This window comes from Nocardioides alcanivorans, assembly GCF_021555175.1.
In the GTDB taxonomy this organism is placed as follows: domain Bacteria; phylum Actinomycetota; class Actinomycetes; order Propionibacteriales; family Nocardioidaceae; genus Nocardioides; species Nocardioides alcanivorans.
Window position 1 is genome coordinate 224,617 of the sequence record NZ_JAKGRW010000006.1, and the last position, 56,727, is coordinate 281,343.

Genomic DNA, 56,727 nt, shown 5'->3' on the forward strand with positions numbered 1-56,727 from the left:
CCTCGCTGAAGCTCATTGCCAGCGAGAACTACGCGTCGCCGGCCGTACTGCTGACGATGGGCACCTGGTTCAGTGACAAGTACGCCGAGGGGACGGTCGGTCACCGCTTCTACGCCGCCTGCCAGAACGTCGACACCGTGGAGTCGCTCGCAGCCGAGCACGCTCGGGAACTGTTCGGAGCGCCGTACGCCTATGCGCAGCCGCACTCCGGCATCGACGCCAACCTCGTCGCCTTCTGGTCGATCCTGGCCAACCGGGTCGAGACCCCTGCCCTGGAGAAGCTCGGTGCCAAGAACGTCAACGAGCTCACCGAGGCCGACTGGGAGTCGTTGCGTGCCGAGCTCGGCAACCAGCGACTGTTGGGCATGTCCCTCGACACGGGCGGTCACCTCACCCACGGCTTCCGGCCCAACATCAGCGGCAAGATGTTCCACCAGCAGCAGTACGGCACGGACCCGGAGAGCGGCCTGCTCGACTACGACGCGCTGCGGGCCAAGGCGAAGGAGTTCAAGCCCCTGGTGCTGGTCGCCGGCTACTCCGCCTACCCGCGTCGGGTGAACTTCGCCAAGATGCGGGAGATCGCCGACGAGGTCGGTGCCGTGCTCATGGTCGACATGGCCCATTTCGCCGGTCTGGTCGCAGGCAAGGTGTTCACCGGCGAGGAGAACCCGGTGCCCTACGCCCATGTCACCACGACCACCACCCACAAGTCGCTGCGCGGTCCTCGCGGTGGCCTGGTGCTGGCGCAGGAGGAGTTCGCTGCCGACATCGACCGCGGCTGCCCGATGGTGCTCGGTGGCCCGCTCTCGCACGTGATGGCGGCCAAGGCGGTGGCGCTGGCTGAGGCACGCAAGCCCGAGTTCGGGACCTACGCCCAGAACATCGCCGACAACGCCAAGTCGCTGGCGGAGGGCTTCAACAAGCGGGGCGCCCGCCTGGTCACCGGGGGCACCGACAACCACCTGGTGCTGCTCGACGTCACCAGCTTCGGTCTCACCGGCCGTCAGGCCGAGTCGGCACTGCTCGACGCAGGCGTGGTCACCAACCGCAACTCGATCCCCGCCGACCCCAACGGCGCTTGGTACACCTCCGGCATCCGGTTCGGTACGCCGGCACTCACCACCCGCGGCTTCGGCCACGACGAGTTCGACAAGGTCGCCGAGCTGGTGGTCGACGTGCTCAGCAACACGCAGCCGGGCACCACCAGGGCCGGCGGTCCCTCGAAGGCCTCCTACGTGCTGGCGGAGGGCGTGGCCGATCGCACGCACGCGGCTTCGGCCGAGATGCTCGACAAGCACCCGCTCTACCCGGGCCTGGAACTCACCTGAGTCACGCACTGCCGACCTGACGTGGATCACGGGCGCTCCCGCGTGGCGGGGGCGCCCGTGACGTTGGGGCGAACGTAGGTTGATGTCATGCTCGGTCGGGTCCTGCTGCGGGTGCTCCGGGCGATGTGGCGGGTGACGCTCGAGACGGTCAAGTCGTGCGTGCGTTACCGGGTGACCGGGCTGGCTGCGGAAGCCGCGTTCTTCGCCGTGCTCTCCATCCCGCCCCTCGTCTTCGCGCTGGCCGGCTCGGTCGGCTTCATCACGGGGCGCTTCACCGACGACGAGGTCGGTGACGTGCGCGCCGGCGTACTCAACATCGCCGACCGCGCGATGACCGACTCGGCGGTCGACAAGGTCATCAGGCCCACCATCAACGCCGTGCTCGACGGCGGCCGCTTCGACGTCATGTCGATCGGGTTCCTGCTTGCCCTGTGGTCCGGGTCGCGGGCGTTGAACGTCTTCGTCGACACCATCTCGATCATGCACGGCCTGGGCGGTGAGCGCGGCATCGTGCGCACCAGGGTGCTGTCGTTCTCGCTCTATGTCCTCGGCCTGCTGATCGGTGCCGTGACCATCCCGCTGGTCCTGGTCGGGCCGCGGTTGGCGAGGGAGTGGCTTCCTGACCGCCTGCTCTTCGCCCACCAGTTCTACTGGCCGACCGTCGTGGTGCTGTGCATCTGCTTCCTCGCCACGCTCTACCACGTGTCGATCCCGGTGGCGACCCAGTGGCGCTACCAGCTGCCGGGGGCGACCTTCGCGCTCTTCGTGTGGATCTTCGGGTCGTTCCTGCTCCGGTGGTTCCTGATGGTCACGGCCACCGACTCCCGCTCGATCTTCGGCCCGCTGGCGGCGCCGATCGCGGTGCTGCTGTGGCTCTACCTCGTGTCGATCGCGGTGCTGATCGGTGCTGCGGTCAACGCGTCGGTGGATCTGCTCTTCCCGCAGCTGTCGACGACTCGAGCACGGGAGCTGCTGCGTCGCTGGTCTGCTCCTCTGGGAGGGCAGGCCCCGCGGACGTGACGGGCGCGCGCGGGAAGGAACGCGCCGACGCGGAGCCGCTCGCCGAAGATCGGTGAGTGGCCCGTGCCATGCTTCTGCCGTGGACGAGTCGACCCAGCCCCAGCAACCGGCGGGCAGCCTGCTCGGTGGGATCTCGCTGCCGGAGCGGAAGCGCTCGCCGTGGTGGGAGCTGGGCAGGCGGCTGCTCTTCGCGCTCGGCATCCTGGCTGGCACGGTGCTGCTGGTGTGGCTCGACCGCAACGGCTACCGCGACGCCAACGATCCGACCGGTGAGGTCGACCTCATCGATGCGTTCTACTACTCGACGGTGACGCTGAGCACGACCGGCTACGGCGACATCACGCCGGTCACCGACAACGCCCGTCTGGTCAACGCGCTCGTGATCACCCCAGCCAGGATCGGATTCCTGGTGCTCTTGATCGGTACCACGCTCGAGGTGCTTGCCACCCAGGGCCGAGAGATGTTCCGGGTTGCCCGGTGGAGGAAGCACATGGACGACCACGTGGTGGTGATCGGCTACGGCACCAAGGGGCGCAGCGCCGTCGACACCCTCGCTCGCAACGGGATCCCACGCACGGCGTTCGTCGTCGTCGACCCCAAGCCGATCGCGCGGGAGGAGGCCAACGCCGACGGCCTGGCGGTGATCGCGGGTGACGGAACCCGTCGCGAGGTGCTGCGGCGGGCCGGCGTCGGCAAGGCCAGTCAGGTGATCATCACGACCGACCACGATGCCAACACGATGATGGCGACGCTCACGGTGCGTCAGCTCAACGCCGACTCCTACATCGTGGCCGCGGTGCGCGAGCACGACAACGTGCCCCTGCTGCGACAGAGCGGTGCCGATTCTGTCGTGACGTCCAGTGAAGCGGTCGGCCGTCTGCTCGGGCTCTCCTCGCTGTCGCCGACGCTCGGAGCCGTCATGGAGGACCTCATGACCTACGGAGCGGGGCTGGAGGTCGCCGAGCGCGACCTGTTGGTCAACGAGGTGGGCAAGGCGCCGCAGTCGCTGCCCGACCAGGTGATCTCGGTCGTCAGGGACGAGAAGGTCTATCGCTATTTCGACCCCGTCGTGACCCAGTTGGCGCGCGGCGACCGACTCATCGTCGTACGCCCGTCGAAGGAGAAGCCCTGGGCGCCGCGTCCCGGTACCCATGAGGAGGAGCGGGCCTCCGCAGACGAATGACCGAGATCCGGGAATCCTGACCGATCGGGCAGTCCTGTCTGACCACTGGTCCTGAACCGCACGGTTCGCACCTCCGCCACGTCGCGCCGCACCTAGCGTGGTGGCGAATCCGGCAGAGGGAGCAGCGTGCGCGCACAGGCAGGGGCGATCGGCTCCGTCGCAGAGGGACACTTCGACGTCGACGTCTGTGACGTGGTGGCGGCGATTCGTCGGATCCGGCCGCGGCGGTTGGCGGTGCTCCCCGGCGGGGGTACGTCGCTCAGCGCGCGCGTGAGCAGCGCCTATGGCACCGGCGTTGCCCAGCGGCTCACGATCGTCGTGGAGCGGGTGCCCGGGGGCAGCCGGGTACGGGTGGGCGCCAAGGAACCGATCGACACCCGGATGCGCGGGCTGGCAACGTCGGCCTACCTGCGGGTGCTGGCGGCCGAGCTCACCCCGCTGCCTCCCGGCGAGGGTGAGTCTGCGGGAAGCATCACCTGAGCTGGTGTGCCGATCCGGCAGAACGACTAGGGTCGGCTGCAGGGCAGAGGAGGCCGGACGTGGAGAGTGTCGACCCGGTGACCGAGGTCTCTCGGGACTACTCGGCCGACCTGCGTGCGGTGATGGCGGCGATGCTGCGGAGCAGGCCGCGACACGTCCGCCTGGTCAGTGCCAACGCGCGGTCGGTGCGTTGCGTCTTCAGCACGGAGTCCGACGGCTTCCACCTCGGCCAGCAGGTGACGGCCGACCTGGCACCTCACGAGTTCGGCACCCGCGTGCGGATCGTCAGCGGGGAGAGCCACTGCGTGAGCGGGTCCAGGAGGCGCTGGGTCGGTTCCTCGATGAGGTGGGACGGGTGCTGGCTCAGCAGCGCGGATCGGATTCCGGAAGCGGCTGAGTGACCGATCGCCGTGGTGGCCCGGCCGGGGCCGACGGAGTCGGCTCCCACCAGGCGGCCCACGCAGCGCGGTGACCTTCGGTTTCGGCATAGTTCGGTTAGGCATTGTCGACGACGGAGGACACCACATGACCCGCGCACCCCGCACGCTCACCGAGGCTGTTGACGCCATTTGCAGTGGAGCCTGCTCCAGCAGTGAGCTGGTGGAGCAGGCGCTCGACGCCGCCGAGCGCTACGACGACAAGCTGGGTGTCTTCTTGAGCCGTTTCGACGAGCAAGCGCGTGCCGATGCCGCCTCGGCCGACCGAGCGATCGCCGGCGGTGCCTCCCTCGGGCCACTCCATGGCATACCCGTCGGGGTCAAGGACATCATCGCCACTCGCGAGGGACCGTCGACGTCCCAGAGCCCGGCCATGCCCGCGCCGTGGGGGCCGGAGGAGGCCACCGTGGTGCAGCGGCTCCGGGACGCCGGCGCGATCGTCATCGGCAAGACCAGCACCCTGGAGTTCGCCTACGGCCTTCCCGACCCCACCCTGCCTTTCCCGGTCCCCACCAACCCGTGGGACGTCAGCAGATGGCCGGGCGGTTCCAGTTCCGGTTCGGGAGCTGGCGTCGCGGCAGGGATGATGCTGGGCGCACTCGGGACCGACACTGGCGGAAGTGTCCGGGTGCCAGCCGCGATGTGTGGCATCTCCGGCCTGAAGCCCACCACCGGCACGATCGACGACCACGGCCTGGTGCCGTTGGCCGCGAGCGTCGACACGATCGGCCCGATGGCCCGCTCCGCCCGCGATTGCGCCGTCCTGCTCGCGGTGATGACCGGGAGCGACGCGCCAGCCGCCATCGAGCGCCTCGACGGCCTCCGCGTGGGTGTCGCCACCATGGCGGCGATGAGCGGCGCCGAGGCGGATCCGGCCATTGCCGAACTCCTCGACGACGCCGTGGCGCAGCTGGAGTCCCTGGGGGCGACCGCAGTTCCGGTGGATCTGCCGCTCTACGAGGAGGTCGTGGACTCCGACTACCTGACCATCGTGGCCGAGCGACTCAGCTGGCACCGTCCGCACTTCCCCGACAACTGGGACCGGTACGGCGCCGATGCCCGCTCGGCCATGCTGCGCGCCGCGCACTACACCGCAGCCGACTACGTCCAGGCGCAGCGGGTACGCCGGATGGGTCAGAACGCGGTCGCCGCGCTCTTCGCAGACATCGACCTCATCGTCTCGCCGATGTGCTCACGAACCGCACCGCCGATCACCGAGCTGGGCGACTGCATGTCGACCTGGAAGTCGCTCGTGCACGCGCCGTACTGGAACGCACTGGGCAATCCCGCCGCATCGGTCCCCATGGGATTCGCCGGCAACGGGCTGCCCATCGGGCTGCAACTCATCGGACGTCCCCGCCAGGATGCATTCGTCCTCCAGGTTGCGGAGGCCTATCAGCAGGTCACCGACTGGCACCTGCGGACCCCGGACCTCGCCAGGATCGATGGGACCGAGGCGGGAGTCCCCATCGCGGCACCGGTGGCGCCCGGGCTCGAGACGCTCGATCCGGGGGCACTCGAGCTGGCTCGCGAGTTGTTGCACCGCTCCGGCATCGCGCCGAGCGTGGGTGACCTGGCGAGCCTGACCTCCGGGATGGCGGCTGCTCGTCGTTCGACCGACCGGCTCTGGAACGTTGCTTGCGGCGACGAGCCGGGCGCGCTGGCGCTGAGCTATCCCGAGGTGTGAGAGGCGATCGCCGGGTCGGTCTCGCCAGCGGCGGGGCATCGTCAAGGGACGCGCACAACCGGCTCACGTGCACCCTGCGTCGGAGTCCTCATCGATCGCTCGGCCCTCGTCGGAGAGCAGGGTTCTCGAAGTCTAGGCCGGACCAGTTGCTGTCCGAGAACGGAAAGAGCCCCTCGAAAGGGGCTCTGACCTGCGTGTTTCTGGTGGGCGATACTGGGTTCGAACCAGTGACCTCTTCGGTGTGAACGAAGCGCGCTACCACTGCGCCAATCGCCCCTGTGGTGCGAACGGAACTTTAGCGCACATGCCCCTTCGGATCACAAACCGGGGGCACCCATCGAAGTGGTCCACGTCATGTCGATTCCCTCGTTGTCGCGGCGTCATGACCGCATGTCACCCCCGTCTCCTCTGTGTGAGCGGTGCCAGCGAAGGGGATGACATGAGCAGCCAGGAAACGCCCGACATCAGTCAATCGATCGTGATGCGATGCGTGCGGGACTCCGGTGCTGGTCCGATGCTGCCGGTCGTCCTCGGGTTCCGCACCAGCGACCCCTACGCGGTGTCGGCCTCCTTCGGCACGATGATGGGCGAGATCGTCTGGACCTTTGGCCGCGACCTGCTCAGTGAGGGTCTCGGCGGCTCGGTCGGCATCGGTGACGTGCGGGTGTGGCCCGGCGTCGACCTGACGGGTCGGGGCACCCTGATGCTCGAGTTCCGCTCGCCCGACGGGGAGCTCGTCGTCGAGACGCCCCGCGCCGAGGTGGCCAACTTCGTGGCGCGCACGCTCCAGCTGGTGCCGTCCGGAGCTGAGAGCGACCATCTCGACGTCGATGCCATCATCAACGAATTGCTTGCCGTCTGACCCAATCGCTCAGGGATCGAGGGTCTTCGCCGCGTTGTCGGCGAAGACCCTCGCCGCATTTCTGGTCACTGGCCCCGGGCTGGGCAGCGAGACGTCGTTGCACGCGTGCACGGCCTGGACGTCGCGGGTCGTCGAAGCGAGGAAGATCTCGCTGGCCTGCTGCAGCACCGCCACGGGTTCGTCGACCTCGCGCACGTCGAGCCACTCCACGAGGAGGGCTCGAGTGACGCCGGCCAGGCAGCCACTGGCCAGCGTGGGGGTGCGCAGCTCCCCGTCGAGCACGTAGAAGATGTTCGATCCGGTGCCCTCGCACAGGTTGCCGGAAGTGTTGGCGAAGATCGCCTCGCTCGCCCCCAGCTCGGCCGCTCGTGCGAGCGCGACGACGTTCTCGGCGTACGACGTGGTCTTGAGTCCGGCCAGCGCGCCGTGCTCGTTGCGTGGCCACGGCACCGTCGCGATCGACGTGGACGCCGGGTACGGCGCCATGGCCGTCGCGACGACCGCGAGCGTCGGACGGGTGTCGCCTCGGCCGGAGCCCAAGGGGGCAGGACCCGCGGTGTAGGTGATGCGGAGCCGCCCGAGGGGAGTGGCTCCACGGCAAGCACGGCAGCGACCCCCGACGTACGTCATCCCGGTCGACGGGCGGAAGGCCGAGGGATTCGGCGCACCACGCGAGCCGGTCGAGGTGGCGGGTGAGGGCGAAGGGTTGCGAGTCGACCACCTTGATGGCCTCGAAGACCCCATCGCCAACGGTGAACCCGTGGTCGGTGAGGCGGATCGATGGGGCATCGGGGTCGCTGAGGAGTTGTCCGTCGAGCCAGGCGTGCATACCTGCACGGTAGTCGTCGGAGCCCGCCGTGGCATTGGGGAAACGGGCCGCGAAGGGTGGGCGAACACGCCGGAAGACCCCGGATTTTGCATGTCCCGGGGGTTCGGCTAATGTTCTCGTCGTTGCCCGGGTCGGGAAGCCGGCAGGGAGCAGCAAGCGGACGTAGCTCAGTTGGTAGAGCGCAACCTTGCCAAGGTTGAGGTCGCGAGTTCGAGCCTCGTCGTCCGCTCTGAGAGGTAACACCAAAGCCTCCACGGTGGGTTGGCCGAGAGGCGAGGCAACGGACTGCAAATCCGTGTACACGGGTTCAAATCCCGTACCCACCTCGAAATGGTTAGGATCGGGGCACCAACCCGAACAATTCAAGATCTGGGGCGATTGGCGCAGCGGTAGCGCGCTTCCTTGACACGGAAGAGGTCACTGGTTCAAACCCAGTATCGCCCACCAGGAACATGCAGGTGAGAGACCCCCTTCAGGGGTCTCTTTCCGTTTCCGGGAACATCTGGGGAACAAGGAACAGCAAATTCGGCCGCTCCTGTCCCCAGCGCCACCTCGGCGACCGCACAGAGCGAGCGCGCCAGACATCTGCAGCAGACACAGCACGATGGTGAGGATGAGCCCATCGGCTGAGCGCCATCGAAAGCGGTTACGCGCCGACGCTGAGGGCAAGTACTTCGCCGTGGTCCTCGGCGTCGTCGGAATTGCCATCGCCCGGAGGCAGCACGAACTGGATCTGCGCACCGAGTGCGTCGGCGAGTTTGAGCAGGGTCGGGACGGTCGGCGCGATCTGGCCCCGCTCGATGCGGCTGATGTCCGCTTGGGCGACACCGCTCAGCTCCGCGAGGTCGGATTGCCGAAGGTTGCGAGCCTTGCGGGCCGAGTAGATGACATGGCCGAAGGCGTAGGCAGCGCGGAAGACGCGCTCGGCCTCGCGCCTTTCTGCGCTCTGGTCGGCACGACGCTCTCGCGCGTACTCAGAGAACTTCTTGGCCATGGTGACTCCTCTCGTCCATCAGTTTATGGGTGGTAACCCATACGGACAACATAGTTCGTCAAGTTCTCCGGCGAGACTTCTTCTGTGACTGCTTCTTCGACTGGCTCGCCTGCGCGAGCCGCCAAGCGCGGAGCCGCTTCCGCGCCTCCTCGATCTCCTTGTTCTGGCGACGCGGACTGTCGTCGCTGCGCTTGTCGTGGCCGTGGAGAAGTAGGATGACCTTCTGCCCGTGGAAGTGCACGAACAGCCGGAGCAGGATCCTCGCGGGCTTCGACGGCGTACTGGTGCCGGAGTCGGTGTAGAGAGCCTTGATGGTCGCTGCGTCATGCCTGACCCGGAACTCGTGAAGACCTTCACCGAGTGCCTTCAACCAAGGCGTGCTGGCGAGCGCGACGCCGTCCTTCTCGAGGATCTCCTCGATCGCGGTCGCCAGCGCCTCGAACTCAATCTCGCGGAGATCACGCATCCACACCTCAACAGGACGCCGGCCATCGGCGTCCTCGTAGAACTCTGCGGTCCACGTGTTCACTCGGCTACCGTGCCATTCGGCTCCGACACCAACGCCGACAAGCGGCGCGCAATCTCGGCGTCGCGATCGGCCGCGGCATGCTGGTAGCGCATCGCAGCGCCCGGCGTGGAATGACCAAGGCGACCCATCAACTCGGCAAAGGTCACCCCAGTCTGGACGGCAAGCACTGCGCCGGTGTGGCGGAGGTCGTGCCAGCGCAGGTCCTCGCGGTCGGCGGCCTTCCGAGCCGGGTAATAGACCTTGTAGAAGGTGGACGGCGCCATGTGGGAGTTGCTGTCGGCGGCAGCCGGGAACAGCAGCGCGTCCGTGCCTCTGCCCGTGTGGTTCTTCAGGGTGGGCGTTCACGACAGGGATCAGGTGAGGCGGGATGGCGACATCGCGGACACCGTCTTGGACGTCGTACTCACGGACCTGGTTTCGCATCGGGGCTGATGTCGGTCTAGGGTTTCCTCGTTGTCCGGAGGGCGAAAGCCCGAAGGAAGACAATGCGGACGTAGCTCAGTTGGTAGAGCGCAACCTTGCCAAGGTTGAGGTCGCGAGTTCGAGCCTCGTCGTCCGCTCCAAGCGTGTGAATTCAACAAATCAGCGCTCTCGGCACGCAATGAGTGCTCCTTCGTCGGAGGATCGGGAGGGTTCCGGTGGCTCGTGAGGAACATCCGGCGGCACCGCAACGCGCATCACGGCTGGACGACACCGTCCAGGACGTCCTTCGGGCCCGGATCAGGGCGCTGGAGGCCCAGCTGACCGAGGCTCACCGGCTGCTCGAGGCGGAGAAGCATCGTGCGGACCGCGCCGAGGCGGCACTGAAGGCCACCCGTGTCCAGCCCCGCCGAGCCGCCCCGGCGCGGCTGAATGCTCGTTGGGTCGAGCACGACACCGGGCACTTCACGTGCACGCTGGGCGCTGCGAAGACTGCCGGTGAGAAGGAACTACTCGAACTCGCTTGGCCGCAGGGGTGGCTCGTCGTCGGTGGACTCGAGGTCGCCGACTCCGCAAAGACCCGCGAGGTCGACGCCCTCGTCATCTCGCCGCACGGGTTGGCCGTCGTCGAGCAGAAGGACGTCCGCCGTTCCGGCCGGCTCACCTTCTCGCCCAACGGTCCGCCGCTCCTCGACGGTGACGAGGTCCCCTACCTGGCCGGGGCCCTCGCGCAGGCCAGGCTGCCCGCGCAGATCCTCGCGTCCGCCCTGCAGGACGCCCGGGTGGCGGCTGGGTTCGTGCTGTCGGTCTTGGCGATCCGTGGAAACGTGACGCTGGCGCAGGATCGCGTCGGCAGCACCCACCTGTCGACGATGCGCTCGCTGGTGGCGATGGTGCGCACCCTGTTCGGTCCGGATTCGGAGGATCGGGTCCGGGTGGGCACTGCCGAGGCGCTGATCGTGGCCCTCGGACTGCCGCAGGCCGGACTTCCACCGCTGAGCGCGTGCGGATTCCACGATTCCGCATGGTGAGTGGGCGGCGTACGACGCGGTCGTGCACTAGCGTTCAGACCGAAGCCAGGGCGTCGAGGAGCACACGTTGAGCACACCCACCATCATCGTCTTCGTGGCGGTCGTCGCCGGGCGCTTCCTGCTCCCGCTGCTGATCTTCCGCTACCCGCTGCCGGCGATCATCGGCTGCCTCGTGCTCGACGGCTACGACCAGTCGATCTTCCAGTGGTTCGGCTACGACCCGGAGGGATACCAGAGCTACGACAAGGCGATGGACGTCTTCTACCTCGCCATCGCCTACATCGCCACGCTCCGCAACTGGACGTCGATGTGGGCGTTCCGGGTGGGATGGTTCCTCTACTTCTACCGGCTCGCGGGTGTGGTGCTCTTCGAGGTCACACAGCTGCGTCCGTTGCTCCTGATCTTCCCGAATGCATTCGAGTACTTCTTCATCGCCTATGAGGCCATCCGCACTCGCTGGCGAGTGGTCGGCCGGTCCTACCGGTTCTGGGTGGCGCTGGCGGCGATCATCTGGATCTTCGTGAAGCTCCCGCAGGAGTACTGGATCCATGTCGCGAAGATGGACATGAGCGACACCCTGCGCGACCACCCGTGGACCATCGGTGCGCTGCTCGTGCTGATCCTGGTCGCTGCCGGCGTGATCACGCTCCTGGCCCGGCGCTTCCTCGGCGGTCCGGACCATCCCCTCAAGTTGCGGGCCGACCCCGTGCCGGAGGAGATGAACGAGGCGCGGGAACGGGCCGCCTGGACCGCTCGCCACGCGAAGGTTCGTTCGCTGGCCACGCTGGAGAAGATCGTGCTCGTCGGCCTCGTCGCCGTGATCTACGGTCATGTGCTGCCCGACTTCACGGGTTCGAGCTTCCAGCTCTTCGTCGGTATCGGGATCGTCGTCGCGGTCAACGCGTTCTACACGATCGTCGCCTCGCGAAGGATGTGGACCGTCGAGAGTGCCTGGGCGGGCTTCATCGGGCGGCTCGCCTTCAACGTCGTCTTCGCCTTCGGGGCTGATTGGCTGCTCAACCGGGGGAGCGGCAACCTCGACCTCATCGACACGTTCTTCTTCCTCAGCCTCATCAGCTTGATGACCTCGCTGCACGATCGCTACCGGCCGGTGCACGCCGTACGCAAGCGCCTGGTGCCCGAGGAAGCCAGCCGGCGAGAGCTCGCCAAGCACGCCCGGGTCTGAGGGAACAAACCGGCGCGCGCCGCCAGGGAGCGGCCGATACGATCGGTCCAGCATCACCGTCCAGCCACGAAGAAGGAGTCCCACGTGTCCGATATCCAGGTGACCGTCGTCCGCGCAGAAGGACCAGCGCAGAGCACGGTTTCTGAGGGCACGAAGGCTTGGGAGCTCTTCCGCGACGACGCCGACGTGATCGCGGCCAAGGTCGGTGCGGACCTCCGCGACCTCTCCTACGTGCTGGCAGACGGCGACGTCGTCGCAGGCGTGCAGATGGGCACTCCCGACGGCCTGGACATCCTGCGCCACTCCACCGCCCACGTGCTGGCGCAGGCAGTGCAGCAGCTCTTCCCCGAGGCCAAGCTCGGCATCGGACCACCGATCCAGGACGGCTTCTACTACGACTTCGACGTGGAGACCCCCTTCGTGCCGGAGGACCTCGTCAAGATCGAATCCGCGATGCGCAAGATCATCAAGGAGAACCAGCGCTTCGAGCGTCGGGTCACCAACGACGATGATGCCCTCGTCGAACTCGCCGACGAGCCCTACAAGATCGAGCTGATCGGCCTCAAGGGTGGGGTCTCGACGGGCTCGACCACCGAGACGATCGCCGAAGGCGCCTCGGCAGAGGTCGGAGCCGGTGAGCTCACCATCTACGACAACATCAACCGCAAGGGCGAGGTTGCGTGGAAGGACCTGTGCCGCGGGCCCCACCTGCCCACCACCAAGCGGATCCCGGCCTTCAAGCTCATGCGCTCCGCAGCGGCCTACTGGCGCGGCGATGAGAAGAACAAGCAACTGCAGCGCATCTACGGCACCGCTTGGGAGACCAAGGAGGCGCTCGAGGAGCACCTGCACCGGATCGAGGAGGCCGAGCGACGCGACCACCGCAAGCTCGGCCGCGAACTCGACCTCTTCAGCTTCCCCGACGAGATCGGCTCCGGCCTCCCCGTCTTCCACCCGAAGGGTGGTGTGATCAAGCGGGCGATGGAGGACTACGTCCGTGAGCGCCACATCGCCGAGGGGTTCGAGTACGTCGGCACGCCGCACATCGCCAAGGAGGGGTTGTTCTACACCTCCGGGCACCTGCCCTACTACGGCGAGGGCATGTATCCCTCGCTCGACGTCGACGGCATGGACTACCGCCTCAAGGCGATGAACTGCCCGATGCACAACCTCATCTACCGGTCACGCCAACGGTCCTACCGCGAGCTGCCGCTGCGACTCTTCGAGTTCGGTCACGTCTACCGGCACGAGAAGTCCGGTGTGATCCACGGCCTCACCCGGGTCCGCGGCTTCGCCCAGGACGACTCGCATTCCTACGTCACCCCTGAGCAGGCACCTGCAGAGGTCGAGCACCTCCTCAACTTCATGTTGTCGCTCCTGCGTGACTTCGGGATCGACGACTTCTATCTCGAGCTGTCGACCCGTGACGAGTCGAAGGACAAGTTCATCGGCTCCGACGAGGACTGGGCGATCGCGACCAAGGTGCTCGAGGACGTCGCCCTCGCGACCGGGCTCGACCTGGTGCCCGACCCGGGTGGCGCTGCCTATTACGGACCGAAGATCTCCGTGCAGGCGCGCGACGCGATTGGCCGCACCTGGCAGATGGGCACGGTCCAGTACGACTTCAACCAGCCCTCGGCCGACCGGTTCAACCTCGAGTACGTCGCCGCTGACGGCAGCCGCCAGCAGCCGGTGATGATCCACTCGGCCAAGTTCGGTTCCATCGAACGATTCATGGGCGTGCTGGTCGAGCACTACGCAGGTGCCTTTCCGCCCTGGCTCGCACCGGTCCAGGCCACCTGCATCCCCATCGCCGAGCGGCACAACGACTACCTCGTCGACGTGGCCGCAGAGCTGAAGAAGCACGGGATGCGCGCCGACGTCGACCTGAGCGACGACCGCATGCAGAAGAAGATCCGCAACGCGCAGCTCCAGAAGGTCCCGTTCATGTTGATCGCGGGTGACGACGACATGGAGGCGGGCGCGGTCTCCTTCCGCTACCGCGACGGCCGCCAGGACAACGGCGTACCGATCGCCGAGGCCGTCGAACGCATTCGCGCGGCTGTCGACGCCCGCGAGCAGGTCTGAGCCAGACATGGTCGAACGGCAGCACGGAGTGGGCGAGCCCGACGGTCTGGAGCGGATCTGGACTCCCCACCGGATGGCCTACATCCGGGAGAGCGACGGGGCGCACGAGTGTCCCTTCTGCTCGATCCCGGACGGGCCTTCTGCTGAGGGCCTGGTGGTGGCGCGCGGAGAGCACACCTACGGCGTGCTCAACCTGCACCCCTACAACCCGGGTCACCTGATGGTGCTGCCCTATCGGCACGTGGCCGGTCTCGACGAGCTCTCCAAGGACGAGTCCGACGAGTTGATGGCCCTCACGCAGGCGGCGGTCCGCACGATTCGCTCGGTCAGCAACCCGCATGCCTTCAACATCGGCATCAACCTGGGGCGCGCAGCGGGTGGTTCGCTCTCGGAACACCTGCACCAGCACGTGGTGCCGCGCTGGACGGGTGACGCCAACTTCATCACCGTGACCAGCGGTGTGAAGACGGTGCCGCAGCTGCTGGGCGACACGCGTGACTTGCTCGCGCGGGCCTGGGACGGGCCCGGAGCCGTCCACGAATGATCAGTCCGGCGTACGGCGTGCACTCCGAGGTGGGAACCCTGCGGAAGGTGCTCGTCTGCGCGCCGGGCCTGGCTCACGCGAGGCTCACTCCGTCGAACTGTGACGACCTGCTCTTCGACGACGTCATGTGGGTGCAGAACGCCCAACGCGACCATGCCGACTTCATGGCGCTCATGACCGGACGCGGCATCGAGGTGCTCGAGTTCCACGAGCTCCTCACCCGGACGCTCGGCATCCCCGGTGCCAAGGACTGGTTGCTCGATCGCAAGGTGAACGCCAACCAGGTGGGCCTGGGCCTCGTCGACGACACCCGAGCCTTCCTCGAAGCGTTGTCGGACGAGGACGTCGCCCGCTACCTCGTGGGTGGACTCGCCGTGGCCGACCTGCCCGAGGAGCACCGCACCGACTACCTCGCTCTCGCCCGTGGCTCGCGAGGGGTGCACGAATACCTGCTGCCGCCGCTGCCCAACATGCTCTACACGCGGGACACGACCTGCTGGATCGGCGACGGCGTCACCCTCAATCCGCTGCACTGGCCTGCTCGCCACGACGAGACGTTGCTCTACAAGGCGCTCTACACGTTCCATCCTGACTTCGCCGGTGCGGACATCCCGGTGTGGTGGGGCGACCCGGAGCGGTCGTGGGGGCCGGCGACCCTCGAGGGCGGCGACGTGATGCCGCTCGGCAACGGCGTGACCCTCATCGGGATGAGTGAGCGCACCACCCGGCAGGCGATCACCCAGGTCGCGGCCCGGTTGTTCGAGGCGGGAGCGGCCGATCGGGTCGTCGTCGCGGGCATGCCCAGGATGAGGGCCACGATGCACCTCGACACCGTGTTGACCTTCGCCGACCGTGACGTGGTGACCGCCTATCGCGATGTCGTCGACACCGTCGCACCCTTCACGCTGCGCCCCGGGAGCAACGGGGGCGTCCACGTCACGGCGGAACGGGAGCCCTTCATGACCGTGGTGGCCGCCGCCTTGGGACTCGACTCGATCCGGGTGATCGAGACCGGAGGCGACGTCTATGCCAGCGAGCGCCAGCAGTGGGACTCCGGCAACAACGTGGTCGCTCTCGAGCCGGGGGTCGTGGTGGCCTATGACCGCAACACCCACACCAACGATCTCCTCACCGAGGCAGGGGTCGAGGTGCTCACCATCGTCGGCGCCGAGCTCGGACGCGGGCGCGGCGGTGGTCACTGCATGACCTGTCCGCTGCTGCGGGACCCGGTCGACTGGTGATGCCTGCGACGCCGATTGGCCGCACCGGGTGGACCTGCCGGTAACCTGCTCCTGCCATGTTGGAGAGATTCCGCGCGTTCTGGACGCGCCTGCTGTCGCCCATCGCCCATTTGTTCATCCGTCTGGGGATCAGCGCCGACGCCGTGACGCTCGTCGGCACGATCGGCGTGTGTGCCGGTGCGCTGATCTTCTTCCCCCAGGGGAAGCTGCTGACCGGTGTCCTGGTGATCACCGCGTTCGTCTTCAGCGACCTGATCGACGGTCACATGGCGCGGACCACCGGCAAGACCAACAAGTTCGGCGCCTTCCTCGACTCCACGCTCGACCGGATCGGTGACGGGGCCATCTTCGGTGGGCTGCTGCTCTACTTCGCCGGCCCCGGTGACAGCGAGCTCTACATGTGGCTCTCCCTCGTCTGCCTGGTCATGGGCGCGGTCACCTCCTACGCCCGCTCCAAGGCCGAGGGCCTGGGGTACGACGCAAAGGTCGGCATCGCCGAACGTTCCGACCGTCTCGTCTCGATCCTGGTGATGACCGGTCTCGGCGCGATCTTCGACCTGCCGATCCTCATGGAGGTCACCCTGTGGGCGCTGGCGTTGGCCAGCACCATCACCGTGGTCCAACGCATCTGGGTCGTGCGCAAGCAGGCCTACGCCGAGGCCGAGGCCGGCAACTGACCCATCCGTCCGGGGTACCTCAGTAGGGTTCCCGGCCTACACCATGAGAGGCACCGAAAGCCCCTTGATCCGTCCCGTGGACGGTGTCGTGTGAGCCCACGCCGAGGCCTACGATGGCGTCATGGCTGAGACTCAGACGAACGGCACCGCTGCGACCGGGACCTCCGCGGTGAAGCGCGGCATGGCAGAGATGCTCAAGGGTGGTGTGATCATGGACGTGGTCACCCCTGACCAGGCGAAGATCGCCGAGGACGCCGGGGCTGTCGCCGTGATGGCCCTGGAGCGGGTGCCCGCCGACATCCGCGCCCAGGGTGGCGTCTCCCGGATGAGCGACCCGGACATGATCGACGGCATCATCGAGGCCGTCTCGATCCCGGTGATGGCCAAGGCCCGCATCGGTCACTTCGCCGAGGCGCAGGTGCTGCAGAGCCTCGGTGTCGACTACATCGACGAGTCCGAGGTGCTCACCCCGGCCGACTACGCCAACCACATCGACAAGTGGGCCTTCACGGTCCCGTTCGTGTGCGGAGCCACGAATCTGGGCGAGGCACTGCGCCGGATCACCGAGGGCGCAGCGATGATCCGCTCCAAGGGCGAGGCCGGCACCGGTGACGTGTCCAACGCCGTCACCCACATGCGCACCATTCGCGGAGAGATGCGCCGTCTCGCAGCCCTCGAGGGTGACGAGCTCTACGTCGCCGCCAAGGAGCTGCAGGCGCCCTACGAGCTGGTCAAGGAGGTCGCGACCACGGGCAAGCTTCCCGTCGTGCTCTTCACCGCCGGTGGCATCGCCACCCCGGCGGACGCCGCGATGATGATGCAGCTCGGCGCCGAGGGCGTCTTCGTGGGCTCCGGCATCTTCAAGTCCGGCAACCCGGCTCAGCGGGCCGAGGCGATCGTCAAGGCCACCACGTTCCACGACGACCCCGACGTGGTGGCCAAGGTCTCCCGCGGCCTCGGCGAGGCCATGGTCGGCATCAACGTCGATGAGCCAGCTCGTTCGATCCAGTTTGCCGAACGCGGCTGGTGAACCCACTGGGACCAACGCACGAGGAGCAGCAGACACCCCGATGGTTCCGACGAGCGGCCAAGGTCGTGGTCGGAGTGTTGGCGGCCATCCTCGGTATCGTGCTGCTGGACATCGGCCTGGGTTGGAACTCCAGGCACGACGGCAAGGCGAGCGCGCGTGCCTTGGTCGAGCGGATCGACGAGAACCGGGAGCCGGTGCTCGAGGTGGTTGACGGCCTCGTCGCCGAGTGGGGTGGTGGCCTCGATGAGCCGCTCAGGGCTTGGTCTGAGGTCCGGTGTTCTGTGCGGGATAAGTTGAGCGACGGGGACGGCCCGACGACTGTCGTCGGCCAACTCCAGAACTGCAGCATCGCGGTCCACCACGTCTACGCACTGCCCCGGGGGAGTCGGGGCCCGGAACGAGCAGGTTTGCTGACGAAGACCAGTCCGAACAGCCTCGACGACGGCTGCGAGGTGTCACTCGTCGACGAGATGAGCACGGCACACGAAGCTGCGGATGGCACGTGGAACGTGGTCGACCTCACGTGGGTCGACACGGCGGGAGAGCCGGTGGACGAATACGAATCCTGCCGTCTTCCCGAGGCGGTCGGATCGCGAGTGCAGGAGACGGCCTCACAACCGCTCAAAGGTCGCTACTTCGTGACGCTGCAGGTCTACAACCAGGGAGAATCCGTGTCGATCGGCTGCGGCGATCGACGCATCTTCTGGTTCGGTACCTGTGAGGCGCCCGACGGAGCGCCCTACCTGTGATGCGGAGCGACTCGACTACTGTGACGGCATGTCCACGCTGCGCCGCACTGTCGCTCTCGCGTCATGAGTCGGCGTACGGCGGCGGACGAGTTGCGCGACCTGGCGCGACTCCTCCTACGGGCGGGGCTGACGGCGCCCGAGGAGACGCGCCGCGAGTTGGGCGACGCGATCGCCCGCGACCTCAAGGTCTCCGATGCCTTCGCGGTGGCCGACGAATGGCTCGCTGCTGCCCGAGAAGACCTGCTCCTCGAGCAGCAGTCGTGGCCGGCTCGTACTGACGACGATGCGCTGCAGGAGGCGTTCGCCGAGCTCGAGTCGCGCGCGGTGCGGGTGCTCCAGGGAGTACCCGACCACTGGACCGCAAAGGCCGAGCTGGACCGGGTCGGCGAGCAGCTGCGTGGAGTCGTCTGGTTCACCCAGCCCGACGTCTGGCACGCGATCGACGAGGGCATGCTGGAGCTCAACCTCTGGCATGCCGACACGGCCAACGCGGCGCCGGGCGACGAGCTCCTCGCCGACACCCTGGAGATCCTCGAGCGCCACGGGATGACGGGTCACTTCGACGAGGGCCGCATTGAGGTCTCCGCGCACTGGCGACGCCGGCTCTGACGGGGCCAGGAGTCCGGCTGTGGATAACTTCTGCAGCTGTCGGATGATTCGGGCACCCTCCATGGCATGACCTTTCAAGACCTGCCCCAGGACTGGAGCGACCACTCGCTCACCCGTGATCTGCTGCCGGACGTGGTGGACCTCTTCGTGGGAGAAGCGGAGAGACTCGAGGGCTGCTTGGCCCTGCTGTTGCTCGACAGTGATCGCCGCCTGGTCCAACCGATCGTGATCTCCGAGATGGGCGACGACGCCCCTTCCGAGGACGTAAGCACCTTCTTCGCTCACCTTGTCGCAATGATCGAGGATGAAGATGCACACGTGGTCGCGGCCCGCGGACGCCTCGGGCCCGCAAAGCCGTCCGAGCACGATGCAGAGTGGGGTGCGTTCCTCCGCCTGCACCTGGGACGACGGCTCGCCGGATTGTTCCTGGCGACGCCTGACTCGGTGGTCGAGCTGACTGGCGGATCGGCTGCGGCGTGAACCGCACAGCGACGGACCGTCGGTCAGGGGGCCAGCCGGTTCACGATCTCGGTGGCCGGCCCGGTCACTGCACGCTGGTGACCGGACCCAGCCCAAAGGGCAAGTGCTTCCGGATCGCCAAGCCGTGCCGCCGCCGTGCGGATCGGACGCGACAGGTGGTGGAGGTTCGGGTACGCCGCAACTGCGGTCGCGTCATGGGCGCGCGTGAAGTCGTTGGCCAGGGCGCGGGCCCAGCGGCCGCTGAAGGCCCGGGTGACCAGTGCCTCGCGGGGCGGCTCGTCGGTCAGCGCCGCGACATGGGCCGGAGCCGCCTTGCTCTCGTCAGCGGCGAGGAAGAGCGTGCCGACTGCGACCGCCACCGCGCCGGTGTCGAGCAGGGCGCGGACGTCGTCCGGACCCGCGACGCCGCCGGTCGCGATGACGGGCAGTCCGAGTCCGAGCACGTCGGTGAGCACCTCGTCGGTGTCCGCACCGTTGGGACGGTCGGAGACGTGCCAGGTGCCGCGGTGACCTCCGGCACCCACGCCTTGCGCCACCAGCAGGTCCGCTCCGAGTGCGACAGCCGCCCGACCCTCCTGGTGGGAGGTCACGGTGAAGCCGACGAGCGTGCCCACGGCCTGCAGGTCACTCACCACCTCGGGCGGGACCGGCCCGAAGGTGAAGGTGACCACGTCGACGGGATGCTCACGCAGCCAGGCGACCTTCTCCGTGAACGCGTCCTCGTCGAAGCGTGACGCACCCGGCTCGGTGCCGTGGCGGGCCGCCGTCGCCACCAGGGCCTCGCGGTGCCGCGAGATCTGCGAGGACAGCTCGGTGGTTCGGTCGGTCTGTGGGGTGAAGAGGTTGATCGCCACCGGCGCCGAGGTCTGCTCACGATAGGCGCTCACCTCGGCCGCCATCGCCTCGACGGAGAGATACCCGGCGGCGAGGAAGCCCAGACCACCCGCATTGCTGACCGCGGCGGCGAGCTCCGGCGTACTGGCGCCTGCCATGGGCGCGGCGAGGACAGGCACGCGACGATCGAGGAACGTCATGTCCCGAGAGTAGGACCGAAGCGGTCAGGGCCGACGAGGAGCCCTACGATCCGGCCATGACCAGCATCGGAGTCTTTGCCCTGCAAGGTGACGTCCGTGAGCACCTGCAGGCCCTGCAGTCGCTCGGCGTCGAGACGTTCGGAGTCCGTCGCCTCGAGGAGCTCGAGCGCTGTGACGGGCTGATCATTCCGGGCGGAGAGTCCACGACGATGTGGAAGCTCGCACGCACCTTCGGACTGGCCGAACCGATCCGCAGGCGCATCGCCGAGGGACTGCCGGTCTTCGGCACCTGCGCGGGCATGATCATGCTGGCCGACCGGATCGTGGATGCCGCCAGCGACCAGGAGACCTTCGGCGGCCTCGACGTGACCGTACGCCGCAACGCCTTCGGGCGGCAGGTCGACTCCTTCGAGACCGTGCTGGACGTGGCCGGTGTGCCCCAACCAGTGCCCGCCGTCTTCATCCGTGCGCCGTGGGTCGAGGAGGCCGGGCCCGAGGTCGAAGTCCTTGCGCGAGTCGGGGCGGACCCGGCATACGGTGCCGCCGTGGGTAGGATCGTGGCGGTCCGGCAGGGACGGCGCATGGCGACGTCCTTCCACCCTGAGATCGGCGACGATCCGTGGCTGCACCGGCTGTTCGTCGACATGGTCGTTGCCGCCGAGGCTGAGGTTCCGGGCCCGCACCGCAACTGACTGGAAGAGGGACGTCATGTCTGGGCACTCCAAGTGGGCGACCACGAAGCACAAGAAGGCCGCGATCGATGCCAAGCGCGGCAAGATGTTCGCGAAGCTGATCAAGAACATCGAGGTGGCCGCCCGCACGGGCGGAGGTGACCCGGCAGGCAACCCCACGCTCTTCGACGCCATCCAGAAGGCCAAGAAGTCGTCGGTGCCCAACGACAACATCGACCGCGCGGTCAAGCGCGGCTCCGGCGCCGACGCCGGCGGCGCCGACTACCTGACGATCCAGTACGAGGTCTACGGCCCGCAGGGCGTGGCCTTCCTCGTCGAGTGCCTGACCGACAACAAGAACCGCGCTGCCATGGAGGTCCGCACGGCGGTCACCCGCAACGGCGGCACCATGGCGGATCCGGGATCGGTCTCGCGCCTCTTCACCCGCAAGGGCGTCATCGAGCTCACCAAGGCCCAGGAGAGCCGTGAGGTGAGCGAGGACGACGTCCTCGAGGCCACCCTCGACGCCGGTGCCGAAGACGTCAACGACCATGGTGAGGTCTTCGAGGTGCTCTCCGAGGCCACCGATGTGGTCGAGGTGCGCAAGGCGCTCCAGGCCGCCGAGATCGACTACGACTCGGCGGAGGTGCAGTTCGTGCCCTCCCTGGAGATCCCGGTCGACGCCGAAGGCGCCACCAAGGTCATGAAGCTCGTCGATGCGCTCGAGGATCTTGACGACGTCCAGAACGTCTTCACCAACGTGGACGTCCCCGACGACGTCCTCGCCCAGCTCGAAGAGGACTGACCTCCCTGAGGAGGCCGCACGTCTTGCGCGGCCAGACAGAGCACAGTGCCTGCGCTGGCGCCTGAGAGGTGGGCCCGGGACGTGTCCAGCCGCCGCAAGAGGTGCGACCTCGCGTGTCGCGGCAGCGCCCGTCGGTGGGGGTTGTTAGTTTGGACGTTGCGAACAGGTGTTCGGATTCGTCTGGGAGGTGGACGCGTGCGCGTCATGGGGATCGATCCCGGGTTGACCCGGTGCGGTGTGGGGATCGTCGAGGGTTCCGTGGGCAGGCAGTTGAAGATGATCGACGTCAACGTCATCCGCACTTCGGCCCAGGTCGAGGTCGCCACGCGACTCGTCACCATCGAGAAGGGCATCGATGCCTGGCTCGACGAGTACCAGCCCGATGCCGTCGCCGTGGAACGGATCTTTGCCCGTTCCGACGTCAGCACCGTGATGGGCACCGCCCAGGCAGCCGGCATCGCCATGGTCTGCGCCGCCCGCCGCGGCCTGCCGGTCGCGCTGCACACCCCCAGTGAGGTCAAGGCGGCAGTCTCCGGCAACGGCCGGGCCGACAAGGCGCAGGTCGGTGCCATGGTGACCCGGATCCTGGGGTTGTCCGCGATGCCCAAGCCGGCCGATGCCGCCGACGCCCTCGCACTCGCCATCACCCACGTCTGGCGTGGGGGAGCCCAGAACCGCCTGGCCGAGGCCGCGCGCCTCGCGCAAGCAGGCGGCGTACGACGCAACGTGGGAGCACGCCGATGATCGCCTTCGTCCGAGGCGCCGTTGCGGCCGTCGGTCTCAACGAGGCGGTCGTGGAGGTCGGGGAGTCGGCCTCAACCTCCTCTGCTCGCCACACACCCTCTCCACGCTGCGCGTCGGCGAGACCGCTCGGGTGGCCACCTCCATGGTGGTGCGCGAGGACTCGCTGACCCTCTTCGGTTTCCTTGACGACGATGAACGCCTGTGCTTCGAGCTGCTGCAGACTGCCAGTGGGGTCGGCCCCAAGGTCGCTCAGTCGATGCTCGCGGTCTTCCGCCCCGACGACCTGCGTCGGGCGATCGCCGGAGACGACCCCAAGACGCTCACCAAGGTGCCCGGCATCGGCCAGAAGGGCGCTCAGCGGATCATCCTCGAGCTCAAGGACCGCATCGGAGCGGTCGCTGTCACCGGCCCCGACCGGCTCCCTGCACCGGGGTCCGTTCAGGCCTGGCGCGAGCAGGTCCATCAGGGCCTCGTCGGTCTCGGCTGGTCGACCAAGGAGGCCGAGAAGGCGGTCGATGTGGTGGCCGACCAGGCGGGCGACGACCCCGACGTCCCGGCCCTGCTCCGGGCCGCGCTGCAGGCGCTGAGGAAGGGCTGAGCCGATGGACCCCTTCGAGACCGCGGAGAGCGAGCACCTCGCTCGGCTCACCAGCGCCGACGCCGAGGGCGCGGAACGGGCGGCCGAGGCAGCGCTGCGTCCGCGCACGCTCGACGAGGTCGTCGGTCAGCAACGGGTCCGTGACCAGCTCGGCCTGGTGCTCGATGCGGCCAAGGCGCGGCAACGTACACCCGACCACGTGCTGCTCTCCGGGCCACCGGGGCTCGGGAAGACGACGTTGGCGATGATCATCGCCGCCGAGATGAGCGTGCCGCTGCGTCTGACCAGTGGGCCGGCCATCACCCACGCCGGAGACCTGGCCTCGATCCTCTCGGGCCTCAACGAGGGCGACGTGCTCTTCGTCGACGAGATCCACCGCATGTCCCGCGCGGCCGAGGAGATGCTCTACATGGCCATGGAGGACTTCCGCGTCGACGTGATCATCGGCAAGGGCCCGGGCGCCACCTCCATCCCGCTCGAGCTGCCGCCGTTCACGCTGGTGGGGGCCACCACCCGGGCCGGCCTGCTGCCGGGGCCGCTGCGTGACCGTTTCGGGTTCACGGGCCACCTCGAGTTCTACGAGCCCGACGAACTCGACCTCATCGTGCACCGCAGCTCCGGCCTCCTGCAGGTGGAGCTCACCGACGAGGGCAGTCGTGAGATCGCGATCCGGTCCCGAGGCACACCCCGCATCGCCAACCGGCTGCTGCGCCGGGTCCGTGACTACGCCCAGGTCCGGGCTGATGGCGTGGTGACCCTCGACATCGCCCAGCGCGCGCTCGACATGTTCGAGGTCGACGCCTCTGGCCTCGACCGCCTCGACCGCGGTGTGCTCGAAGCACTCTGCAAGCGGTTCGCCGGCGGTCCGGTCGGGCTCTCCACGCTCGCCGTCGCCGTGGGGGAGGAGCGCGAGACCGTGGAGGAGGTCGCCGAGCCCTTCCTGGTGCGCAACGGCTTCTTGGCCCGTACGCCGCGGGGTCGGGTGGCCACCCGACTGGCGTGGGAGCACCTCGGCCTCACCCCGCCGAAGGGAGACGTGGCGGACGCCATGCTCTTCGGTGACTGATCTGAGGATAGACTCGGTTGCTGTTCTGCCCTCAACACGACCTGCGAGGTCCTCCCCACCATGGGTGAATTGGTTTCACTGCTTCCCATCGTCGCGATCTTCGCGATCTTCTACCTGCTCATGATCCGCCCGGCGCAGCGGCGCCAGAAGGCGATGCGCGAGATGCAGGGCGGCCTCTCGGTGGGTGACGAGGTGCTGCTCCAGAGCGGTCTCTTCGGGACCATCCGCCGCTTCGAGGACAACCTCGTCTTCCTCGAGATCGCCCCCGGCGTCGAGGTGACGGCGATCCGCCCGGCGATCGCCGGACTGGCCAAGGACGCTCGGCCGCGCCCGGTCGAGGAAGCCACCGAGACCGAGTCCTTCGACCCGGACGGGGATCGGTGACCGCCACCCCTGTCTGGACGGACCTGGTCAAGGACGTCCGTGACTACCCCGAGCCCGGCGTGCTGTTCAAGGACATCACTCCGTTGCTCGGCGATCACGCCGCCTTCACGCAGGCGATCGACGCACTGGCTGCTGCCGGTCGCGACGACGCCGGCAACGTCGTCGTCGACAAGGTCGTCGGCATGGAGGCCCGTGGCTTCATCCTCGCGGCACCGGTCGCCCTGGCCCTCGGGGTGGGGTTCGCTCCGGTGCGCAAGGCCGGCAAGCTGCCGCGCGCGTGCCACGCCGTCTCCTACTCGCTGGAGTACGGCGAGGCCACCCTGGAGCTCCACGCAGACGCGCTGGCTCCCGGGGATCGCGTCCTGCTGATCGACGACGTGCTCGCCACGGGCGGCACCATCGCCGCCACCAAGGAACTCATCGACCGGTGCGGCGGCATCTCGCACGCCGTCGCCGTACTCATCGAACTCACTTTCCTGCCCGGGCGGGAGGCCGTGGGGGACACCCCGCTGCTTTCCATGCTCCGGGTGTGAGTCGCCCCAACCACACACAACTCGAGGTAGGAAAAGTCAACGTGTCGACGTCGGACCACTTTGAAATCTGGCAGCGCCGGGAGGCCCTGGCCGAAGCGATGATCCCCGTGATCGGCCGCCTCTACCGAGAGCGTGATGTCACGATTCTGGTGCACAGCCGGTCGCTGGTGAACAAATCGGTCATCAGCATCCTCAAGACGCACCGCTACGTGCGGCAGATCGAGGAGCGCGGACTGGCGATCGAGGACACCTTCCCGATCCTCAAGGTCCTCGCCGAGCTCGATCTCGGCCCGTCGCGCATCGACATCGGCCAGCTCGCCATTGCCTACGCGCAGGACGACCGGGGACTCTCCATCGAGGAGTTCACCAAGGACGCCGTCGCCGGCGCCACCGGTGAACACAAGGTCACCCGTGAGGGCCCCACCGACGTGGTGCTCTACGGTTTCGGCCGGATCGGCCGCCTCCTCGCCCGACTGCTCGTCGAGAAGGCCGGTTCTGGCAACGGGCTCCGTTTGCGCGCGGTCGTGGTCCGCAAGGGTTCCGAGGACGACCTGATGAAGCGCGCCTCCCTGCTGCGTCGCGACTCGATCCACGGCCAGTTCAACGGGTCGATCCACATCGACACCGACGAGAACGTGATCTGCGCCAACGGCAACGCGATCAAGGTCATCTACTCCAACGACCCGTCCGAGGTGGACTACACCGACTACGGCATCAAGGACGCGATCCTGATCGACAACACCGGCAGGTGGCGCGACCGCGAGGGACTGTCGACGCACCTGCGTCCGGGCATCGCCAAGGTCGTGCTGACCGCACCGGGCAAGGGTGACGTCAAGAACATCGTTCACGGTGTCAACCACGAGACGGTGTCGGCCGACGACAACATCATCTCCTGCGCCAGCTGCACCACCAACGCGATCGTGCCGCCGCTCAAGGCGATCAACGACGAGTACGGGATCGTTCGGGGGCACGTCGAGACGGTCCACTCCTTCACCAACGACCAGAACCTGCTGGACAACTTCCACAAGGGAAACCGCCGTGGTCGCTCGGCTCCGCTCAACATGGTGCTCACCGAGACCGGTGCCGCATCGGCCATCGCCAAGGCGTTGCCCGAGCTCGAGGCCCACATCTCCGGCTCGGCGATCCGGGTGCCCACGCCCGACGTGTCGATGGCGATCCTCAACCTCGAACTCGAGAACGGCACCACTCGCGAGGATCTCGCGAAGTACCTCCGCGAGGTCTCGTTGCACTCGCCGATGAAGCGCCAGATCGACTTCACGACCTCCAACGACGCCGTGTCGACCGACTTCGTCGGCTCGCGTCACGCGAGCATCGTCGACGCCAATGCGCTGATCGTCAACGACAAGTCAGCGATCGTCTACCTGTGGTACGACAACGAGTTCGGCTACTCCTGCCAGGTGGTGCGCGTCGTGCAGCACATCACCGGCGTGGAGTACCCGCTCTTTCCCAAGAACTGACGCAGCAGCCGCAGCCCGGCACTCACCACACCGGTGAGTGCCGGGCTGCGCTGCTTCTCCGCACGGGTACGCCGGCACTTGCGGGCCGCCGTACGTCCGTGCGGACGGGTCGGCCCTAGACTGTGGCAATGGCCGACGAGCAATCGGAAACACCGCGTAGTCCGGAGCCGCTGGGCGCCCATTCGGCGCGGCGCATGCGGGCTCGCCTGGCGCGCATCGGTGCTCGTCCGCAGTCCGGCAACCCGGTGCTGGAGCCGCTCTTCCGGGCCGTCAAGGCCAACCACCCGAAGGCAGATCTGGCGCTCCTGGAGCGTGCCTATGTGACGGCCGAGCGGCTGCACGCCACGCAGATGCGCAAGAGCGGCGACCCCTACATCACCCACCCTCTGGCCGTCACCACGATCCTGGCCGAGATCGGCATGACCGAACCGACGCTGGTGGCCGCACTGCTCCACGACACGGTGGAGGACACCGACTACACCCTCGCGCAGCTCACCACCGAGTTCGGCGAAGAGGTGGCGCAGCTGGTCGACGGTGTGACCAAGCTCGACAAGGTGCAGTACGGCGATTCGGCGCAGGCCGAGACGATCCGCAAGATGATCGTCGCGATGTCGCGCGACATCCGGGTGCTGGTGATCAAGCTCGCCGACCGGCTGCACAACATGCGCACGCTGCGCTACGTCAAGCAGGAGACGCAGGAGCGCAAGGCACGCGAGACCCTCGACATCTATGCGCCACTGGCCCACCGACTCGGCATGAACACGGTGAAGTGGGAGCTCGAGGATCTCGCCTTCGCGACCTTGCACCCGAAGATCTATGACGAGATCGTGCGGATGGTTGCCGAGCAGGCGCCGTCGCGCGACAAGTTCCTGGCCGAGGTCATCGCCCAGGTCGAGCAGGACCTCAAGGCGTCGAAGCTCAAGGCGTCGGTGACGGGTCGTCCGAAGCACTACTACTCGATCTATCAGAAGATGATCGTCGGGGGACGGGAGTTCTCCGACATCTATGACCTGGTGGGTCTGCGGATCCTCGTCGACGAGGACCGGGAGTGCTACACCGCCCTCGGTGTCGTGCACGCCCGGTGGAACCCGGTGCGCGGTCGGTTCAAGGACTACATCGCGATGCCCAAGTTCAACATGTACCAGTCGCTGCACACCACGGTGATCGGGCCGTCGGGCAAGCCCGTGGAGATGCAGATCCGCACCTATGCGATGCACCGTCGCGCCGAGTACGGCGTGGCGGCCCACTGGAAGTACAAGGAGGACGGCCGCAACGGCGTCGACACCGAGCGGTTGGGTGACGGCGATGACATGGCCTGGGTACGCCGCCTCCTCGACTGGCAGAACGAGATGGAGGACCCGGGAGAGTTCCTCGACTCACTCCGTTTCGAGATCAACCGTGCCGAGGTCTACGTCTTCACTCCGCGCGGCGACGTGATCGCGCTGCCCACCGGCAGCACGTCGGTCGACTTCGCCTACGCCGTGCACACCGAGGTCGGCCACCACACCATCGGTGCCCGGGTCAACGGCCGTCTGGTGCCGCTGGAGTCGACGTTGGAGAACGGGGACGTGGTGGAGGTCTTCACCTCCAAGGCTCCCAACGCCGGGCCGTCCCGCGACTGGCTCGGCTTCGTCAAGTCGCCGCGGGCCCGTTCCAAGATCCGTCAGTGGTTCACCAAGGAGCGCCGCGAGGAAGCGACCGAGCAGGGCAAGGACCAGATCGCCAAGCTGCTCCGCAAGGAGGGCATGCCGCTCAAGCGCCTGATGTCGCACGAATCGCTCACCGAGGTCGCGCAGGAGCTCAAGCTCACCGACGTGACGGCGCTCTACGCGGCCGTCGGCGAGGGCAACATCAGCGCCCAGTCCGTCGTGAAGCGGGTCGTCGACCACCACGGCGGTCCGCAGGCGGTCGACGAGGACCTGGCCGCGGCCGTCACATCGGGGCGGCGCAATCGCAACCGGCTGGGGAGCGGCGACGACGCGGGGGTGGAGGTCAAGGGCGCCGACGGCCTGTGGGTGAAGCTCGCCAAGTGCTGCACGCCGGTGCCCCCGGACGACATCCTCGGCTTCGTCACCAAGGGTGGCGGCGTGTCGGTGCACCGGACCGACTGCACCAATGCCGCGGAGCTGAAGACCCAGCCGGAGAAGCTGGTCGAGGTCGAATGGGCCGCCGATGCGAAGGCGACCTTCCTGGTCAACATCCAGGTGGAGGCACTCGACCGGGCCAGGCTGCTCACCGACATCACGCTCGCACTCAGCGACGTGCACGTCAACATCCTCAGTGCCACGCTCAACACCAGTCGTGACCGGGTGGCCAAGAGCCGGTTCTCCTTCGAGATGGCCGACGCCAAGCACCTCGACACCGTGCTGCGCGCCGTACGCAACGTGCCCGGCGTCTTCGACGCCTACCGCATCACCCAGTAGCGCGAACCTTCACTCAGAACGCGCGAACTGTCAGTCAGAACGCGCGAACCCTCACTCACGTGCACGTGAGTGAGGGTTCGCGTGTTCCAACTGAGGGTTCGCGGGTCAGGAGAAGTCGGCGGCAGCCTTGCGGGCCATGTCGAGGAAGGCCTGACGAGACGTCAGGTCGTCCTCGAGCTTCTTGACCTTTCCTTGATCACCGGCGGCGCGGGCCTTCTCGATGTCGGACTTGAGCTTGTCGATGGCGGCCTCGAGCTTGCCGATCATGTCGTCGGCGCGCGCGCTCTTCTCCGGGTCGCTGCGGCGCCACTGCTCGTCCTCGACGTTGCGGATGGCCTGCTCCACCTTGCGGATCCGACCCTCGAGGTCCTTCATCCGGGCACGAGGCACCTTGCCTGCGGCATCCCAGCGGTCAGAGATCTCACGAAAGGCACGCTTGGCGGCGTCGAGGTCGGTGACGGGCAGCAGTGCCTCCGCCTCGACCAGGAGCTGGTCCTTGACCAGCGCGTTGGCCTCGAACTCGGCGTCGAGCGCGGCGTTGGCCTCGTCGCGGGCGGCGAAGAATGCGTCCTGGGCTCCGCGGAAGCGCTTCCACAGGGCGTCATCGACGTCGCGCGGCGCCGGACCGGCGGCCTTCCAGTCCCGCATCAGGTCGCGGAACCTGCCGGCGGTCGGGCCCCATTCGGTGGAGTCGGCCAGGGCCTCGGCCTGGGTGGCCAGCTTCTCCTTGATGGCGCGGGCACCCTCACGACGCTCGGCCTGCTCGGCGAAGTGGGACTTGCGGCGACGGGTGTAGCCGGTACGCGCGGTGGAGAAACGACGCCACAACGCGTCGTCGCTGGATCGGTCGAGCCGAGGCAGGCCCTTCCACTCCTCGAGCAGGTCGCGGAGGCGGTTGGCCCCGTTGCGCCAGTCGTTGGACTCGGCGAGCTTCTCGGCCTCGGCGACGATCGCCTCCTTGCGCTCGCGCGACTCGGACTGTCGCTGCGCACGCTCGGCCTTGCGGGCTTCGCGCTGCTGGGCGATGACCGGGGCCAGCGCATCGAGGCGGGCCACCAGGCCGGCCAGGTCGCCCACGGCGTGGGCGTCGACGACCTGCTCCTTGACGCCCTTCACGGACTCGGCGGCTTCCTCGGGGAGAGGGCGCCTCCGGCCACGCGCTGGGCGAGCAGGTTGACCTCGAACTCAAGGGCTTCGAAACGGTTCTTGTAGAAGGCCAAGGCCTCCTCGGGGGTCCCTTCGGGGTACTGGCCGACGGCCCTTTCGCCGTCTGCGGTGCGGACGAAGACGGTGCCGTCCTCGGCCACTCGGCCCCACTCGGACTCATGCTGAGCGCTCATGGTCGACCATCGTAGTCATGTCGGGCTCGAGGGTCGGTAGGCTCTACCGGTCAGAGTGTTCGTGCGAGGAGAGGTTTCTCTTGTTCATCGCCGGATTCCCCGCCGGTCCGTGGGGAACCAACTGTTATGTCGTCTCCACCGGAGCAGGCAACGAATGTGTCGTCATCGACCCGGGCAAGGACGCCGCAGCGGGCGTCGACGAGGTCGTGCGTGAACACAGTCTGAAGCCTGTCGCGGTGCTGGTGACCCACGGTCACATCGATCACATGTGGTGTGTCGCACCGGTCGCGGGCACCTACGACGCGACTGCCTGGATCCATCCCAGCGATCGGCACCTGCTCACCGACCCGATGGCCGGCATGAGTCGTGAGTCCACGCAGATGCTGCTGGGCGGCGACTACGAATGGGCCGAGCCCGACGACGTGCAGGAGCTCTCGGACGCCGCTGAGCTCGAGCTTGCGGGCCTGCGTTTCGTGGTCGACCACACGCCGGGCCACACGCAGGGCTCGGTGACCTTCCGGTCGCCGTACGCGCGCGACGACATCTCCGAGGTGATGTTCTCCGGTGACCTGCTCTTCGAGGGTTCCATCGGACGCACGGACCTGCCGGGTGGTGACCATCCCACGATCCTGCGCAGCCTCGCAGACAAGGTGCTGACGCTGCCTGACGACATCGTGGTGTTGCCCGGGCACGGCAACCAGACCTCCATCGGCCGTGAGCGCGCCACCAATCCCTACCTGCTGGACATCCAGCGCAACGGTGGCGCCGATCAGGTCACCCGGGGGTTGTGATGGCCAAGATCGCGCCGCTCAGCGGCTTTCCCGAGTTCCTTCCGGCCCAGCGCATGGTCGAGCGCCAAGCCATCGAGTCGTTGAGCCGTACCTTCGAGCTGCACGGCTTCGCCAACATCGAGACCCGAGCCGTCGAACCTCTCGACCAGCTGCTGCGCAAGGGTGACACCTCCAAGGAGGTCTACCTGCTTCGTCGCCTGCACGAGGAGTCGGCCGAGGGCCACGCGGGGCTTGGGCTGCACTTCGACCTGACCGTGCCGTTCGCGCGCTACGTGTTGGAGAACGCCGGCAAGCTGGAGTTCCCCTTCCGCCGCTACCAGATCCAGAAGGTCTGGCGTGGTGAACGGCCGCAGGAGGGGCGCTACCGTGAGTTCGCCCAGGCCGACATCGACATCGTCGGTCGCGACGTGCTGCCCTTCCACCACGACGTTGAGGTCACCCGGGTGATGCTCGAGGCCCTCGCCGGACTCGACTTCCTGCCCGGCTTCCGGCTGCAGGTCAACAACCGCAAGCTGATCCAGGGCTTCTACCAAGGGCTCGGCATCGATGCTGCGGGTATCGAGGAGGTGATGCGCCTCATCGACAAGCTCGACAAGCTTCCTGAGGAGAAGGTGCACGCGCTGCTCCGCGACGAGGCTGGCATCTCGGCTGAGCAGGCCGACCGTTGCCTGGCGCTGTCACGCATCTGCACCGCTGATGACTCGTTCGTGGAGCAGGTCGCGGCGCTGGGCGTCGAGCACGAGTTGCTCACCGAAGGGCTCGACGAACTGGCTGCCCTGGTGCGCGCCTGCGCCCCGCTGACCAGTGACCGGGTGCGCATCGAGGCCGACCTCAAGATCGCTCGTGGTCTGGACTACTACACCGGCACTGTCTTCGAGACCCGATTGGACGGTCACGAGTCGCTGGGTTCCATCTGCTCCGGCGGCCGCTACGACGCGCTCGCCTCCGACGGGCGCACGACCTATCCGGGCGTCGGGATCTCGCTCGGACTGAGCCGGGTGCTGGCACCGCTGCTGGCCAAGGGAGCCCTGTCGGCCGATCGCAGTGTGCCCAGCGCTGTGCTCGTGGCACTCAACGACGAGGAGTCGCGCTCGCAGGCGGAGGAGATCGCCCAGCAGCTGCGGCGATCCGGAGTGCCCTGCGAGGTCGCTCCCACCGCGGCGAAGTTCGGCAAGCAGATCCGCGCCGCCGAGCGGCGGGGCATCCCGTGGGTCTGGTTCGCCCAGGCCGATGGCACCCACCAGGTCAAGGACATCCGAAGCGGTGAGCAGACCGAGGCCGACCCGGCCACGTGGGCCCCACCGGCAAAGGATTTGAGCCCGACCGTGGGCGCAGCCGAGAATTAGTCGACGGCCCAGCCGCCCGACGTACCACCCGCCGACCTGGGTCGGCATCCCACCAGCACAGCCACATCGAGGAGCAACCACTGTGATCCGCACCCATGACGCCGGCGCCCTGCGCGCCGAGCACGTCGGCCAGACCGTCACCCTCGCCGGGTGGGTGGGCCGGCGGCGCGATCACGGCGGTGTCGCCTTCCTCGACCTCCGTGAGGCCAGCGGCGTCGTCCAGGTCGTCGTCCGCGACGAGGAGGTCGCTCACAGCCTGCGCAACGAGTACTGCCTGAAGGTCACCGGTGAGGTCGTCGCCCGCACGGCCGACAACGTGAACCCCAACCTTGCCACCGGCGAGGTCGAGGTCGTCGCGTCCTCCATCGAGGTGCTGAGCACCGCTGCCCCGCTGCCGTTCCCGATCGACGACGCCGCGGCTTCGAAGGGTGGTGAGGTCGGTGAGGAGACCCGGCTGAAGTACCGCTATCTCGACCTGCGTCGTAGCGAGCCGAGCCGGATCATCCGACTGCGCTCCAAGATCAACAAGGCGGCGCGCGACGTGCTCGACCGCCACGACTTCGTGGAGGTGGAGACCCCGACTCTCACCCGCTCCACCCCCGAGGGCGCCCGCGACTTCCTGGTGCCCGCCCGCCTGCACCCGGGCAGCTGGTACGCCTTGCCGCAGAGCCCGCAGCTCTTCAAGCAACTGCTCATGGTCGGCGGCCTGGAGCGCTACTACCAGATCGCACGCTGCTACCGCGACGAAGACTTCCGTGCCGACCGGCAGCCGGAGTTCACCCAGCTCGACATCGAGATGAGCTTCGTCGACCAGGAAGACGTCATTGCCCTCATGGAGGAGGTACTCGCGCAGATCTGGGCGCTCGAGGGTCACGAGATCCCGCGCCCGATCCCGCGGATGACCTACGCCGAGGCGATGAAGCGCTACGGCTCCGACAAGCCCGACCTGCGGATGGGCTACGAGCTGGTCGAGTGCACCGACTACTTCTCGGGCACCGGCTTCCGGGTCTTCCAGGCTCCGTACGTCGGCGCCGTGGTGATGCCCGGTGGCGCCAGCCAGCCGCGCCGTCAGTTCGACGCCTGGCAGGAGTGGGCCAAGCAGCGTGGCGCCAAGGGACTTGCCTACGTGACCGTGGGGAGGACGGCACCCTCGGCGGGCCGGTGGCCAAGAACCTCAGCGAGACCGAGCTGGCCGGACTGGCCGCCCACACCGGTGCCGACCCCGGCGACTGCATCTTCTTCGCGGCCGGTGCCCCGAAGTCGTCGCGTGCCCTGCTGGGTGCCGCCCGGCTCGAGATCGGCCGCCGCTGTGAGCTGATCGACGAGAGCGCCTTCGCGTTCACCTGGGTGGTCGACGCGCCCCTCTTCGAGCCCGCCGACGAGGCCGTCGCCAGCGGTGACGTCGCCGTCGGTGCTGGCGCCTGGACCGCGGTGCATCACGCCTTCACCAGCCCCAAGCCGGAGTTCCTCGACAACTTCGAGGCCGACCCGGGTGCCGCGCTCGCCTTCGCCTACGACATCGTCTGCAACGGCAGCGAGCTCGGCGGCGGCTCCATCCGGATCCACCGTGAAGACGTGCAGAAGCGGGTCTTCGAGGTGATGGGGATCGGTGCGGACGAGGCCGAGGAGAAGTTCGGCTTCCTGCTGGAGGCGTTCAAGTACGGCGCCCCGCCGCACGGCGGCATCGCGGTGGGCATGGACCGCATCGTCGCGATCCTCTCCGGCGCCGACTCGATCCGCGACGTCATCGCCTTCCCGAAGTCGGGTGGCGGCTTCGACCCGCTGACCGAGGCCCCGGCCCCGATCACGCCCGAGCAGCGCAAGGAGGCCGGCGTGGACGCGAAGCCGGAGGTGAAGGGGTCCGAAGACGCGTGATCCCGGCGGACGCATCGGCCAGTTGACTAGGCCGGGCGCCACCACTCGACGTACGACGACAGGCCGCCGCGGCCGGGAAGCTGCGGCGGCTTCGTCGTACCGTCGCCCGGCGAAGCGACGTTTCGAGGGCCCAAACAGGTGACGAACTGGTTGCAATGTTCCCCACAGTTCCCTGTCGTGGCCGGATCGTTACTTACGAGTGACCGGTTCGCTGCCTATCGAGTCGTAAAGTCCCACTCGTGCTCGGGGCTCAAGGCCTTGGGCTGCCGTATGAACGAGACAGGACGAGGTGGCAATGGCCAACCCGATTGGGCTGCAGGACGGCGGGCTCGCAGACCCGGCGTCCACCTCCGGAGCCCCCGAGGAGCCGGGCGCCCCTGTCACCAGCAAGTCGCCGATGCAGTTGGCGATGGGCCGCCTGCTCAAGGACAAGCTGACGATGGTCTCCGCAGGTTTCGTGGTCTTCTTCATCCTGCTGGCGCTGACCGGGCCCCTGGCCGTCAAGTTCGGCTGGATCGACCCGCTGCATGCGGACTCCGACCTGGTGGACGCGTTCGGCCTCCCGATCGGCAAGTGGGGCGGGATGAGTGGAGACCACTGGTTGGGGATCGAGCCAGGCATCGGTCGTGACACGCTCGCGCGGGTTTGGTACGGAACCACCTTCTCGTTGCTCATCGCGCTCTCCGCAACGGTCGTCTCGATGGTCGTGGGCGTGGTCCTCGGCATCGTCTCCGGGGCCGCCGGTGGCTGGGTCGACGCCATCGTGGGCAGGATCATCGACCTGACACTCGCCTTCCCCCAGACGCTCATGCTGCTGGCGCTGGCCAGCACGGGCATGATCTTGGTGCAGACCTATCTGCACACCCCCGACGGCAACGTGACAGCCGCCGTCTACGTGGTGATCGTTCTCGGAGCCTTCGGCTGGACCAGCATCGCCCGAATCGTCCGCGGTCAGGTCCTCTCGATGCGCGAGCTCGAGTTCGTGCATGCCGCCAACATGATGGGTGCGTCGAAGGCGCGCATCTACTTCCGCGAGATCCTGCCCAACCTGTGGGCACCGATCCTGGTCACGTTCACCTTGATGATGCCGGCGTACGTCTCCGCGGAGGCCGCGCTGGCCTACCTGAATGTCGGCATCAAGGCGCCGACCCCGACGCTGGGCAACGTGCTCAACGGTGCGTTGAGCTATGCCGACACCGTGCCGCTCTTCTTCTTCGTCCCGGCAGTGATGATCGCCGCGATCGTGGTCTCGTTCAACCTGCTCGGTGATGGCCTCAGAGATGCCTTGGACCCCAAGAGTGATCGTTAGACAGCAGAAGCCCGAAAAAATACTTTGTCGACACCGCGTCGACGGAGGTGCCGCACGCAGTGCCGCACGAGAAGGAGGAACCCATGGGTAACAGACTGAAGAGGATGGTCGCGCTCGGAGCGACCGCTGTCCTCGCAGTGTCCCTCGCCGCGTGCGGTGGGGACTCGGACGGCAATGGAGGCGGCGGCAACGGCGGCAATGCCGGCAACGAGCCCGGCGAAGCCGGTGGCACGCTGACCTTGCTCCAGCACCAGGCGTTCGAGAGCTCGGACCCCAACCGCATCTACTACGGTGTGCAGCTCGCCGCTTGGCGACGCACTCTCTACCGCGGCCTGGTCTCGTTCAACATGTCCGAGGACCCCGAGGAAGGCACCGTCCCGGTTGCCGACCTCGCCACCGACGCCGGAACCTCGGAGGAGGGCGGCAAGGTCTGGAAGTTCACTCTGCGCGACGGCGTGAAGTGGGAGGACGGCTCCGACATCACGTGTGAGGACGTGCAGTACGGCACCAGCCGCGCGTTCGCCAACGACGTGATCATCGGCGGCCCCAACTACATGCTCAACTATGTCGACGTGGAGGACTACCCCGGTCCCTACAAGGCCACCCCGGCACAGCAGGAGGCCTTCGACGAGGCAGTCAGCTGTGACGGCAAGACCATCACGTTCCACTTCAACAAGCCGTGGGCCGACTTCCCGCAGGCGATCGCCTCGCTCATGATGGCGGACCCCTACAAGAAGTCGTTCGACGAGGGCGACAAGTCCAAGTGGAAGGTGCTCTCCAACGGTCCTTACAAGATCGAGAGCGGTAAGTGGGAGAAGAACAAGGGCGCGACCCTGGTTCGCAACGACCAGTACACGACCGAGTCGGACCCGAACTACGAGCAGCTCCGGTTGGCTCTTCCTGACCAGGTGAACTGGCAGGTCAACCCGTCCGACACGGCCGGCGAGCTCTTCAACGACCGACTGATCCAGGACGCGCCTGCTGACCAGACGGCGGTCTCGCTGACGGCTCGCGTGGCTCCCAGCCAGCTGCCGAAGGTGACCGGTCCGGTCAAGGACCGCTACCTCAACGTGATCTCGCCCTACTCGTCCTACTTGGTGATGAACGCCAAGACGCTCGGCGACCGCGAGATCCGCAAGGCCCTGGCGGTGGGCCTCCCGCTCAACGACTACGTCAAGGCGCTCGGTGGCGACACCGCTGCGGTCGCTGCCGAGACGATCGTCAACCCGGGAACTGCTGGCCACCAGGACAACCCGGCCTTCTCCGAGGACAACGACAACGACGGCGACCCCGCTGCTGCCAAGCAGATCCTCGAGGACGCTGGCGTGTCGACCCCGGTGAAGATCAAGCTCTCGTACCCGAAGACGCCCACCGCCGACAAGGCGATGGCGATCATCCAGCAGGGCTGGAACGAAGCCGGCTTCGACGTGACGCTCGACGGTCAGGGTGACACCTACTACGACGTGATCGCTCAGCCCGACAAGGACAGCGACGTCATGTGGGCCGGTTGGGGCGCTGACTGGCCCTCGATGATGACGGTGCTCCCGCCGCTCTTCGACAGCCGGCCCAACTTCTCCAGCACCACCTGCGGCAACGACTACGGCTGCTACGAGAACGACGAGATCAACGCGCTGTTCGACGACGCTGCCAACGCTGCAGATGTCGACTCCCAGGTGGCTGTCCTCCAGGAGATCGACACCAAGCTGGGTGAGGACTACGCCTACATCCCGCTGGAGTTCACCAAGTTCAACTGGCTCTACGGCTCCAAGGTCACCGGCTTCACCACGACACCGGCGTCCAACGGATACCCGGAGGTCGGCCTCCTCGGCGTCACGAAGTGACCCGCTGAGCGCCTGAAACACCTGTGGTGCCGGGCGCCCGCCGTGTGCGGGTGCCCGGCACCGTCCCGGGCAGATCAACGCTGTCCACCCTCCCGTCATGCCGCCGTGTGCCGGGTCCCGATCAAGAAGGTGGGAACCATCCATGTGGGCCTACGCCGCACGCCGGGTCATCATCGGCATCCTGCTGCTGCTCACCTTGTCCTTCGTGACGTTCGTGCTGTTCTTCGCCGGGCCAGCAGACCAGGCCAAGCTCGCCTGTGGCCGCCAGTGCACCCAAGAACAGATCGCCGACACCGAACGGGCGCTCGGCTACGACAAGCCGGTGCACGAACAGTGGGCCCACTTCGCCAAGGGCATCGTTGCAGGCCGTGACTTCCCCGCCGACAAGGCTGCACGTGAGGCGGCTCCGGAGATCGTCACGCACTGCGCTGCTCCGTGCCTGGGCTACAGCCAGAACTATGCAACGACGGTCAACAGCCTGCTCAAGGAATATGCTCCGATCTCGATCTCGCTCGCCCTCGTTGCGGTCGTGATCTGGCTCTTCTTCGGGGTGATGCTCGGAATCATTGCGGCAGTGACCAAGGGGTCGATCCTCGACCGCGGCATCGTGGGCCTCACCCTGGTCGTCTATGCGTTCCCCACCTTCTTCATCGGTATCTTCTTCTTGAAGTACGTCGTGGTGAAATGGGGCATCTTCGACTATCCCTATTACATCTCGATAGCCGACGGTGGCGTGTGGAGTTGGTTGAGCAATCTGCTCCTGCCCGCGACGACCCTGGCCCTGGTCTTCCTCGCAAGCTATGTGCGGATGACGCGTGCCTTCGTGCTCGAGTCGCTGGGTGAGGACTACATCCGCACTGCCAAGGCGAAGGGGCTGAACAGTCGGACAGTGCTCTTCAAGCACGGGCTGCGAGCTGCCCTCACGCCGTTGGTCACCATGACTGGCATCGACTTCGGCACCCTGCTGGGCGGTGCGATCATCACCGAGAGCGTGTTTGCCTACCCCGGTCTTGGACTGCTCACCGTGCAATCTGCGGACGCTTGGGACCTGCCCACGGTCGTGGGCATCGTGCTGGTCGCCGGTGCGTTCGTGATCCTGATGAACATCATCGTCGACATCGCCTACGCCTTCATTGACCCGCGGGTCCGGCTCGGCTAGGAGAGCAAAGACATGGACAGCTTCCTCACAGTCGAAGACCTCAAGGTCCACTTCAAGACCCCGGACGGCATCGTCAAGGCCACCGACGGCCTGAGCTACAGCCTCGAGCGCGGGCAGACGCTCGGCATTGTCGGCGAGTCCGGCTCCGGCAAGTCGGTCTCGAGCTCGGCCATCCTCGGCCTGCACCGTGGCACGAACGCCATCGTCGAGGGCAGCATCCGCCTCGACGGCGTCGACCTGCTCCACGTGAGCAACGCCGAGATGCGCAAGCTGCGCGGCAAGGAGATCGCGATGATCTTCCAGGACCCGCTCTCTGCGATGCACCCCTACTACAGCGTCGGCAACCAGATCGCTGAGGCCTACCGGGTGCACAACAAGGTCAGCAAGAAGCAGGCCCGCACCCGGGTGGTCGAGATGCTGGAACTCGTCGGCATCCCGCAACCGGACACGCGCTACGACAACTACCCGCACCAGTTCTCGGGCGGCATGCGTCAGCGCGCGATGATTGCGATGGCGTTGATCAACGACCCGAAGCTGCTGATCGCCGACGAGCCGACGACCGCGCTCGACGTGACGGTGCAAGCGCAGATCCTCGACCTCCTGCAGAACCTGCAGAAGGAGTTCAACACCGGAATCATCATCATCACGCACGACTTGGGAGTCGTGGCGGAGATGGCAGACGAGGCGCTGGTGATGTACGCCGGCCGAGCGGTGGAGCACGGACCCGTCAAGGAGGTGCTCACGCACCCGCTGATGCCCTACACCTGGGGTCTCCTCTCCAGCGTGCCCGACCTCGCCGGTGACCCCAACGCGCGCATGGTGCCGGTGCCCGGCAATCCACCGAGCCTGCTCAGCCCACCCAGCGGATGTGCCTTCCACCCGCGGTGCGTCCATCGCGACAAGGTGACGGGCGACCTGTGCACGACGGAGCTGCCCCTGCTGGTGGCGGGGCCGCGCGGTGGCGAGCACCTCAAGCGTTGCCACCTTGCCGACCCCGAGTCCATCTATCAGACCGAAGTGATCCCCGAGATCGCTCCCGACCTTGCCGAGGAGCGGTGATGACCCCGCACGACGAGGCCAAGGCCGTCGCCGAGGGCGCTGCCAGCCTGGATGACGTGCTCGCTGCCTCCCACGCACCTGCCCAGCTCGATCCCAACGCACCGCCGGTGCTGACCGTCGAGGGTCTCGAGATGCACTTCCCGGTGCGCTCCACCGGGGTCATCCGGCGGACGGTGGGTCAGGTGAAGGCCGTCGACGGGATCTCCTTCCAGATCCCCAAGGGTGGCTCCCTCGGCCTGGTGGGCGAGTCCGGTTGTGGCAAGTCCACGGCCGGCCGCGCCATCACCAGGCTCTACAAGCCGACCAAGGGCAGCGTCGAGTTCGAAGGCCGTGACCTGGCGACGCTCTCCAGCCGTGGGCTCAAGCCGCTGCGCCGCGACGTGCAGATGATCTTCCAGGACCCCTACAGCTCCTTGAACCCTCGTCACACCGTGGGCTCGATCGTGGGTGCTCCACTACGCATCCACGACATGGTGCCGAAGAAGGACACCCTGAAGCGGGTGCAGGAACTCCTCGAGGTCGTGGGTCTCAACCCGGAGCACTACAACCGCTATCCCAACGAGTTCTCCGGCGGTCAGCGCCAGCGCATCGGGATCGCCCGCGCGTTGGCCCTGCAACCCAAGGTGATCGTGGCCGATGAGCCGGTCTCGGCGCTCGACGTGTCGATCCAGGCCCAGGTCGTCAACCTGCTCCAGGACCTGCAGCGCGAGTTCGAGATCGCGTTCCTCTTCATCGCCCACGACCTCGCCGTGGTGCGCCACTTCTGCCCCGAGGTTGCGGTGATGTATCTCGGCAAGATCGTCGAGATCGCGGACCGGGACACCCTCTACAGCCGACCCAACCACCCCTACACGCAGGCGCTCCTCTCCGCAGCACCTGACGTCAAGCAGGCGGCCGTCGGTGGTCGGCGTGAGCGCATCCGGTTGACGGGCGACGTACCCAGCCCCATCAACCCACCGTCGGGCTGCCGGTTCCGGACCCGCTGCCCCCTGGCCCAGGAGATCTGCGCCAAGGTGGAGCCGCCGATGTTGCAGGTCGGCCCGCGCCACAAGGTCGCCTGCCACTTCGCCGGTGAACTCGGCCAGCACCCTGCCGACCCGGTCACGGCACGGATCCTCGGTGTCGACAACGCGGGCAACCACGACCCGGGCGCGAGCCCGGTGGAGCTCGATGACCAGCCGGGCTTCTCTGACGTCTGGTTCGACCTCAAGGCTCGGACCACCGTCAAGCCGTGACCGTCCCCTCCGTGCGGTCGAGCTCGGCGGGTCCGTGGGTGATCTCGACAGGCTCGATCAACGAGGGCTCGATCAACGGGGCTTTGATCTCGACAGGCTCGATCAACGGGGCTTGATCAGCGGGGCTTTGATCTCGACAGGCTCGATCAACGACGGCTCGATCAACGGGGGCTCGATCAACGCCTGTCGGAGGTCGAGCTTGTCGAGACCGTAGGCTGGTCGGGTGGACGGTCTCTTTGACGCCCCCGGCCAGGTCAGCGGGGGCTCGCTCGCTGGCAATGACCACTCCTCGGCGCCCCTGGCCGTGCGGATGCGTCCGCGCGACCTCGCCGAGTTGGTGGGGCAGGGGCACCTCCGTCGTGAGGGCTCGCCGCTGCATCAGCTGATCACCGGCAACCGGCCGATGAGTGTGGTGCTGTGGGGGCCTCCCGGCACTGGCAAGACGACCATCGCCTCCATCCTGTCGGGCCAGACCGGCCGTGACTTCGTCGAGGTGTCCGCGGTCTCCGCCGGGGTGAAGGATGTCCGCAAGGCGGTCGACGAGGCCCGCGGTGCGTTGGTCCACCAAGGGCGGGAGACGGTGCTCTTCGTCGACGAGGTGCACCGCTTCAGCAAGGCCCAGCAGGACGCGCTCCTTCCCGCAGTGGAGAACAGGTGGGTGAGCCTGGTCGCCGCGACGACCGAGAACCCGCACTTCTCCGTGATCTCGCCGCTGCTCTCCCGCTCACTCCTGGTCACGTTGGAGTCCCTGACGGCGGAGGACATCGGTGAGGTCATCGACCGGGCAGTCGCCGACGAGCGTGGGCTGGCCAAGGAGTACGAGCTTGCCGACGACGCACGTGACCACCTCGTCAGGATCGCCGGCGGCGACGCCCGCCGTGCGTTGACCTGCCTCGAGGCGGCGGCAGGTGCTGCGGCCACTCAGGGCACGACCGTGATCGACCTGGCCACGGCGGAGACGGCCGTCGACAAGGCCGCCGTGCGCTACGACCGCAACGGCGACCAGCACTACGACGTCGTGTCCGCCTTCATCAAGTCAGTGCGTGGTTCCGACGCCGACGCCGCGGTCCATTACCTGGCGCGGATGATCGCGGCAGGGGAGGACCCGCGGTTCATCGCCCGACGGCTCGTGATCCTCGCCAGCGAAGACATCGGCCTTGCGGATCCCCACGCCCTCCAGATCGCTGTCGCGGCCGCCCAGGCGGTGCAGCTGATCGGCATGCCGGAGGCCCAGCTCAACCTGGCTCACGCAACGATCGCCCTCGCGGTTGCGCCCAAGTCGAACGCGGTCACCAACGCCATCTTCGAGGCGCTCGGCGACATCAAGGCCGGCAAGATCGGCCCGGTGCCCGCCCACCTGCGCGACGCGCACTACGCCGGAGCCAAGAAGATCGGGCACGGCAAGGGCTATCTCTATGCCCACGACCAACCCTTCGGCGTCGCCGAGCAGCAGTATGCACCCGACGTGGTCGACGGTCGGGAGTACTACCGCCCGACATCGCTGGGCGCCGAGAACGCGATCAAGGACCGCTGGGAACGGGTACGTCGACTCATCCGGGGCGCGCGATAGGGTCAGGTCCCATGACCACCGCCACTTCACTGACCCTCGTGCTGTGCATCAGCACCCTGGTCGTGCTCGGTGTGGTCGCCGCCCTGCTGGTCCGCTCCTCACGCGAGCAGGCACGACGTACTCAGGCCGCCCTCGAGCAGGCCCGTGTGGACGCAGCCGAACTACGGGCGCGGCTCGATGCACTCACCGTGGCGGCCGCTGCGCCGAAGGTCGAGGAGTTCGTCATCACCGACCTCGGCAGTGCCCCGGAGCCGACGCCGGTGGCCCAGCGCATCGAGGGCCGACTCTTCCTCGACATCGTGGCCCGCGAGTCGGTCGTCAAGGCCGCCGCGTTCGGACACGGCATCCGGTGGGCACTGACCCCCGAGAACCGCAACCGGATCAGCTTCGAGATGAAGCGAGAGGTCAAGCGGCGCCGCAAGGAGCGACGGAGCATCGTGCGCAACCTCAAACGTGAAGCGGCCCTGCGCCAACGGATGGCACGGGACCTGCACTCGGAGGAGTCCGCATGAGGCGCGGTTTCTGGTTCGCAGCCGGTGCCGGAGCGGGGATCTATGCCGTGAACCGGGCTCGTCGGTTCAGCGAGGGCTTCACCGCCGCCGGCATTCGTGATCGGGTCCAGGCGCTCAAGCTCGGAGCCCGGTTGGTGCGAGATGACGTGGCCCAGGCCAGCGCCGATCGCGAGGTGGAACTGCGCGAACGACTCGGACTGGCCCCGGCACCTGCCCACCGGACCCTCAGTGGGCCCAGCGCCAGACCCCAACTGACCCAGCACAGAACGACACGACAGCGAGGCACCAACTGATGGAGACCGCGGAGATCCGCCGCCGGTTCGTCGCCCATTTCGAGAAGGCAGGTCACCAGGTCGTTCCCTCGGCCTCCCTGCTCCTGGACGACCCGACCCTGCTCTTCGTCAACGCGGGCATGGTGCCCTTCAAGCCCTACTTCCTCGGGCAGGAGACGCCGCCCTACGACCGCGCCGTGAGCGTGCAGAAGTGCGTGCGCACGCTCGACATCGAAGAGGTCGGCAAGACCACCCGCCACGGCACGTTCTTCCAGATGTGCGGCAACTTCTCCTTCGGCGACTACTTCAAGGAGGGCGCGATCACGCTCGCCTGGGAGCTGATCACCAAGAGCCAGGACGACGGCGGCTACGGCTTCGACCCCGAACGCATCTGGGTGACGGTGCTCGGCGGCGATGACGAGTCCCGGGAGATCTGGAAACGGGTCGCGGGACTGCCCGACGAGCGCATCCAGGAGCGGGGCAAGCTCGACAACTACTGGAACATGGGCGTGCCGGGTCCCGGCGGTCCGTGCAGCGAGATCTACTACGACCGCGGCCCTGAGTACGGCGTGGACGGCGGTCCGGAGGCCGACGAGGACCGCTTCCTGGAGATCTGGAACCTCGTCTTCATGCAGGAGATCCTGCACACCGTGCGTGCCAAGGACGACTTCGACGTCGAGGGCCCGTTGCCGGCCAAGAACATCGACACCGGCATGGGCCTGGAGCGGGTGGCCTACCTGCTCCAGGGCAAGCAGAACATGTATGAGATCGACGAGCTCTTCCCCGTGATCGAGAAGGCCGCCGAGCTCACCGGCAAGCGGTACGGCGACAACGAGGTCGACGACGTCCGCTTCCGCGTGGTCGCCGACCACATCCGCTCCTCGCTGATGCTCATCAGTGATGGGGTCACGCCGGGCAACGAGGCGCGCGGCTACGTGCTGCGGCGGCTGCTGCGCCGCGCGGTCCGCTCGATGCGCCTGCTCGGCTACAACGACCGTGCGCTGCCCGAGCTGATGCCGGTCTCCCTCGAGAAGATGAAGCTCGGCTACCCGGAGCTCGAGGCAGCATGGGACCGGATCGCGCGCGTCGCCTACGCGGAGGAGGATGCCTTCCGCAAGACGCTCCAGTCCGGCACCCAGATCTTCGACCAGGCAGCCGCCGAGGTGAAGCAGGCCGGTGGAACCCGGCTCACCGGTGACAAGGCCTTCGCGCTGCACGACACCTATGGCTTCCCGATCGACCTGACCCTGGAGATGGCCTCCGAGGCGGGTCTCGAGGTCGACCACGACGGCTTCCGCCAGCTCATGGCCGAGCAGCGTGAGCGGGCCAAGGCCGACGCCAAGTCGAAGAAGGGGCAGCACGCCGACACGGCCGTCTATCGCGGCATCCTCGACGCGCACGGCCCGACCGACTGGCTCGCCTACGAGACGCTGAGCACCGAGTCGAAGGCGCTGGCGGTGCTGCGCGGCGGCGCTCCGGCCACGTCGCTGGGCAATGGAGAGGTCGGCGAGATCGTGCTCGACCGCACCCCGTTCTACGCCGAATCCGGTGGCCAGGCAGCGGATGCGGGCATCATCGAGTTCGACGGTGGACGCCTCGAGGTGCTCGACGTGCAGCGTCCGGTGCGCGGCCTCGTCGTCCACCAGGTGCGGGTCGTCGACGGTGAGTTGGCGGCAGGCTCGGCAGGTGGTCCGCTGCTGCACGCCCAGGTCGACCCCGAATGGCGCATTGGTGCGCGGCAGGCCCACTCCGGCACCCACGTGGTCCACGCTGCACTGCGTGACGTGCTCGGGCCCACCGCATTGCAGTCGGGGTCCTACAACCGGCCGGGCTACCTGCGTCTCGACTTCGGCTGGACTCAGTCGTTGACCGAGGGGCAGGTCCGCGAGATCGAGCAGGTCTCCAACCACGCCCTGCGGGCCGACCTCCCGGTGTCGTGGGACTACATGTCGCTCACGGACGCCAAGGACTGGGGCGCGATCGCGCTCTTCGGCGAGACGTACGACGAGACGCAGGTGCGGGTCGTCGAGATCGGTGGTCCGTGGTCGCGAGAGCTCTGCGGTGGCACGCACGTCGAGCACTCTTCGCAGATCGGCACGATCGTGGTGACCGGCGAGTCGTCGGTCGGCTCCGGCAACCGACGGATCGAGGCGTTCACCGGTCAGGAGGGCTTCGCCTACCTTGCCCGTGAGCGCGACGTGGTCGGTCAGCTGACCGGCATGCTCAAGGCCCAGCCCGATGACCTCGTCGGCCGGGTCCAGGACATGGTGGAGCGCCTGAAGGCCGCGGAGAAGGAGATCGAGAAGGCCCGGGTGGCCAGCTTGCTCGCCTCCGCGGGGTCCATCGCCGAGGCCGCTCAGGAGGTCAACGGCGTCAAGGTCGTCGCCCACCGGGCCGACGGCGCGGGCGGCGGTGACGTGCGGACGCTCGCGCTCGACGTACGCGGCCGGCTCCCGCAGGGTCAGCCGGGCGTTGTGGTCGTCGTCGGCGACGTCGATGACAAGGTGGCAGCGGTGGCGGCAGTCAACGAGGCCGGCCAGGAGCGTGGTCTCAGCGCCAATGACCTGATCCGCGCGATCGGTCCGCTGCTCGGCGGCAAGGGCGGTGGCAAGGCCGACGTGGCCCAGGGTGGCGGCACCGATTCAGGACGCATCGGCGAGGCGCTCGAGCTCGTCGTCGCCGAGGTCGCTCGGGCGGCCGGCTAGTGCGATTCGGAGTGCGGCTCGGCCTCGATCCGGGCGACGCCCGCATCGGCGTGGCCAAGTGCGACCCGTCCGGGATCATCGCGACTCCGCTGGAGACGGTGCGGCGGGGCAAGGGCGACGTCGCCCGGCTCGCTGCCCTCGCCGAGGAGGAGGGCGCGATCGAGGTGGTCGTCGGTCTGCCGCGTTCGCTCTCCGGCAGTGAGGGCCGGCCGCGGCGAAGGTGCGTATCTTCGCCGCTGAGCTGGCCCGCCGGATCGCGCCGACCCCCGTACGACTCGTGGACGAACGGTTGACGACGGTCACGGCGGAGTCGATGCTTCGGGAACGTGGAAAAAAGGGCAGAAGCGACGCGCGGTGGTCGACATGGCAGCTGCGGTCGTGATCTTGCAACATGCGCTCGACGCAGAGCGTGCGCGCGGTGAGGCACCGGGGGCTGTGCTCACCGACGTGTCGGACGAGGAGACACAAGCATGACTGACGCCCACGACTCGCTGCTTCCGGGCGGCGAGGAGATTCCCGAGCGTGCTTCCAACGGCAGCGGCAACGGTGGCGGCCGCCGCCGCGCGGAGAAGCCGAAGCGCCGCGGACTGGGCGGATGCCTGGTCGCGCTGGTGCTCCTGGCCGTCCTTGGTGGCGTGGCCTGGGTCGGGCTCACGGCGGGGGTCGACTGGGTCAAGGACCAGTTCGGCGAACCCGAGGACTACGCCGGTCCGGGAAGTGGTTCCGTGGTGGTCGAGGTCAGCCCCGGAGACACCGCGACCGACATCGGGAGGACGCTGAAGGCGGCCGACGTGGTCGCCTCGGTGGACGCCTTCACCGATGCCGCGCGCGGCCGCAGCGAGGAGGCAGCCCGCATCCAGCCGGGCTCCTACGAGATGCTCATCAAGATGAAGGCCACGGATGCCCTCAACGTGCTGATCAACCCGGGCAACGCGATGGTCACGCGTGTCACCGTGCCCGAGGGCCTCCGCGTGGTCGACATCGTCAACCTGCTCGCAGACAAGACCGACTTCGGCAAGAAGCAGTTCAACAGGGTTCTCGACGACGCTGAAGCCCTTGGCCTGCCGGACTATGCGAAGGGCAATGCTGAGGGCTACCTGTTCCCGGCGACCTATGACTTCGGGCCCAAGGACGAGCCCGCCGACATGCTCCGCGCCATGGTCTCGCGCTGGAAGCAATCGGCCTCGAACCTCGACCTCGAGGCGAAGGCGAAGCAGCTTGGCTACACCCCCACGAGCTGGTGACCATCGCCTCGCTGGTGGAGGCCGAGGGTCGCGGCGACGACATGCCGAAGATCGCCCGCGTCATCTACAACCGCTTGGAGAACCCCGGGACGGCCGGCACGACCGGCAGGTTGGAGATCGACGCGACGGTGAACTACGCGCTCGGTCGCAACCTCGGCGTGGCGATCTCGAGCGAAGACCTCCAGGTCGACTCGCCCTACAACACTCGTGTCAACGCGGGGTTGCCCCCGGGGCCGATCGAAGCGCCCGGCGATGACGCGCTCGCCGCAGCGCTCGCGCCGGCCGATGGTGACTGGTACTACTACGTCACGGTGGACCTGCGCACGGGGGAGACGAAGTTCGCGGAGAACTACGACGAGTTCCTGCGATACAAGGCGGAGTTCCGCACCTACTGCGAGACCTCGGACGCCTGCTGATGCTGCGGTGCGCCGTGCTGGGTGACCCGATCGCCCACTCGCTCTCCCCGGTGCTGCACCGTGCCGGCTATGCGGCGGTCGGGATCCAGGGTGAGTACGACGCGCATCGTGTCGACGAGCTCGGGCTGGCCGGGTTCCTCGAGGGGCTGGACGAGTCGTGGCGGGGACTGTCGCTCACGATGCCGCTCAAACGCGCCGTGATGGCGCTGGTCCCTGAGGTGAGCGAGGTGGCACGCCTTGCCGGAGGCGCCAACACGCTGGTGCGGCGCGACGACGGCTCGTGGCGCGCCGACAACACCGACGTGCCGGGCGCCGTGGCCGCGATCCGTGAGCGCTACGTCGGGAGCCCGGCTGCTGCGACCGTGCTCGGTGGCGGAGCGACGGCCACCTCGGTGGGACTCGCACTGGCCGACCTGGGTGTCGGCGAGCTGCAGCTGCTGGTGCGCTCACCGGAGCGGGCGGCCGAGACGGTCGCGGCGTTGGCCCGGCACCCACGGGCGCCGCTGGTGCGGGTGGCGACCCTTGCGGAGGGGCGAGCGACCGGTGAGGTCGTGGTGTCGACGATCCCCGCTGCCGCACAGACCCCTGACCTCGTGGAGCGGTGCGCCGGGGCCGCCGTCGTGTTCGAGGTCGTCTATCACCCGTGGCCGACCCCGCTCGCCGCCGGGACTCACCGGTCCGGACAGGTGCTCGTGGGAGGCCTCGACCTGCTCGTGCACCAGGCGGCGCTGCAGTTCGCGCAGTTCACCGGCGTCGAGGCTCCGCTGACAGCGATGCGCCGGGCCGGCGAGGAGGAGCTGGCCGCCCGTTCCGCGCGGGCCCCGGGAGACGCCGGGTGAGCACGCTCCACCTGGCGCCGGCGATCGTCGGCGCCGTTGTCACGGGGATCGGTGCCGGTCTCGTGATGCCGGGGTGGGTGCGGAGCCTGCCCGAACCCGATGAGCCGGCAGCCGACAAGGTTCCGTACGCGGAGCTCGGACGGGGTGTTGCACTCCACTACGCCGTGGCGGGGGTGTCGTGGGAGCCGCCCTGGGCGCCTCCATCGGTTGGGACTGGGCCCTGCTGGTCCTGCTTCCGCTGGCCGCGCTGGGCGTGGCGTTGGCCCACATCGACTTCCGCACGCGATTGCTGCCCAAGAAGCTGGTGCTCCCGGCCTACCCGGCCCTGCTGGTCGCGCTGGTCGTCGTCGCACTGCTCGACGGCTCGGCCGACGGGTTGATCCGGGCGGCGTGGGGGTGGCTGATCGCCAGCGCCCTCTACTGGTGCCTGTGGAAGTTCACCCGTGGCATGGGGTACGGCGACGTACGCATGTCCGGTCTGCTGGGCCTGGCGCTGGGCAGCCTGGGCTGGAGCACGCTGCTGCTCGGTCTCTACGCAGGTTTCGTCGTCGGGGTCGTCGGGTGGGTGGCGCTGCGACTGCTGCGCCTGACCAAGGACCGGCACTTCCCCTTCGGTCCGTTCATGCTCATCGGCGCGGTGGTCGGCATCGTCCTCGTCGCTGCAGGCTGGTCGCCGATCGCGTCGGGCTGATCCCCGACGACTGGCCGCTTCCGTCTGCGACTCCCGCCCCGAGGGGCCGCTCCCAGAGCGCGTCTCGCTGTGGGGTAGGGCTGCATTCCAACCCGTGGGCACGTGAAAGACTGATCCCATGCTGCGTTGGCTCACTGCGGGCGAGTCCCATGGTCCCTCTCTGGTTGCGATCCTCGAAGGTCTCCCGGCCCACGTCCGGGTGACGTCGGAGGAGATCGCCGATTCGCTGGCTCGGCGCCGGCTCGGCTACGGCCGGGGTGCTCGGATGAAGTTCGAGCAGGACCAGGTCACGATCGTCGGCGGCGTCCGCCACGGCGAGAGTCAGGGTGGCCCCGTAGCCATCCAGGTGGGCAACACCGAGTGGCCCAAGTGGGAGAAGGTGATGTCGGCCGACCCGGTCGACCCCGAGGTGCTCGCGGAGAGTGCGCGCAACGCGCCGCTGACCCGGCCGCGTCCGGGCCACGCCGACCTGGCTGGCATGCAGAAGTACGACTTCGACGAGGCGCGGCCGGTGCTGGAGCGGGCTTCGGCCCGTGAGACCGCTGCTCGCGTGGCACTCGGCCGGGTGGCGAGCAACTTCCTCGAGCAGGCGGTCGGCGTCCGGATCGTCTCCCACGTCGTCGAACTCGGTGGGGTGCCGGCGCCTGCCGGTTCGGTGCCCGAGGCCGACGACGTGTCCCGTCTCGACGCGGATCCGGTGCGCTGTCTGGACCCGGACGCCAGCAAGGCGATGGTGGCGCGCATCGACCAGGCGCACAAGGACGGCGACACCCTCGGCGGCGTCGTCGAGGTCGTCGTCCACGGCCTGCCTTCAGGGCTGGGCTCCCACGTGCACTGGGACCGACGCCTCGACTCGCGCCTTGCGGGCGCGCTCATGGGTATCCAGGCGATCAAGGGGGTCGAGGTCGGTGACGGCTTCGACCTGGCCGCTACTCCGGGCTCCGAGGCTCACGACGAGATCGTCACCGAGGACGGCAGGCTGCGGCGTACGACGGGTCGCGCCGGTGGCATCGAGGGCGGCATGACGACCGGCGAGGTGCTCCGCGTGCGGGCCGCCATGAAGCCGATCGCCACCGTGCCCCGGGCCCTGCGCACGGTCGACGTCGCGACCGGTGAGGCCACGGTGGCCCACCACCAGCGTTCCGACGTCTGTGCGGTACCCGCGGCCGGCATCGTCGCGGAGGCGATGGTGGCGCTCGTGCTGGCCGACGCGGTCGTGGAGAAGTTCGGCGGCGACTCGGTCGGCGAGACCGCGCGCAACGCCGCGTCCTACTTGCAGGCCATCCGGTTCAAGTGAGCCCGCGCGTCGTCCTGGTGGGCCCCATGGGGGCCGGGAAGACCACCGTTGCCGAGCGTCTGGGTGCCCTGTGGTCGTTGCCCGTGCGGGACACCGATCTCGACGTCGAGCAGACAGCCGGGAAGCCGATCTCCGACATCTTCGTCGAGGACGGTGAGGAGCACTTCCGTGAGCTCGAGCGCGACGCCGTCGCGCAGGCGCTCTCCGAGCATGTCGGCGTGCTCTCACTGGGGGCGGAGCAGTGCTCGACCCGCAGACCCGCGAGCGGCTCGGTGCGCACACGGTCGTCTTCCTCGAGGTCGGGCTGGCCGAAGCGGTGAAACGAGTCGGTCTGGGCACGGGGCGCCCCCTGCTCCTGGGCAATGTGCGTTCGCGCATCAAGGGGCTGCTCGACGAGCGCACCCCGATCTACCTCTCGGTCGCCACCCACACCGTGAGCACCGACTCCCTGGGGCCCGATGAGGTTGCGGCCCGGATCCACGAACTGCTGGAGGAATCTCGATGAGCGACAACGCCACTGTCCTGCACGTGGGCGGCGCCTCGCCGTACGACGTCTTCATCGGCCGCGACCTGGCCGATCGCCTACCGGGCATTCTTGGTGACTCCGTGAAGCGGGTCGCTCTCCTCTACGCAGAGCCTCTCAACGAGATCGCACAAGCAGTCTTCGACGTGCTGCTCCAGGACTACGACGTGCTGGCCCTTGCCCTGCCCGAGGGCGAGCAGGCGAAGAGCTCGAGCGTGGTCCACGAGTGCTGGGAGGCGCTGGGCGAGGCGGGGTTCACTCGCTCCGACGCGGTCGTGACGTTCGGTGGCGGGGCCACCACCGACGTCGGCGGTTTCGTTGCTGCGTCCTGGTTGCGGGGGTCCGTGTGGTGCACGTGCCCAGCACGTTGCTGGCGATGGTCGACGCGGCGGTGGGCGGCAAGACGGGCATCAACACCAGCGCCGGCAAGAACCTCGTGGGCGCCTTCCACGAGCCCGCCGGAGTGCTCTGCGACCTGGCGCTGCTCGACTCGCTCCCGGCCGAGGAGATCTCGGCCGGGCTGGGCGAGATCGTGAAGTGCGGCTTCATCGCTGATCCCACGATCCTGGAACTGGTCGAGGCCGACCCGAAGGCCGCCCAGGACTCCACGTCGCCGGTGCTCCGTGAACTCGTCGAGCGCTCGGTGCAGGTGAAGATCGACGTCGTCGTCGCTGACCTCAAGGAGACCGGGGAGACGACGGGCACCCGGGGCGCGAGGTCCTCAACTACGGCCACACGATGGCGCACGCGATCGAGAAGGCCACCGACTACGAGATCCGCCACGGCGAGGCGGTCGCGCTCGGATGCCTGTTCGTCGCGGAGCTCGCTCGGAGCGAGGGCCTGATCACCGACGAGCTTGCTGCTCGGCATGCAACCGCCTTCGGCCTGGTCGGCCTGCCGACGTCGTGGGATGGCGCCAGCTTCGATGACCTGCGAGCGACGATGGCGGTCGACAAGAAGTCGCGTGGATCCCAGCTGCGTTTCGTGGTGCTGCAGGGTCTGGCGCAGCCGCGGATCCTGGCCGGACCGGCCGAGGAGTCGCTGCGTGCGGCCCACGACGTGCTCGTCGGCGGCATCCGATGACGACGCGGGTGTGGGTGCTCAACGGCCCCAACCTCGGGCGCTTGGGACGGCGCCAGCCGGAGATCTACGGACACTCGACGTACGCCGACCTGGTGGAGAAGTGCGTGGCGTGGGGTGTCGAGCTCGGACTCGCGGTCGAGGTGCGTCAGACGAACCACGAGGGCGAGATGCTCGACTGGCTCAACACCGCTGCGGACGACGGCATCCCGGTGGTGCTCAACGCAGCCGCGTGGACCCACTACTCCTACGCGATCTTCGATGCCTGCGCGCAGCTGGAGGCATCGCTGGTGGAGGTGCATCTCTCGGAGCCGCTGCAGAGGCCCGAGGAGTTCCGCCACACCTCCGTGGTGACGCCGCACGCGGCGACGGTGATCGCTGGCCACGGGGTCGAGGGCTACCGGATGGCGCTCCAGTTCCTCGCCGCTCGGCCCGAGATCAGCTGAGTCCGCTCAACTCCTCGAGCTCGGCCAGGGCGTCCAGCGTGTACGGCGCCAGCCGCTGCAGGTGCGGGATGGTGTCGCGGCAGCCGACGATGCCCAGGGTGACGGCGTCGGTGTAGCCGACCAGCGTGACGTTGAGGCCGTAGCCATCGCACAGGAACGACAGTGGGATGAGGGTTTCCAGCTCCGCGTCGCCGAGATGCAGCGGCTCCTTGGAGAGGACGATGTTGGACACCGTGAAGTTGAAGACCGGGGGCAGCTTCTGCAGTGCCCCGCTCTTCTGACCGATCGCCAGCGGAAGCAGTCCCAGCAGTGTGTAGTGCTGGAGCGCGTTGGGTGACATCTCGAGCAGTTCTGCCTTGCCCCGCGTGGTGACGGCATGGATGCGGGCCAGACGCCGCAGTGGGTCGTCGACGCCGGAGCCCAGCGGGCAGACGAAGCCGGTGGCTGCGTTGATGGTCTGGTGGTCGCGCTCGAAGCCGACGGGGATCGATGCGGTGATGTCAGCGGACGGCAACGCGTCCTGCTCGGCCAAGTAGCGCCGTACGGCGCCGCCGAGGAGGCGAGGACGACGTCGTTGACTGTCGTCCGTGAGGCCTGCGCGACTGCTTTGAGTCGGGGCAGCGGCAGGTCGGTGACTGCGACGCGCCGGTGCCGGGTGATGGTGGTGTTGAAGGGCGTCCGGGGCGTCTTGAGAGCGGCCCGAATGTGGCTGTTGGCACCGCCGATCATGCTCGCCAACTTGGTGCCCACTTCACCGATCGCCTGCACCCCTCCCCGGCTCGTGCGAGCGTCGTGCGTGCGAGTGAGTCGACGACACGGCGATTGTCGTCGAGGTCCTGGAGCTGGGGGACGTCTGCGAGTGCGCCCGCGGCCAGGGGCGCGGTGGTGAGCCAGTGTTTGATCACGTTGACCGCGCCCATCCCGTCGACGGCGCAGTGGTGGGCCTTGAAGTAGAAGGCGAAGCGATTGTCGGCCAACCCTTCGATGAGGTGCGCCTCCCACAGCGGCTTGGTGAGATCGAGTGGGTTCGAGTGGAGCCGCTGCACCAGCGCGCCGAGCTCGCGCTCGCCACCGGGACGGGGAGTGCCGAGAGACGGACGTGGTGGTCCGGGTCGGGTTCGGCCTTCTCCCACTGCGGCACGAGGTCACCCACCGTGCCGACGACGCGTGAGTCGAAGGGGAAGGGGAGGAACTCCAGTTCGGAGAATGCGTCGAACAGGGTGCGGACGTAGTCGGGGCCGGCATCGACGGGTGCCTTGAAGATGGCGAGAGCGCCGATGTGCATGGGCGTCCGCGGGGATTCCATCCGCCAGAACATGGCATCGACTGGACTCAACAGTTTCATGAACTCCCCGGAGCGGAACGAGCGATTGGCCTGGCTCAGCATCGTACGGATTCAAAGTGGCCGGCGTGGGACGTATAGCATGGTCGATCGGCCCGTGCCGTGGAGCATTCCTCCGGGATTGCTCCTGTGTCCGGTGCCCCGAGATCCCCGACTCCGCGAAGAAGGCTCATCCGCGCATGGCAACCACCAACGACCTCAAGAACGGCATGGTTCTCAACCTCGAAGGCCAGCTCTGGTCTGTCGTCGAGTTCCAGCACGTCAAGCCCGGCAAGGGACCCGCATTCGTGCGGACCAAACTCAAGAACGTCGAGTCGGGCAAGAGCGTCGACAAGACCTTCAACGCCGGCACCAAGGTCGAGACCGCCAACGTCGACAAGCGCACGATGCAGTACCTCTACAACGACGGCTCGTCCTACGTCTTCATGGACGTGCAGACCTACGACCAGCTCGAGATCACCCCGGAGATCGTCGGCGACGCCGCGAACTTCATGCTCGAGAACCAGGAAGCGATCGTCGCCACCAACGAGGGGCGCGTGCTCTACGTCGAGTTGCCCGCCTCGGTGGAGCTCCTCATCACCCACACCGACCCCGGCCTCCAGGGCGACCGATCCACCGGTGGCACCAAGCCGGCGACCCTCGAGACCGGCCACACGATTGCTGTGCCGCTCTTCCTCACCACCGGTGAGAAGGTCAAGGTCGACACCCGCGACTCCTCCTACTTGGGTCGCGTCAAGTCCTGATGGCAGGTTCTCGCAGCAAGGCGCGCAAGCGCGCGCTCGACATCCTCTACGCAGGCGAGCTGCGCAACGAGACCCCGACGGCCTCGTTGGAGCGTTGGATCGCCGAGGGTGAGCCGCTGAGCAACCCCTACACCGTGGAACTGGTCCGCGGTGTGGCCGAGCATCTCGACGAGATCGACGCCAAGATCCGCGAGGCGGCCGAGGGCTGGACCCTCGAGCGCATGCCGGTCGTCGACCGCAACGTGTTGCGACTCGGCATCTATGAGCTGCTGTGGGCAGATGATGTGCCGGATGCTGTCGCGGTCAGTGAGGCGACGGCTCTCGCGCAGGACCTCTCGACCGACGACTCGCCGAACTTCGTGAACGGCGTCCTCGGCGGGGTCCAGCGCGCCAAGGCCTGACATGCGGTTGTTCGCCGCGGTCGTGCCGCCCGGGGAAGTGGTCGAGGATCTCGACTTCTTTCTCGAGGCTCGGCGCGCCGTGGCGGACTTCCGTTGGACGGATTCCTCCCAGTTCCACGTCACTCTTGCGTTCATGGCCGACGCGGAGGAGTGGCGCGTCGATGACTACGTGAGCCGACTTGCGGGTGCGTTGGACGGCAGTGCGGCGCCCGAGCTTCGACTGTCGGGAGCTGTCGCATTTCCCCACGTCGCCGGCGCGAAGGTGCTGGCCGCACGCGTCGACTCGGACTTCGACGACGATCTCGCTGCGCTGGATGCGTTGGCGGTGCGGACGCGGAATGCCGCCGTACGCTCCGGGATCGAGGTCGACGGCGCTGGGTTCCGACCGCATGTCACCGTCGCCAGGGTGCGCCGGCCCATGGACGTGACCCGATGGTTCCAACTCCTTGAGACCTACGACGGCCCCGCTTGGTCCGTCGACCACGTCGCAGTGATCGCCTCACATCTGGGCGAGGGCCGCCGCGGCGCACCACGCCACGAGGTCGTCGCCCAGATCCCCTCGGCTGACCCGCCCATCCCGCTGGTCGAGTCTGTAACCCGCCGGTCGAGCCCGTATGCCGCCGGTCGAGCCCGTATGCCGGTGGTCGAGCCCGTATGCCGGTGGTCGAGCCTGTATGCCGGTGGTCGAGCTTGTCGAGACCCCGCCCCGGGCCGTGCTGGTGACCCGTTGGTCGAGCTTGTCGAGACCTTCCGTCCGGGGTGTCGAGACCCTGCCCCGGGCCGTGCCGTCCGGGGCAACCTCCTCGCTGGGGCGGCGCGTCGTGCGCACGGTCCTGCGTGTGGGTTGCGTCGGGTGGGCGCCCGCCGCGGCCAAGCCCCTTGACGCTCCGTCGGCAACCCCGGACGTCCCACCCCGGCCCCATGCTCGTTGGTCGGGCCTGTATCCCGGTGGTCGAGCCTGTACCCCGTTGGTCGAGCCTGTACCCCGTTGGTCGAGCCCACGGCATCCCGCCGGTCGAGCCCGTACGTCGTCGGTCGCGTCCGTGCGTCGTTGGTCGAGCTTGTCGAGACCAGCTCTGACCCGCGGGGCAAGGTCTCGACAGGCTCGACCACCGGGATCCTGTCCTCGAGCCCACGGCATCCCCGCCGGTCGAGTCCGTACGTCGTTGGTCGAGCTTGTCGAGACCCCCGCCCCCTCTGGTCGGTGTGGTGGCGTGCCTGTGCCCCGGGAGAGCGTGTGTTCTCCCGGGGTGGGCGGGCGGTGCATTGTTCGGCAGGTCCTGATCGTGCTGTGTGGCCGGTGGTGCTCAGCTGGTGTCGGTGGTGTCGTGGGTGCCTTGGGGTGTGACCAGCCAGGTCCTGTCGTGCTGGCTGGTCCAGATATAGGTTCCGTCCCGGGTTCGGCGATAACGCCACTTACCGTGGGTTTTCATCAGGTGGTGAATCGCACTGGGTTTCGTTCCGCTTGATCAGTCAGGATGGGAACGATGGCCAGGTATACGAACGAGATGCGTGAGCGGGCAGTGCGGATGGTCGCTGAGGTCCGCCCGG

55 protein-coding genes, 5 tRNA genes and 7 pseudogenes (2 of these 67 cut by a window edge) are annotated in these 56,727 nt (G+C 67.8%); 56 read left to right on the forward strand and 11 right to left on the reverse strand.

Features of this window, described 5'->3' with window-relative positions:
• The 6 genes from L1066_RS03965 to L1066_RS03990 form a co-directional block, all read left to right on the forward strand.
• Positions 1–1,328, forward strand: partial view of a glycine hydroxymethyltransferase gene (locus L1066_RS03965; RefSeq protein WP_235735077.1) — the 3' portion only. Its footprint begins 115 nt before the window's first position; only the last 1,328 of its 1,443 coding nucleotides appear in the window; its start codon lies beyond the left edge, outside the window; the stop codon is at positions 1,326–1,328.
• An 87-nt stretch (positions 1,329–1,415) separates the two neighbouring features.
• Positions 1,416–2,348, forward strand: coding sequence for a YihY/virulence factor BrkB family protein (locus L1066_RS03970; RefSeq protein ID WP_235735078.1), 933 nt, complete (start codon positions 1,416–1,418; stop codon positions 2,346–2,348).
• Positions 2,349–2,427: 79 nt separating this feature from the next.
• Complete coding sequence (locus L1066_RS03975; protein ID WP_235735079.1) at positions 2,428–3,531, forward strand: potassium channel family protein; 1,104 nt, start codon at positions 2,428–2,430, stop codon at positions 3,529–3,531.
• 126 nt (positions 3,532–3,657) lie between these two features.
• A complete protein-coding gene (locus tag L1066_RS03980) occupies positions 3,658–4,011 on the forward strand; it encodes a hypothetical protein (RefSeq protein ID WP_235735080.1) in 354 nt (117 codons plus the stop codon).
• Positions 4,012–4,070: 59 nt separating this feature from the next.
• Positions 4,071–4,412 carry a hypothetical protein gene (locus L1066_RS03985; protein WP_235735081.1) on the forward strand — a complete coding sequence of 114 codons (342 nt, stop codon included), beginning with the start codon at positions 4,071–4,073 and terminating at the stop codon, positions 4,410–4,412.
• Positions 4,413–4,536: 124 nt separating this feature from the next.
• Positions 4,537–6,135: an amidase gene (locus L1066_RS03990; RefSeq protein WP_235735082.1), complete on the forward strand. Its 1,599-nt coding sequence runs from the start codon at positions 4,537–4,539 to the stop codon at positions 6,133–6,135.
• Between the two features lie 201 nt (positions 6,136–6,336).
• Here the strand turns inward: L1066_RS03990 and L1066_RS03995 are convergent.
• Positions 6,337–6,411: transfer RNA gene (locus tag L1066_RS03995), tRNA-Val, on the reverse strand.
• Between the two features lie 163 nt (positions 6,412–6,574).
• On the opposite strand from L1066_RS03995, the gene L1066_RS04000 reads away from it, so the two are divergent.
• Positions 6,575–6,997, forward strand: a complete 423-nt coding sequence (locus L1066_RS04000) for an SsgA family sporulation/cell division regulator (protein ID WP_235735083.1) — start codon at positions 6,575–6,577, stop codon at positions 6,995–6,997.
• A 9-nt stretch (positions 6,998–7,006) separates the two neighbouring features.
• Here L1066_RS04000 and L1066_RS04005 read toward each other — a convergent pair whose 3' ends face one another.
• Positions 7,007–7,537: an aminotransferase class IV gene (locus L1066_RS04005; protein WP_235735084.1), complete on the reverse strand. Its 531-nt coding sequence runs from the start codon at positions 7,535–7,537 to the stop codon at positions 7,007–7,009.
• A 445-nt stretch (positions 7,538–7,982) separates the two neighbouring features.
• Between L1066_RS04005 and L1066_RS04010 the strand changes: the two genes are divergently transcribed.
• From L1066_RS04010 to L1066_RS04020, 3 genes are all read left to right on the forward strand, one after another.
• A tRNA-Gly gene (locus L1066_RS04010) sits at positions 7,983–8,055 on the forward strand.
• A gap of 26 nt (positions 8,056–8,081) precedes the next feature.
• A tRNA-Cys gene (locus L1066_RS04015) sits at positions 8,082–8,152 on the forward strand.
• A gap of 46 nt (positions 8,153–8,198) precedes the next feature.
• Positions 8,199–8,273 (forward strand) — tRNA-Val (locus L1066_RS04020).
• 199 nt (positions 8,274–8,472) lie between these two features.
• On the opposite strand, the gene L1066_RS04025 is transcribed toward L1066_RS04020, so the two are convergent.
• From L1066_RS04025 to L1066_RS04035, 3 genes are read right to left on the reverse strand one after another with little or no spacing between them, the layout of a single operon-like run.
• Positions 8,473–8,820, reverse strand: a complete 348-nt coding sequence (locus tag L1066_RS04025) for a helix-turn-helix domain-containing protein (protein ID WP_235735085.1) — start codon at positions 8,818–8,820, stop codon at positions 8,473–8,475.
• A gap of 58 nt (positions 8,821–8,878) precedes the next feature.
• On the reverse strand, positions 8,879–9,349 hold the full coding sequence (locus tag L1066_RS04030) for a hypothetical protein (protein ID WP_235735086.1): 471 nt from the start codon (positions 9,347–9,349) through the stop codon (positions 8,879–8,881).
• Positions 9,346–9,681, reverse strand: a complete 336-nt coding sequence (locus tag L1066_RS04035; protein ID WP_312006980.1) for a tyrosine-type recombinase/integrase — start codon at positions 9,679–9,681, stop codon at positions 9,346–9,348. Before L1066_RS04035 ends, L1066_RS04030 begins: the two co-directional genes overlap by 4 nt.
• A 155-nt stretch (positions 9,682–9,836) precedes the next feature.
• Here L1066_RS04035 and L1066_RS04040 point away from each other — a divergent pair.
• The 11 genes from L1066_RS04040 (at position 9,837) to L1066_RS04090 (ending at position 19,404) form a co-directional block, all read left to right on the forward strand.
• Positions 9,837–9,912, forward strand: a tRNA-Gly gene (locus L1066_RS04040).
• Between the two features lie 75 nt (positions 9,913–9,987).
• Positions 9,988–10,800: a nuclease-related domain-containing protein gene (locus tag L1066_RS04045; RefSeq protein ID WP_235735088.1), complete on the forward strand. Its 813-nt coding sequence runs from the start codon at positions 9,988–9,990 to the stop codon at positions 10,798–10,800.
• 67 nt (positions 10,801–10,867) lie between these two features.
• Positions 10,868–11,986, forward strand: coding sequence for a hypothetical protein (locus L1066_RS04050; protein ID WP_235735089.1), 1,119 nt, complete (start codon positions 10,868–10,870; stop codon positions 11,984–11,986).
• An 84-nt stretch (positions 11,987–12,070) separates the two neighbouring features.
• Positions 12,071–14,074, forward strand: a complete 2,004-nt coding sequence (thrS, locus tag L1066_RS04055) for a threonine--tRNA ligase (RefSeq protein ID WP_235735090.1) — start codon at positions 12,071–12,073, stop codon at positions 14,072–14,074.
• 7 nt (positions 14,075–14,081) lie between these two features.
• On the forward strand, positions 14,082–14,618 hold the full coding sequence (locus L1066_RS04060; RefSeq protein WP_235735091.1) for an HIT family protein: 537 nt from the start codon (positions 14,082–14,084) through the stop codon (positions 14,616–14,618).
• Positions 14,618–15,859, forward strand: a complete 1,242-nt coding sequence (locus tag L1066_RS04065; RefSeq protein ID WP_376707641.1) for an arginine deiminase — start codon at positions 14,618–14,620, stop codon at positions 15,857–15,859. Before L1066_RS04060 ends, L1066_RS04065 begins: the two co-directional genes overlap by 1 nt.
• A 56-nt stretch (positions 15,860–15,915) precedes the next feature.
• Positions 15,916–16,536, forward strand: coding sequence for a phosphatidylinositol phosphate synthase (gene pgsA, locus L1066_RS04070; RefSeq protein WP_235735093.1), 621 nt, complete (start codon positions 15,916–15,918; stop codon positions 16,534–16,536).
• Positions 16,537–16,657: 121 nt separating this feature from the next.
• On the forward strand, positions 16,658–17,566 hold the full coding sequence (gene pdxS / locus L1066_RS04075) for a pyridoxal 5'-phosphate synthase lyase subunit PdxS (protein WP_235735094.1): 909 nt from the start codon (positions 16,658–16,660) through the stop codon (positions 17,564–17,566).
• A complete protein-coding gene (locus L1066_RS04080) occupies positions 17,563–18,315 on the forward strand; it encodes a hypothetical protein (protein WP_235735095.1) in 753 nt (250 codons plus the stop codon). Before pdxS ends, L1066_RS04080 begins: the two co-directional genes overlap by 4 nt.
• 63 nt (positions 18,316–18,378) lie before the next feature.
• Positions 18,379–18,924 carry a DUF6891 domain-containing protein gene (locus tag L1066_RS04085; RefSeq protein ID WP_235735096.1) on the forward strand — a complete coding sequence of 182 codons (546 nt, stop codon included), beginning with the start codon at positions 18,379–18,381 and terminating at the stop codon, positions 18,922–18,924.
• 66 nt (positions 18,925–18,990) lie between these two features.
• Positions 18,991–19,404 (forward strand): hypothetical protein, encoded by a 414-nt coding sequence (locus L1066_RS04090; RefSeq protein ID WP_235735097.1) that lies wholly within the window; start codon positions 18,991–18,993, stop codon positions 19,402–19,404.
• A gap of 23 nt (positions 19,405–19,427) precedes the next feature.
• Here L1066_RS04090 and L1066_RS04095 read toward each other — a convergent pair whose 3' ends face one another.
• Positions 19,428–20,438, reverse strand: a complete 1,011-nt coding sequence (locus tag L1066_RS04095) for an NAD(P)H-dependent flavin oxidoreductase (RefSeq protein ID WP_235735098.1) — start codon at positions 20,436–20,438, stop codon at positions 19,428–19,430.
• Positions 20,439–20,494: 56 nt separating this feature from the next.
• Here L1066_RS04095 and pdxT point away from each other — a divergent pair, with 56 nt between their 5' ends.
• The 9 genes from pdxT to L1066_RS04140 all read left to right on the forward strand — a co-directional run bounded on the left by pdxT (position 20,495) and on the right by L1066_RS04140 (position 29,140).
• The gene (pdxT, locus tag L1066_RS04100) at positions 20,495–21,130 is read left to right on the forward strand and encodes a pyridoxal 5'-phosphate synthase glutaminase subunit PdxT (protein ID WP_235735099.1); all 636 of its coding nucleotides are present in this window, start codon (positions 20,495–20,497) and stop codon (positions 21,128–21,130) included.
• A gap of 16 nt (positions 21,131–21,146) precedes the next feature.
• Entirely contained in the window at positions 21,147–21,914 is a 768-nt protein-coding gene (locus L1066_RS04105; protein ID WP_235735100.1) for a YebC/PmpR family DNA-binding transcriptional regulator, read from the forward strand.
• Positions 21,915–22,118: 204 nt separating this feature from the next.
• Positions 22,119–22,658, forward strand: a complete 540-nt coding sequence (gene ruvC / locus L1066_RS04110) for a crossover junction endodeoxyribonuclease RuvC (RefSeq protein ID WP_235735168.1) — start codon at positions 22,119–22,121, stop codon at positions 22,656–22,658.
• Positions 22,573–23,256, forward strand: a complete 684-nt coding sequence (gene ruvA, locus L1066_RS04115; protein ID WP_312006937.1) for a Holliday junction branch migration protein RuvA — start codon at positions 22,573–22,575, stop codon at positions 23,254–23,256. The genes ruvC and ruvA overlap by 86 nt, the downstream gene beginning before the upstream one ends.
• A 4-nt stretch (positions 23,257–23,260) precedes the next feature.
• Positions 23,261–24,322, forward strand: coding sequence for a Holliday junction branch migration DNA helicase RuvB (gene ruvB, locus L1066_RS04120; protein ID WP_235735101.1), 1,062 nt, complete (start codon positions 23,261–23,263; stop codon positions 24,320–24,322).
• 60 nt (positions 24,323–24,382) lie between these two features.
• A complete protein-coding gene (gene yajC, locus L1066_RS04125; protein WP_235735102.1) occupies positions 24,383–24,706 on the forward strand; it encodes a preprotein translocase subunit YajC in 324 nt (107 codons plus the stop codon).
• Entirely contained in the window at positions 24,703–25,239 is a 537-nt protein-coding gene (locus L1066_RS04130) for an adenine phosphoribosyltransferase (protein ID WP_235735103.1), read from the forward strand. The genes yajC and L1066_RS04130 overlap by 4 nt, the downstream gene beginning before the upstream one ends.
• A gap of 41 nt (positions 25,240–25,280) precedes the next feature.
• A complete protein-coding gene (locus L1066_RS04135) occupies positions 25,281–26,717 on the forward strand; it encodes a glyceraldehyde-3-phosphate dehydrogenase (protein ID WP_312006983.1) in 1,437 nt (478 codons plus the stop codon).
• Positions 26,718–26,911: 194 nt separating this feature from the next.
• Positions 26,912–29,140 carry a RelA/SpoT family protein gene (locus tag L1066_RS04140; RefSeq protein WP_283095277.1) on the forward strand — a complete coding sequence of 743 codons (2,229 nt, stop codon included), beginning with the start codon at positions 26,912–26,914 and terminating at the stop codon, positions 29,138–29,140.
• A 105-nt stretch (positions 29,141–29,245) separates the two neighbouring features.
• Here L1066_RS04140 and L1066_RS04145 read toward each other — a convergent pair whose 3' ends face one another.
• Both L1066_RS04145 and L1066_RS27485 read right to left on the reverse strand, forming a co-directional pair.
• On the reverse strand, positions 29,246–30,256 hold the full coding sequence (locus tag L1066_RS04145; protein WP_312006941.1) for a DUF349 domain-containing protein: 1,011 nt from the start codon (positions 30,254–30,256) through the stop codon (positions 29,246–29,248).
• A complete protein-coding gene (locus L1066_RS27485) occupies positions 30,253–30,480 on the reverse strand; it encodes a hypothetical protein (protein WP_312006943.1) in 228 nt (75 codons plus the stop codon). The genes L1066_RS04145 and L1066_RS27485 overlap by 4 nt, the downstream gene beginning before the upstream one ends.
• 80 nt (positions 30,481–30,560) lie before the next feature.
• Between L1066_RS27485 and L1066_RS04150 the strand changes: the two genes are divergently transcribed.
• From L1066_RS04150 to L1066_RS04245, 22 genes and pseudogenes are all read left to right on the forward strand, one after another.
• Positions 30,561–31,271: an MBL fold metallo-hydrolase gene (locus L1066_RS04150; RefSeq protein ID WP_235735105.1), complete on the forward strand. Its 711-nt coding sequence runs from the start codon at positions 30,561–30,563 to the stop codon at positions 31,269–31,271.
• Positions 31,271–32,617 (forward strand): histidine--tRNA ligase, encoded by a 1,347-nt coding sequence (hisS, locus tag L1066_RS04155; protein ID WP_235735106.1) that lies wholly within the window; start codon positions 31,271–31,273, stop codon positions 32,615–32,617. The genes L1066_RS04150 and hisS overlap by 1 nt, the downstream gene beginning before the upstream one ends.
• An 82-nt stretch (positions 32,618–32,699) precedes the next feature.
• Positions 32,700–34,492, forward strand: a pseudogene (gene aspS / locus L1066_RS04160) (aspartate--tRNA ligase).
• A gap of 295 nt (positions 34,493–34,787) precedes the next feature.
• On the forward strand, positions 34,788–35,801 hold the full coding sequence (locus tag L1066_RS04165; RefSeq protein WP_235735107.1) for an ABC transporter permease: 1,014 nt from the start codon (positions 34,788–34,790) through the stop codon (positions 35,799–35,801).
• An 83-nt stretch (positions 35,802–35,884) separates the two neighbouring features.
• Positions 35,885–37,642 (forward strand): ABC transporter substrate-binding protein, encoded by a 1,758-nt coding sequence (locus L1066_RS04170; protein WP_235735108.1) that lies wholly within the window; start codon positions 35,885–35,887, stop codon positions 37,640–37,642.
• Between the two features lie 142 nt (positions 37,643–37,784).
• Positions 37,785–38,801, forward strand: a complete 1,017-nt coding sequence (locus L1066_RS04175) for an ABC transporter permease (protein WP_235735109.1) — start codon at positions 37,785–37,787, stop codon at positions 38,799–38,801.
• Positions 38,802–38,813: 12 nt separating this feature from the next.
• A complete protein-coding gene (locus L1066_RS04180) occupies positions 38,814–39,860 on the forward strand; it encodes an ABC transporter ATP-binding protein (RefSeq protein WP_235735110.1) in 1,047 nt (348 codons plus the stop codon).
• Positions 39,860–41,095 (forward strand): ABC transporter ATP-binding protein, encoded by a 1,236-nt coding sequence (locus L1066_RS04185; protein WP_235735111.1) that lies wholly within the window; start codon positions 39,860–39,862, stop codon positions 41,093–41,095. Before L1066_RS04180 ends, L1066_RS04185 begins: the two co-directional genes overlap by 1 nt.
• Positions 41,096–41,318: 223 nt before the next feature.
• Positions 41,319–42,665: a replication-associated recombination protein A gene (locus L1066_RS04190; protein WP_235735112.1), complete on the forward strand. Its 1,347-nt coding sequence runs from the start codon at positions 41,319–41,321 to the stop codon at positions 42,663–42,665.
• 11 nt (positions 42,666–42,676) lie between these two features.
• On the forward strand, positions 42,677–43,177 hold the full coding sequence (locus L1066_RS04195; protein WP_235735113.1) for a hypothetical protein: 501 nt from the start codon (positions 42,677–42,679) through the stop codon (positions 43,175–43,177).
• On the forward strand, positions 43,174–43,470 hold the full coding sequence (locus L1066_RS04200) for a DUF6167 family protein (RefSeq protein WP_235735114.1): 297 nt from the start codon (positions 43,174–43,176) through the stop codon (positions 43,468–43,470). The genes L1066_RS04195 and L1066_RS04200 overlap by 4 nt, the downstream gene beginning before the upstream one ends.
• Positions 43,470–46,154 (forward strand): alanine--tRNA ligase, encoded by a 2,685-nt coding sequence (gene alaS / locus L1066_RS04205; RefSeq protein WP_235735115.1) that lies wholly within the window; start codon positions 43,470–43,472, stop codon positions 46,152–46,154. Before L1066_RS04200 ends, alaS begins: the two co-directional genes overlap by 1 nt.
• A 50-nt stretch (positions 46,155–46,204) precedes the next feature.
• Positions 46,205–46,536 (forward strand): annotated as a pseudogene (gene ruvX, locus L1066_RS04210) (Holliday junction resolvase RuvX).
• 88 nt (positions 46,537–46,624) lie between these two features.
• Positions 46,625–47,814, forward strand: a pseudogene (gene mltG / locus L1066_RS04215) (endolytic transglycosylase MltG).
• Entirely contained in the window at positions 47,814–48,653 is an 840-nt protein-coding gene (locus L1066_RS04220; RefSeq protein ID WP_235735116.1) for a shikimate dehydrogenase, read from the forward strand. The pseudogene mltG and the gene L1066_RS04220 overlap by 1 nt, the downstream one beginning before the upstream one ends.
• 178 nt (positions 48,654–48,831) lie before the next feature.
• A complete protein-coding gene (locus L1066_RS04225) occupies positions 48,832–49,344 on the forward strand; it encodes a prepilin peptidase (RefSeq protein ID WP_235735117.1) in 513 nt (170 codons plus the stop codon).
• 118 nt (positions 49,345–49,462) lie between these two features.
• Entirely contained in the window at positions 49,463–50,641 is a 1,179-nt protein-coding gene (aroC, locus tag L1066_RS04230) for a chorismate synthase (RefSeq protein ID WP_235735118.1), read from the forward strand.
• A gap of 26 nt (positions 50,642–50,667) precedes the next feature.
• Positions 50,668–51,146, forward strand: a pseudogene (locus L1066_RS04235) (shikimate kinase).
• A pseudogene (locus L1066_RS29095) lies at positions 51,143–51,618 on the forward strand (3-dehydroquinate synthase); the annotation flags it as partial. The pseudogenes L1066_RS04235 and L1066_RS29095, both read left to right, overlap by 4 nt.
• Before the next feature lie 78 nt (positions 51,619–51,696).
• A complete protein-coding gene (locus L1066_RS29100) occupies positions 51,697–52,008 on the forward strand; it encodes a 3-dehydroquinate synthase family protein (protein WP_446499892.1) in 312 nt (103 codons plus the stop codon).
• Positions 51,903–52,247, forward strand: coding sequence for a 3-dehydroquinate synthase family protein (locus L1066_RS27495; RefSeq protein ID WP_312006952.1), 345 nt, complete (start codon positions 51,903–51,905; stop codon positions 52,245–52,247). The genes L1066_RS29100 and L1066_RS27495 overlap by 106 nt, the downstream gene beginning before the upstream one ends.
• Entirely contained in the window at positions 52,244–52,690 is a 447-nt protein-coding gene (locus L1066_RS04245; protein ID WP_235735119.1) for a type II 3-dehydroquinate dehydratase, read from the forward strand. The genes L1066_RS27495 and L1066_RS04245 overlap by 4 nt, the downstream gene beginning before the upstream one ends.
• Here the strand turns inward: L1066_RS04245 and L1066_RS04250 are convergent.
• The gene (locus L1066_RS04250) at positions 52,683–53,222 is read right to left on the reverse strand and encodes a WSD1 family O-acyltransferase (protein WP_235735120.1); all 540 of its coding nucleotides are present in this window, start codon (positions 53,220–53,222) and stop codon (positions 52,683–52,685) included. The two genes, L1066_RS04245 and L1066_RS04250, sit on opposite strands and share 8 nt — an antisense overlap.
• A gap of 92 nt (positions 53,223–53,314) precedes the next feature.
• Positions 53,315–54,077, reverse strand: a pseudogene (locus L1066_RS28375) (wax ester/triacylglycerol synthase family O-acyltransferase); the annotation flags it as partial.
• 134 nt (positions 54,078–54,211) lie between these two features.
• Here L1066_RS28375 and efp point away from each other — a divergent pair.
• From efp to thpR, 3 genes are read left to right on the forward strand one after another with little or no spacing between them, the layout of a single operon-like run.
• Positions 54,212–54,775, forward strand: a complete 564-nt coding sequence (gene efp, locus L1066_RS04260; RefSeq protein ID WP_235735122.1) for an elongation factor P — start codon at positions 54,212–54,214, stop codon at positions 54,773–54,775.
• A complete protein-coding gene (nusB, locus tag L1066_RS04265) occupies positions 54,775–55,176 on the forward strand; it encodes a transcription antitermination factor NusB (protein ID WP_235735123.1) in 402 nt (133 codons plus the stop codon). The genes efp and nusB overlap by 1 nt, the downstream gene beginning before the upstream one ends.
• Position 55,177: 1 nt before the next feature.
• Entirely contained in the window at positions 55,178–56,059 is an 882-nt protein-coding gene (gene thpR, locus L1066_RS04270; RefSeq protein ID WP_235735124.1) for an RNA 2',3'-cyclic phosphodiesterase, read from the forward strand.
• A 424-nt stretch (positions 56,060–56,483) separates the two neighbouring features.
• Here the strand turns inward: thpR and L1066_RS26400 are convergent, their stop codons facing one another.
• Positions 56,484–56,609, reverse strand: coding sequence for a hypothetical protein (locus tag L1066_RS26400; protein WP_283095264.1), 126 nt, complete (start codon positions 56,607–56,609; stop codon positions 56,484–56,486).
• Between the two features lie 45 nt (positions 56,610–56,654).
• Between L1066_RS26400 and L1066_RS04275 the strand changes: the two are divergent.
• Positions 56,655–56,727: pseudogene (locus L1066_RS04275) on the forward strand (IS3 family transposase); it runs 1,182 nt beyond the window's last position.

Excerpts from the sequence above, each read along its gene's own strand:
- L1066_RS03970 (WP_235735078.1), top strand. The coding sequence starts at position 1,416 with ATGCTCGGTCGGGTCCTGCTGCGGGTGCTCCGGGCGATGTGGCGGGTG.
- L1066_RS03990 (WP_235735082.1), top strand. The coding sequence starts at position 4,537 with ATGACCCGCGCACCCCGCACGCTCACCGAGGCTGTTGACGCCATTTGC.
- L1066_RS04000 (WP_235735083.1), top strand. The coding sequence starts at position 6,575 with ATGAGCAGCCAGGAAACGCCCGACATCAGTCAATCGATCGTGATGCGA.
- L1066_RS04025 (WP_235735085.1), bottom strand. The coding sequence starts at position 8,820 with ATGGCCAAGAAGTTCTCTGAGTACGCGCGAGAGCGTCGTGCCGACCAG.
- L1066_RS04060 (WP_235735091.1), top strand. The coding sequence starts at position 14,082 with ATGGTCGAACGGCAGCACGGAGTGGGCGAGCCCGACGGTCTGGAGCGG.
- pgsA (WP_235735093.1), top strand. The coding sequence starts at position 15,916 with ATGTTGGAGAGATTCCGCGCGTTCTGGACGCGCCTGCTGTCGCCCATC.
- pdxS (WP_235735094.1), top strand. The coding sequence starts at position 16,658 with ATGGCTGAGACTCAGACGAACGGCACCGCTGCGACCGGGACCTCCGCG.
- L1066_RS04085 (WP_235735096.1), top strand. The coding sequence starts at position 18,379 with ATGAGTCGGCGTACGGCGGCGGACGAGTTGCGCGACCTGGCGCGACTC.
- L1066_RS04090 (WP_235735097.1), top strand. The coding sequence starts at position 18,991 with ATGACCTTTCAAGACCTGCCCCAGGACTGGAGCGACCACTCGCTCACC.
- L1066_RS04095 (WP_235735098.1), bottom strand. The coding sequence starts at position 20,438 with ATGACGTTCCTCGATCGTCGCGTGCCTGTCCTCGCCGCGCCCATGGCA.
- pdxT (WP_235735099.1), top strand. The coding sequence starts at position 20,495 with ATGACCAGCATCGGAGTCTTTGCCCTGCAAGGTGACGTCCGTGAGCAC.
- L1066_RS04105 (WP_235735100.1), top strand. The coding sequence starts at position 21,147 with ATGTCTGGGCACTCCAAGTGGGCGACCACGAAGCACAAGAAGGCCGCG.
- ruvC (WP_235735168.1), top strand. The coding sequence starts at position 22,119 with ATGGGGATCGATCCCGGGTTGACCCGGTGCGGTGTGGGGATCGTCGAG.
- ruvB (WP_235735101.1), top strand. The coding sequence starts at position 23,261 with ATGGACCCCTTCGAGACCGCGGAGAGCGAGCACCTCGCTCGGCTCACC.
- yajC (WP_235735102.1), top strand. The coding sequence starts at position 24,383 with ATGGGTGAATTGGTTTCACTGCTTCCCATCGTCGCGATCTTCGCGATC.
- L1066_RS04140 (WP_283095277.1), top strand. The coding sequence starts at position 26,912 with ATGCGGGCTCGCCTGGCGCGCATCGGTGCTCGTCCGCAGTCCGGCAAC.
- L1066_RS27485 (WP_312006943.1), bottom strand. The coding sequence starts at position 30,480 with ATGAGCGCTCAGCATGAGTCCGAGTGGGGCCGAGTGGCCGAGGACGGC.
- hisS (WP_235735106.1), top strand. The coding sequence starts at position 31,271 with ATGGCCAAGATCGCGCCGCTCAGCGGCTTTCCCGAGTTCCTTCCGGCC.
- L1066_RS04165 (WP_235735107.1), top strand. The coding sequence starts at position 34,788 with ATGGCCAACCCGATTGGGCTGCAGGACGGCGGGCTCGCAGACCCGGCG.
- L1066_RS04170 (WP_235735108.1), top strand. The coding sequence starts at position 35,885 with ATGGGTAACAGACTGAAGAGGATGGTCGCGCTCGGAGCGACCGCTGTC.
- L1066_RS04175 (WP_235735109.1), top strand. The coding sequence starts at position 37,785 with ATGTGGGCCTACGCCGCACGCCGGGTCATCATCGGCATCCTGCTGCTG.
- L1066_RS04180 (WP_235735110.1), top strand. The coding sequence starts at position 38,814 with ATGGACAGCTTCCTCACAGTCGAAGACCTCAAGGTCCACTTCAAGACC.
- L1066_RS04185 (WP_235735111.1), top strand. The coding sequence starts at position 39,860 with ATGACCCCGCACGACGAGGCCAAGGCCGTCGCCGAGGGCGCTGCCAGC.
- L1066_RS04195 (WP_235735113.1), top strand. The coding sequence starts at position 42,677 with ATGACCACCGCCACTTCACTGACCCTCGTGCTGTGCATCAGCACCCTG.
- L1066_RS04200 (WP_235735114.1), top strand. The coding sequence starts at position 43,174 with ATGAGGCGCGGTTTCTGGTTCGCAGCCGGTGCCGGAGCGGGGATCTAT.
- alaS (WP_235735115.1), top strand. The coding sequence starts at position 43,470 with ATGGAGACCGCGGAGATCCGCCGCCGGTTCGTCGCCCATTTCGAGAAG.
- L1066_RS04220 (WP_235735116.1), top strand. The coding sequence starts at position 47,814 with ATGCTGCGGTGCGCCGTGCTGGGTGACCCGATCGCCCACTCGCTCTCC.
- aroC (WP_235735118.1), top strand. The coding sequence starts at position 49,463 with ATGCTGCGTTGGCTCACTGCGGGCGAGTCCCATGGTCCCTCTCTGGTT.
- L1066_RS27495 (WP_312006952.1), top strand. The coding sequence starts at position 51,903 with ATGGCGCACGCGATCGAGAAGGCCACCGACTACGAGATCCGCCACGGC.
- L1066_RS04245 (WP_235735119.1), top strand. The coding sequence starts at position 52,244 with ATGACGACGCGGGTGTGGGTGCTCAACGGCCCCAACCTCGGGCGCTTG.
- efp (WP_235735122.1), top strand. The coding sequence starts at position 54,212 with ATGGCAACCACCAACGACCTCAAGAACGGCATGGTTCTCAACCTCGAA.
- nusB (WP_235735123.1), top strand. The coding sequence starts at position 54,775 with ATGGCAGGTTCTCGCAGCAAGGCGCGCAAGCGCGCGCTCGACATCCTC.
- thpR (WP_235735124.1), top strand. The coding sequence starts at position 55,178 with ATGCGGTTGTTCGCCGCGGTCGTGCCGCCCGGGGAAGTGGTCGAGGAT.
- L1066_RS26400 (WP_283095264.1), bottom strand. The coding sequence starts at position 56,609 with ATGAAAACCCACGGTAAGTGGCGTTATCGCCGAACCCGGGACGGAACC.